45 protein-coding genes and 2 tRNA genes are annotated in these 56,338 nt (G+C 39.9%); 9 read left to right on the top strand and 38 right to left on the bottom strand.

From position 1 onward, the window contains the following. Positions 1 to 376 precede the first annotated feature (376 nt). Both G602_RS0124540 and G602_RS0124535 read left to right on the top strand, forming a co-directional pair. Entirely contained in the window at positions 377 to 862 is a 486-nt protein-coding gene (locus G602_RS0124540) for a transposase (protein ID WP_026661379.1), read from the top strand. A gap of 12 nt (positions 863 to 874) precedes the next feature. Next, positions 875 to 1,072 carry a mobility-associated LCxxNW protein gene (locus G602_RS0124535; RefSeq protein WP_026661378.1) on the top strand — a complete coding sequence of 66 codons (198 nt, stop codon included), beginning with the start codon at positions 875 to 877 and terminating at the stop codon, positions 1,070 to 1,072. 61 nt (positions 1,073 to 1,133) lie between these two features. Here G602_RS0124535 and G602_RS0124530 read toward each other — a convergent pair whose 3' ends face one another. From G602_RS0124530 to G602_RS0124485, 9 genes are all read right to left on the bottom strand, one after another. Continuing rightward, positions 1,134 to 1,760: a hypothetical protein gene (locus G602_RS0124530; RefSeq protein ID WP_026661377.1), complete on the bottom strand. Its 627-nt coding sequence runs from the start codon at positions 1,758 to 1,760 to the stop codon at positions 1,134 to 1,136. A gap of 102 nt (positions 1,761 to 1,862) precedes the next feature. After that, a complete protein-coding gene (locus G602_RS0124520; RefSeq protein WP_207638189.1) occupies positions 1,863 to 2,360 on the bottom strand; it encodes an acyltransferase family protein in 498 nt (165 codons plus the stop codon). Between the two features lie 297 nt (positions 2,361 to 2,657). Then, complete coding sequence (locus tag G602_RS30070) at positions 2,658 to 4,031, bottom strand: VanZ family protein (protein WP_081676171.1); 1,374 nt, start codon at positions 4,029 to 4,031, stop codon at positions 2,658 to 2,660. 40 nt (positions 4,032 to 4,071) lie between these two features. Then, the gene (locus G602_RS0124510) at positions 4,072 to 5,691 is read right to left on the bottom strand and encodes a hypothetical protein (protein WP_026661375.1); all 1,620 of its coding nucleotides are present in this window, start codon (positions 5,689 to 5,691) and stop codon (positions 4,072 to 4,074) included. A 174-nt stretch (positions 5,692 to 5,865) separates the two neighbouring features. After that, the gene (locus G602_RS0124505) at positions 5,866 to 6,603 is read right to left on the bottom strand and encodes a DUF4276 family protein (RefSeq protein ID WP_026661374.1); all 738 of its coding nucleotides are present in this window, start codon (positions 6,601 to 6,603) and stop codon (positions 5,866 to 5,868) included. A gap of 50 nt (positions 6,604 to 6,653) precedes the next feature. After that, positions 6,654 to 7,832 (bottom strand): AAA family ATPase, encoded by a 1,179-nt coding sequence (locus G602_RS0124500; protein WP_026661373.1) that lies wholly within the window; start codon positions 7,830 to 7,832, stop codon positions 6,654 to 6,656. A 135-nt stretch (positions 7,833 to 7,967) separates the two neighbouring features. Further along, positions 7,968 to 9,224: a hypothetical protein gene (locus tag G602_RS0124495; RefSeq protein WP_026661372.1), complete on the bottom strand. Its 1,257-nt coding sequence runs from the start codon at positions 9,222 to 9,224 to the stop codon at positions 7,968 to 7,970. Next, on the bottom strand, positions 9,181 to 10,029 hold the full coding sequence (locus G602_RS0124490) for a hypothetical protein (protein WP_026661371.1): 849 nt from the start codon (positions 10,027 to 10,029) through the stop codon (positions 9,181 to 9,183). Before G602_RS0124490 ends, G602_RS0124495 begins: the two co-directional genes overlap by 44 nt. Before the next feature lie 268 nt (positions 10,030 to 10,297). Further along, positions 10,298 to 10,371 (bottom strand) — tRNA-Met (locus G602_RS0124485). A 309-nt stretch (positions 10,372 to 10,680) separates the two neighbouring features. Between G602_RS0124485 and G602_RS0124480 the strand changes: the two genes are divergently transcribed. Beyond that, the gene (locus tag G602_RS0124480; protein ID WP_026661370.1) at positions 10,681 to 11,694 is read left to right on the top strand and encodes a GGDEF domain-containing protein; all 1,014 of its coding nucleotides are present in this window, start codon (positions 10,681 to 10,683) and stop codon (positions 11,692 to 11,694) included. 154 nt (positions 11,695 to 11,848) lie between these two features. Beyond that, positions 11,849 to 12,886: a M42 family metallopeptidase gene (locus G602_RS0124475; RefSeq protein WP_026661369.1), complete on the top strand. Its 1,038-nt coding sequence runs from the start codon at positions 11,849 to 11,851 to the stop codon at positions 12,884 to 12,886. Positions 12,887 to 13,037: 151 nt separating this feature from the next. Here the strand turns inward: G602_RS0124475 and G602_RS0124470 are convergent, their stop codons facing one another. The 7 genes from G602_RS0124470 to G602_RS0124440 form a co-directional block, all read right to left on the bottom strand. Next, positions 13,038 to 13,934 carry a leucine-rich repeat protein gene (locus G602_RS0124470; RefSeq protein WP_207638188.1) on the bottom strand — a complete coding sequence of 299 codons (897 nt, stop codon included), beginning with the start codon at positions 13,932 to 13,934 and terminating at the stop codon, positions 13,038 to 13,040. A gap of 54 nt (positions 13,935 to 13,988) precedes the next feature. Continuing rightward, a complete protein-coding gene (locus G602_RS0124465; RefSeq protein ID WP_155830093.1) occupies positions 13,989 to 15,482 on the bottom strand; it encodes a hypothetical protein in 1,494 nt (497 codons plus the stop codon). Between the two features lie 277 nt (positions 15,483 to 15,759). After that, a complete protein-coding gene (gene argS / locus G602_RS0124460) occupies positions 15,760 to 17,529 on the bottom strand; it encodes an arginine--tRNA ligase (RefSeq protein ID WP_026661366.1) in 1,770 nt (589 codons plus the stop codon). A 148-nt stretch (positions 17,530 to 17,677) separates the two neighbouring features. Further along, positions 17,678 to 18,019, bottom strand: coding sequence for an MGMT family protein (locus tag G602_RS0124455; protein WP_242835719.1), 342 nt, complete (start codon positions 18,017 to 18,019; stop codon positions 17,678 to 17,680). Positions 18,020 to 18,069: 50 nt separating this feature from the next. Continuing rightward, positions 18,070 to 19,023 carry a carbohydrate kinase family protein gene (locus G602_RS28385; RefSeq protein ID WP_081676169.1) on the bottom strand — a complete coding sequence of 318 codons (954 nt, stop codon included), beginning with the start codon at positions 19,021 to 19,023 and terminating at the stop codon, positions 18,070 to 18,072. After that, positions 19,020 to 19,847, bottom strand: coding sequence for an MBL fold metallo-hydrolase (locus tag G602_RS0124445; RefSeq protein WP_026661364.1), 828 nt, complete (start codon positions 19,845 to 19,847; stop codon positions 19,020 to 19,022). The genes G602_RS28385 and G602_RS0124445 overlap by 4 nt, the downstream gene beginning before the upstream one ends. Before the next feature lie 57 nt (positions 19,848 to 19,904). Continuing rightward, positions 19,905 to 20,588 carry an epoxyqueuosine reductase QueH gene (locus G602_RS0124440; RefSeq protein WP_044933606.1) on the bottom strand — a complete coding sequence of 228 codons (684 nt, stop codon included), beginning with the start codon at positions 20,586 to 20,588 and terminating at the stop codon, positions 19,905 to 19,907. A gap of 133 nt (positions 20,589 to 20,721) precedes the next feature. Between G602_RS0124440 and G602_RS0124435 the strand changes: the two genes are divergently transcribed. After that, positions 20,722 to 21,189, top strand: a complete 468-nt coding sequence (locus tag G602_RS0124435) for a GNAT family N-acetyltransferase (RefSeq protein WP_026661362.1) — start codon at positions 20,722 to 20,724, stop codon at positions 21,187 to 21,189. Positions 21,190 to 21,280: 91 nt separating this feature from the next. Here the strand turns inward: G602_RS0124435 and G602_RS0124430 are convergent, their stop codons facing one another. The 4 genes from G602_RS0124430 to G602_RS28380 all read right to left on the bottom strand — a co-directional run bounded on the left by G602_RS0124430 (position 21,281) and on the right by G602_RS28380 (position 26,953). Then, on the bottom strand, positions 21,281 to 23,356 hold the full coding sequence (locus tag G602_RS0124430; protein WP_026661361.1) for a beta-glucosidase family protein: 2,076 nt from the start codon (positions 23,354 to 23,356) through the stop codon (positions 21,281 to 21,283). 82 nt (positions 23,357 to 23,438) lie between these two features. Continuing rightward, positions 23,439 to 24,356, bottom strand: a complete 918-nt coding sequence (locus G602_RS0124425; protein WP_330369255.1) for a carbohydrate ABC transporter permease — start codon at positions 24,354 to 24,356, stop codon at positions 23,439 to 23,441. Further along, on the bottom strand, positions 24,357 to 25,268 hold the full coding sequence (locus G602_RS0124420; protein WP_026661359.1) for a carbohydrate ABC transporter permease: 912 nt from the start codon (positions 25,266 to 25,268) through the stop codon (positions 24,357 to 24,359). A 164-nt stretch (positions 25,269 to 25,432) separates the two neighbouring features. Continuing rightward, entirely contained in the window at positions 25,433 to 26,953 is a 1,521-nt protein-coding gene (locus G602_RS28380) for an extracellular solute-binding protein (RefSeq protein WP_049945465.1), read from the bottom strand. Between the two features lie 379 nt (positions 26,954 to 27,332). On the opposite strand from G602_RS28380, the gene G602_RS0124410 reads away from it, so the two are divergent. Then, positions 27,333 to 28,343, top strand: a complete 1,011-nt coding sequence (locus G602_RS0124410; RefSeq protein ID WP_026661358.1) for an AraC family transcriptional regulator — start codon at positions 27,333 to 27,335, stop codon at positions 28,341 to 28,343. A 20-nt stretch (positions 28,344 to 28,363) separates the two neighbouring features. Here the strand turns inward: G602_RS0124410 and G602_RS0124405 are convergent, their stop codons facing one another. From G602_RS0124405 to G602_RS0124360, 10 genes are all read right to left on the bottom strand, one after another. Beyond that, positions 28,364 to 28,909 (bottom strand): NUDIX hydrolase, encoded by a 546-nt coding sequence (locus G602_RS0124405; protein ID WP_026661357.1) that lies wholly within the window; start codon positions 28,907 to 28,909, stop codon positions 28,364 to 28,366. Between the two features lie 79 nt (positions 28,910 to 28,988). Next, positions 28,989 to 30,692, bottom strand: a complete 1,704-nt coding sequence (locus G602_RS28375; RefSeq protein WP_049945464.1) for a CapA family protein — start codon at positions 30,690 to 30,692, stop codon at positions 28,989 to 28,991. After that, positions 30,685 to 31,344: an RNA polymerase sigma factor gene (locus G602_RS0124395; RefSeq protein ID WP_242835722.1), complete on the bottom strand. Its 660-nt coding sequence runs from the start codon at positions 31,342 to 31,344 to the stop codon at positions 30,685 to 30,687. Before G602_RS0124395 ends, G602_RS28375 begins: the two co-directional genes overlap by 8 nt. 105 nt (positions 31,345 to 31,449) lie before the next feature. Next, entirely contained in the window at positions 31,450 to 33,102 is a 1,653-nt protein-coding gene (locus tag G602_RS0124390) for a vWA domain-containing protein (protein WP_026661355.1), read from the bottom strand. Between the two features lie 137 nt (positions 33,103 to 33,239). Continuing rightward, the gene (locus G602_RS0124385) at positions 33,240 to 34,271 is read right to left on the bottom strand and encodes a GTP-binding protein (RefSeq protein WP_026661354.1); all 1,032 of its coding nucleotides are present in this window, start codon (positions 34,269 to 34,271) and stop codon (positions 33,240 to 33,242) included. A gap of 51 nt (positions 34,272 to 34,322) precedes the next feature. Then, complete coding sequence (carB, locus tag G602_RS0124380) at positions 34,323 to 37,607, bottom strand: carbamoyl-phosphate synthase large subunit (protein WP_026661353.1); 3,285 nt, start codon at positions 37,605 to 37,607, stop codon at positions 34,323 to 34,325. Beyond that, positions 37,607 to 38,812, bottom strand: coding sequence for a carbamoyl phosphate synthase small subunit (locus tag G602_RS0124375; protein WP_026661352.1), 1,206 nt, complete (start codon positions 38,810 to 38,812; stop codon positions 37,607 to 37,609). Before G602_RS0124375 ends, carB begins: the two co-directional genes overlap by 1 nt. Before the next feature lie 314 nt (positions 38,813 to 39,126). Continuing rightward, positions 39,127 to 43,002 (bottom strand): phosphoribosylformylglycinamidine synthase, encoded by a 3,876-nt coding sequence (locus G602_RS0124370; RefSeq protein WP_026661351.1) that lies wholly within the window; start codon positions 43,000 to 43,002, stop codon positions 39,127 to 39,129. A 160-nt stretch (positions 43,003 to 43,162) separates the two neighbouring features. After that, positions 43,163 to 43,753, bottom strand: a complete 591-nt coding sequence (locus G602_RS0124365) for a TetR/AcrR family transcriptional regulator (RefSeq protein ID WP_026661350.1) — start codon at positions 43,751 to 43,753, stop codon at positions 43,163 to 43,165. 97 nt (positions 43,754 to 43,850) lie between these two features. Then, positions 43,851 to 44,318, bottom strand: a complete 468-nt coding sequence (locus G602_RS0124360; RefSeq protein WP_026661349.1) for a hypothetical protein — start codon at positions 44,316 to 44,318, stop codon at positions 43,851 to 43,853. Positions 44,319 to 44,452: 134 nt separating this feature from the next. On the opposite strand from G602_RS0124360, the gene G602_RS28370 reads away from it, so the two are divergent. Further along, a complete protein-coding gene (locus G602_RS28370; protein WP_049945463.1) occupies positions 44,453 to 45,007 on the top strand; it encodes a VanZ family protein in 555 nt (184 codons plus the stop codon). 48 nt (positions 45,008 to 45,055) lie between these two features. On the opposite strand, the gene G602_RS0124350 is transcribed toward G602_RS28370, so the two are convergent. Next, positions 45,056 to 46,681, bottom strand: a complete 1,626-nt coding sequence (locus G602_RS0124350) for an alpha-amylase family glycosyl hydrolase (protein WP_026661348.1) — start codon at positions 46,679 to 46,681, stop codon at positions 45,056 to 45,058. A 170-nt stretch (positions 46,682 to 46,851) separates the two neighbouring features. On the opposite strand from G602_RS0124350, the gene G602_RS0124345 reads away from it, so the two are divergent. Beyond that, positions 46,852 to 46,923: transfer RNA gene (locus G602_RS0124345), tRNA-Trp, on the top strand. A 78-nt stretch (positions 46,924 to 47,001) separates the two neighbouring features. Here G602_RS0124345 and G602_RS0124340 read toward each other — a convergent pair. Then, positions 47,002 to 47,301, bottom strand: a complete 300-nt coding sequence (locus G602_RS0124340; protein WP_155830091.1) for a hypothetical protein — start codon at positions 47,299 to 47,301, stop codon at positions 47,002 to 47,004. 322 nt (positions 47,302 to 47,623) lie between these two features. On the opposite strand from G602_RS0124340, the gene G602_RS0124335 reads away from it, so the two are divergent. Beyond that, a complete protein-coding gene (locus tag G602_RS0124335) occupies positions 47,624 to 48,652 on the top strand; it encodes a 3-deoxy-7-phosphoheptulonate synthase (RefSeq protein ID WP_026661346.1) in 1,029 nt (342 codons plus the stop codon). A gap of 386 nt (positions 48,653 to 49,038) precedes the next feature. Here G602_RS0124335 and G602_RS0124330 read toward each other — a convergent pair whose 3' ends face one another. The 6 genes from G602_RS0124330 to G602_RS0124305 form a co-directional block, all read right to left on the bottom strand. Next, complete coding sequence (locus G602_RS0124330) at positions 49,039 to 49,926, bottom strand: tyrosine-type recombinase/integrase (protein WP_081676166.1); 888 nt, start codon at positions 49,924 to 49,926, stop codon at positions 49,039 to 49,041. After that, on the bottom strand, positions 49,919 to 51,211 hold the full coding sequence (locus tag G602_RS0124325) for a diaminopimelate decarboxylase (RefSeq protein WP_026661344.1): 1,293 nt from the start codon (positions 51,209 to 51,211) through the stop codon (positions 49,919 to 49,921). Before G602_RS0124325 ends, G602_RS0124330 begins: the two co-directional genes overlap by 8 nt. A gap of 120 nt (positions 51,212 to 51,331) precedes the next feature. After that, complete coding sequence (locus G602_RS0124320; protein ID WP_026661343.1) at positions 51,332 to 52,006, bottom strand: uracil-DNA glycosylase; 675 nt, start codon at positions 52,004 to 52,006, stop codon at positions 51,332 to 51,334. Between the two features lie 59 nt (positions 52,007 to 52,065). Then, positions 52,066 to 52,824, bottom strand: coding sequence for an imidazole glycerol phosphate synthase subunit HisF (gene hisF / locus G602_RS0124315; RefSeq protein WP_026661342.1), 759 nt, complete (start codon positions 52,822 to 52,824; stop codon positions 52,066 to 52,068). A gap of 63 nt (positions 52,825 to 52,887) precedes the next feature. After that, positions 52,888 to 53,493 carry an imidazole glycerol phosphate synthase subunit HisH gene (gene hisH, locus G602_RS0124310; RefSeq protein ID WP_026661341.1) on the bottom strand — a complete coding sequence of 202 codons (606 nt, stop codon included), beginning with the start codon at positions 53,491 to 53,493 and terminating at the stop codon, positions 52,888 to 52,890. A 37-nt stretch (positions 53,494 to 53,530) separates the two neighbouring features. Further along, the coding region (locus G602_RS0124305; RefSeq protein ID WP_026661340.1) for a hypothetical protein at positions 53,531 to 56,338 on the bottom strand (2,808 nt) is incomplete at its 5' end.

Below are 56,338 nucleotides of genomic sequence, written 5' to 3'. Positions count from 1 at the left end.
TAGCTGGCGGTGGTATTTTCCCTAGGGCTTGACCCTGTTTAGGAGCTTTGCTGGCACTTGGTGTATGAATTGGCTGGACGAAGGAAGTTGGGACACGATCCCTTTAGACACGGAAGGTTAGCCATCATAGTTGATCAAAGGAGAAATGGCCTTTATAGAGCAAACAAGAGGATGCTTTATTAGTGCTACCTGAAATCGGCTATTCAGTACAAGATACTATGACAATTCATCACCTTTGGCTCTTGTTTTGAGGAATAACAAAATCGTCAAAGCCAGTAAAAATCGTATTTTCAGGCTTGACAGAATAGGAAGAGATAATAATGAAAAAATGTGTAAATGCAAAAACTATTAGTATTATTACCATCAGGATCTTCGTATGGATCCACATTTCCACAGGCTTATGAACACATTTGATTATGAAGACGCTCTATTCAGAATAGATCCCAACCTTCAAGAATTCAGGGATCTTAAAGAAAAGTATGTGCAGTTCAATTCACGCAACAGCGGCAATCCTCATTCAGCAAGACTGGAAATAGCTGTGCTGATAAAAGAATACAGAAGTTCCCGGCATGATATATTCCGCGATTTTGCCTCACTTCTTGAAAAATTTGAAGATCCCATAATCAATTCTTTCATAATGGTTGAAAAAATGGGAAATGGAAAAATCTATGACAGCAGGCTTTCCAACGGTCCTATTGAATCAATAAACAGGAAAATAAAGGATCTGAAGCGCATGGGCAGAGGCTTCAGAAACTTTGAACACTTCCGCAATAGGTTTCTGTATTCAACCAGATCCGCTCCTATACTTAACGGAGTATCGGATTATAACCCTGTCGTTTACTTTGAAGAAGATGAATTTTAGGAGGACTAACAAATGCTTGATTATTGTGCTTTCAGTAAAGACCATAAATGTATCAAATGGGAGGATTATCAGATAACGCTTCAGGAGATAGAAGAAGCAGACTCACTTTGCCATGGCAACTGGATAGAGATAGAAAAGCAATACAACTACATCCTGGAGCTGCAGGCAATCCTTGATGAACATGGAATTGATTATCCTATTTTACTGTAACTTATTAGAGGGTCTGGAATCATAACTCCAGACCCTCAAGTTTGCCCCTCATGAATGACCCTCACGAACGCCCCTCACGAATAACCCTCACGAACTCCACTAAAAAAAGGGCCAGCCCCTCACGACTGACCCTCATTAACTTTGGGAAACCCTCAAGAAAATCGATTACCCTTTTTTCAACACGCTTCTTAGTATAAATATAAGCAATAGCAATTATGCTACTTATAATAGAAGTCACTATAAAACTATCCAATCCATATGTTTTTTTTCCATAAATGATTTTGTAATAAAAACTCCATACATACATATGAATAAAATAAATAACTGTACTCATTTTTCTTACAAATGGAAATACCCTTGAATCTACAAAACAAATCCCTTCGACCACTGCAAATAATCCAATTGATGAAATAGCTTCAAAAATAGTACTAATACCAGGATCTTTGATATAATAATTTGAAATAAGACCAACAAACAGTAATGTCCACCCTCTCTGCTTTCCTATTGTTTTTTTTGATAACATCATTCCAACAGGTATATAAAAAAAGCCTTGTAATATTCTTCCATTTTCAATTGAATAAACTAGCATCTTTTTTATAATATCAACTACCTGAATAAGACTTCCCTCATAATAAATTGTAAGATATGTTATCCCTATCCCAATAAGAAAAAGTCCACTACCAATCAATACAATTCTCTGTATAGATTGTTTCCTTTTTAGCAAAAACATAATAAATAACAATGCATATATTGTGGAGAGCAAATACCATAAATGCCATGAATTATACTGCTAGCCTATAAAAATAAGCCTTCGCACATAAAGCATTACCGCTCTTAATGGTTGAATTTTCCTAGAAGCAAAATGGACTAAGGCCAATGGAAAATATATAACAGACCAAATTAAATATAGTTTCACGTTTTTCTTTATATATTTTTTTAAGATTATCTCATTTGCTTCGATTTGAAAAGGATATTGCATCTTTTGTGCCAGAAAAAAGCCCGATGATATAAAGAAAAAAGGGACAGCTATAGCGACAAAGATATCATAAAATGTACTAACAACACTTAACATACATCCATCTAATGGCCCTGTATGTATAGCCACCACACAAAAAGCAAAAATAAATTTAAACAAATCGATAGCATAATAGTTCTTCTTCCCCATATCAAGACCGCTTATCTTCTTTTGTTTTTTCCAAAAGGCACTATTAATTATCCTCTGAACCATAAAGTGTATTTTTTGTTTTTTTAATCTGTACATAAAATAAATGATACTATCGTAATGCACGTAAACAACTCTTGTTCTAATGCAACCTCGTATATTTGTAACATTAAAGATCACAGGTTTGATAGGAGAGTGTGCAAAAACCCATCGGCACAATACCATATTTTAATCTCCAGTTCAACTATAATGTAAAACACAGAAGTCGTGTCACTTTCAATTTATTAAAATTTTGCACGAGGCCCTAGCTTTTAATACACGCTTTGCTTTCTAAATACGAGACCAACTATATTTGATTCTCTAAGCTCAGGACCAACCACACATCATTTTCAATGAATGCGCTATTTTGTAGCTTTCTGATAGCTATTCTGTTTTACTTTCTTCATTGCTGGATATATCATTTTCAACTTGTTCTTTACTTGTATAAGAACACCAGTCGTAATACGCATAAAGTGGCACTTTGCCATCATATTCACGAAGCCAATCTGGGAAATCTCCCGGCCATGCAGACATAAATATATAAGCTTCCATCTGAGGAATATCAGTATTTGCCTCATATACCATTTCCCCATCTACATACCATTTAATTGAATCTTTTGACCAGTCAAAGGCATAATCATGATATTCTTCTGAAGAATCAAACCCAAGATCATATAGATATTCATGTCCGCCTACACAATCTGTATAATAGTCAAACTGAACTTTTGTAGTATCATAGCCCAAGAATTCAATATCAATCTCCGTTCCCTTTTGTCCATCGCGAGAATAGTTAAAGAAAGCAGAAACAACACCATTATTTTTAATAGACTTCATTCTTACTTGATACAGTCCAAAGCCAAATTTCTTTTTTGTACTTATTTCCCCTCCCGTTGGTCCTGCTTCATCTCTGTCTATCTTAAGGCTCATCTTTCCATCTTTATACTGCACATTTTCAGCTTTCCATACCAAGTCATACTTTTGTGCTGCCCCCCATGTTGACTTCCGAAATTTAAAAACATTCGGAATATTAAAATTACTAAAAAACGTTGTATTATAATTTCTTTTTAAAATATCTTCATCCCCATGAGAAATCCGCAACATAGCAGCAGCTGCTATCAGGATGATACCAACCAATATTGACAGCTTTTTTTTCACCAAATCTCTCCTTTCCTTAATATCCTTCTTTCGTCTGCCTCTAATATTCATTATGCTTAAGCCAACGGCTAATATTACAGCACCAATAAATGTTCCTACTGTATTAGTTATCAAATCATTCACCTCAAACCTACCTGTTCCTGTAAGTAACTGAATGCATTCCAAAAACAAGCTTGTAACACTTCCAATTACAGTAGAGGCTAATATTCTAAATAAAAATCCCCTGTTCTTAAAAAATGAACAAACAACAAATCCCCAAGGAACAAATAAAATGATATTAAGGCCATTAAAAATCACTTTCCATATTGAATATATTCCATTAGCTGTAACGCCCAAATCCACATCCAAATTTACAATCCCAATTCTAGAACCAGGTTGGCGTCTCAAAACTGTAAATGACATAAGCACTCCTGCATAAGCAACAAGCAGGAATATCTGAAATAGCCTACGATATGAAATATATTTCTTTTTATGCAAAATTATCCCGGAACCAAAAACAGCAAGCACTTCCAATATCAACAATATAAACTGATTAGTTAGAGTAATCCCTTCTGTTTCCCTTCTCAGTATTATTTCAATAAGGTATAAATAGTCGTTCGTCATTTGACCTTTACTTTAACAATCTTTTCTCAGATTCCCTTTCCTAGTTAGCAGAAATAAATATATCATATGCATCCGTCGAATAATCCACTTTATTTAATTTGCAATCATGATTATCAAAATATGTAATTGCATCATTAGTTATATATTTACTAATATACACAACACAATTTTGCTCTTTTTCTAATATTTTTAATACTTCTTCTTTATTTGAAAACTCCGTATTGTAAATATTGGGATGTTCAAAGCTTCCCATTATTTCAGCGTAATAATATTGACGATCATCATCTATAATTAGCGCATCATATGATTCATAGGTATTTTTATAATCTATTCTATCAGGTTGATTATATAAGTAATAAGGATTTTGCCTTATGCACCATCTTCCAAATAATATCAGAGATATACATATCAGAACCAAACCACTGATATTCTTATTCCTAATTATTCGAGAAAATAAATACTCCAGGAAATAGATAATAATTATACAAATCATCGGTATAGCAGGCATAACATATCTATCTACAACCCAAGGTGAAAGTTTGCATGCAACAATGTAGTAAAAAATGCCAACTATAAGTATATATGTAATAGCATAGTTTTTATCTCCATCCCTATGATTGGCTATTCGCTTTTTCTCTTTAAACATTTGATAGCATTTTAAACATATAGCAACAATCAATAGAATAACTACAGCAGCGGCAATTTTCTTTGCTCCTCCAAATATACTATTTACAAGGTAATATCTATAAGCAAATACTCTTCCTAAAAAAGTATTCTTATAAATACCAGTAGCCACATCTCCCCCACGATTCGTAAACAGAATATGCATTATAGAAATTGGCCAAACCAAAAAATACAAAAAACCTGTTATAAACTGACCTTTTACATACGGCTTTATAGAATTACCAATTTTTTTAATAAGAATAATGTTCAATACAAAAATGGGCAAAATTATAAAGACAGCGAAATACTGTGTTAACATAGCAGCTAATTCCACAATACAAATCAGCTTAGTTATATGAGAAGCATAGTCAAATCCTGCGTCTGCCCAAATAACGTTTAGATAAACCAGTAGTATCCCCCAAAATGTCAACATCGCATACATACGAAAAAAAGTCACACTATTAATAAAGTCAAAGCTCAATCCATAAAAGAGGGTGCACGCAATAGCACATATATTATTACCAAAAATCAACATGCATAACCTATAAATTAAAACACATGTCCCCATTAAAAAAAATAAGTTTGTTATAAAGCCCACATAATAAAAATGCATTCCCGGAAAAAGAGATGATATTGTATGAACCACCATATAATATAGAGGTGGATGCACATCTCCTAGCTGTATCAAATAGGTATTAAAATAATTGAATTTATTGTCTTTAGCAGTATATGTCGCTTCTATTTCATCATGTGATAACCATACATTTTTATTATCATATTTACTTAAGGCATTACTCCCAATTTCAGATAAAGTCATTTCCTTTAAATCACTAAAAAATTGCCCCATCGTAAAAACTGTATTATTGGAAAAATTAAAAGTGAGTGCTTCATCTAAAAACAGCCCTTTCTTCTTTCCCATATGATGAAATGCATTCATAAATATCACTATTAAACAACAAGTGCATATTATTATTTCCAAAATCTTTTTCTTACTCATAATAACTATCCTTATAAGAACTACTCCATAGTCACACAGTTTAGTATTATATCCTAAAGTTATCCCTTTGGGGAGGCTATTTGTAAATCACAGCAAAAAAAGAGAACCCTTTTGGATTCCCTTTTAGCCAAAGTCTATACAATTGCTTCTATCAGCTTATTATAAATTTAAATATCACCCCAACATTTCAACAAATTCCTTATAAAACCTTTCAAAGCTAATGCTGCAATTATTTCTCAGGTTGCATAATTCAGCATTTTGAGCAAATTCTACAAATATGTCCTTTGAAGATTTATAGGCTTTGCATTTTTTGTCACTGTTTTGTATCATCCTATCCAAGTAGTTTTTAGGATAATTACTTTTTGGGTCTTCTTTATCTCCCCATAGCAATTCAGGATCTTTGGGGCGAAGTTTATCAGGTATAGTTATGTCCAGGGTTTTCTCTATAGCTGGGATATCACCCATAATCCAGGATTCAATCATTCTTAATGGTACCATTGGAATGGCTTTTATATTATCGCTCTCCAACCCCTTTGTTACCTCTGCGTGAACCTGTTCATTTTCTTTTTGAGCAGTCTTTTTATCGTTTTTTGAGCCAGATTTCTTATCAGTATCACAATAATAAATACCAACTTTTAAATCCTTTTCCTGCATCAAATTTGTAAACTTTTTAGCAGGTATACTTTTTCCTACCAGCCCCATTGCGTTTCTGCCCAAGCGTATTGCTTCAACATCACGTCTATCTATTGGAACAAGTTTTATAACCTTCTCTTTTTCAGCAGCAATAGCATTTATATATTCAGCTATCGGTCCCCATTTCCATTCATTATATGCCTTCTTTTTATTGTATTTCTCCGATCCATAATCGGTTTCACCCTCACCGGTTACAGCTATTACTATCTCTGTTTCCATGATTATCCCTGCCACATATCTTATTCGTATATCATACCTGCCAGAAGTTTTTATTCCCCCGAAATAGCATTGCTCTCCAAATTGAGTATTATTTCTCCAGGGTACATATAATTCAAGCGCTTTTTCATTAGTTCTGTTGCAAATATCTTCTTGGCTTCTGTACCGCCATTTTCATTGCGTTCAAACATCAAAATAGAATCTGCATCAATATAATCCATGAATAAGGTACTGTGAGTCGTAAAAATGACCTGATTTCCTGTATCTTTGCACATATCCTTGAAAAGCTGAACCAGTTTTTCTATATAATGGATATTTATTCCATTCTCTACTTCATCAAAAAGAAAAATGGCATTTCCTCTACTGATTTCACTTATAGCCACAACTGCAATGATTCTTAACATACCATCACTTAAATCTCGTGATGTGATTTTTATAGCAGAATCTTTATACTCTTCCTTCACAGTTATCTGTGTCCAATGATATTGCCCAGTTGTCACTGTGCCAATTTCACTTACCCTGTCGCCTAAAAGCCACTTTATTTTCTTAATAAAACTATTCTTCTGCTCATCACTCATCTTTTTAATATATGATGGTAAATTTTTTCCAGAAGGTCCGATAACATCAGACAAACCTCTGCTACTCTGTCTCATATTATCAGGATTAAGCATTTCAAAAGACATAAAATTACTAGCATGTTCTATGAACAAGGTAAGGCGCTTATCAAATTCATTTTTCTTATTTAAATTTTTAAGTACTGAAGATTTAAAAACAAAACCATCTCCAAAATAAATATCTCCGTCAAAGTCTTCGTTCCCAGGTTTTACATATAAGTGCCCTTTGTCTTTCGGACTATATTCAATCAACACCTCCCCATCAGCCTCTATACATTCATAGAGAAGACTCATCTCATTTTTAGTATTATTAGCACTAATATCTGTTCTCCATTTATAATCATAAATTGAACCATCATCCGCACTTATTGCAAGCGATAAATCAAACTTAATTTTATTATTTTTAGTTAATTTTGATTTAATGTTTTCTACCTTTAAGGCTCTGTTTTTTAACAAAACATCGTAATCATCCTTGATGGAACCAAAAACAAATTGCATTGCCTGTAATAATGAGCTTTTGCCAACCGAGTTATTACCAATAAGCGCTGTGACTGTATTAAAATCAGCAGAAAAATTCACCAATGATTTAAAATTTTCTATATGAATGCTACGTAACATATATCCATCCTTCAATTCTTATCAATAAATGTAATAATACTTCATTAGTTAGTATATCACAAAACCTCATGTTAAATTGACATAAAAAGTACGCAATATAGTGTCATTTTCCTATCTTCCCCTTAATCTTATCAGTTAATAAGTCAGGTCTCTCATCAAAAATTGGGGATTGAATTTTCTATTTTTTACAGGAACCTCATCGCCATATTCATACATTTCAATGTTATATCCAATGGAGATTCCATGCTGATACTCCATAAGTAAATCAATTTTGTTTGAATAAGACTCCATTATGATATTTGTCTTAGTCCGATCAATACCATGCTCAGTATAAAATCTCCGAACCTCCTCCGGATAAGGAAGCAAATCCATGTTTATCAGACTTCTATCCTTTACAAGTTTATTTAGTCTCTCTGTTTCTCGCTTCATTATACCTGCATCTTCCAGTTTTAGAATTGTAGGCCTGTTCAAAGTATTATAAGCATCAAAAAACATGGAATTACCATTATCATAGATAGGTGCTAACGAAAGAAACTCCAATGTTTCGCTATCTCTGATAATTCCAAAATTATTCCAATGCCTATCTGAATTGGATATAGCAAAATCCGTCAAAATCATATAGTCAATAAAATTGGAGACATATTCTCTTTTAAGCCCAAAATCAGTGCAGGTTCTGATAAAATGTTCAAGTTCTGCTTCACCATTATATTCCTCAGAATTATGAAATCCGCCTGATACTTCATATGCAGAAACGAACTCATGATTTTCATCAGTAAAATATCTGCATCTGCATAGTTTATTTATTTCCCCATCTTCATTTAACAATTCATATCTGACATATTCCTTAAAGCCTTGCCTCTCATGTACTAATGAAGCAAATAGTTCATTTACATTCAAAAGCCCATTGGAATATTTGGGATCACTATTCTTATCCAAATACCAGATATCATCAATTTTTAAAGAATGCTTTTCCAAATGTCCACCCAGAGCAGCATCTTTACTGTTCGAATAATGAACCCTTCCCTCACCGTCGTGAAAATCAATTGTTTCCTCGCCATTATCAAACAGATTTACTTCTTCCCACGTAAGGTCAAGTTCTGCAGGGGATATCCAATAGGTATCAGTAAGGCTAAGCCCAAGATTCTTCATAAGTAATTCCTGCGGGCTCTCGCATTTATATTCCTTTAGAAGTTCTACAAGTCTGGCTCTCCCCTCCGGGATGGCTCTATCCTTCCACCATGAATATAAGTGTTTACTCTCTGTGGATCCGAGGTAAGGCATCCTTGCAGGATTGATTATTTCATAGTTTTCTATATCACCTTCCAAGGAAAGCTGAAGAACAGCGACATCATGATTTTTTTGTTTTAGAATGAACAGTCTGTTTTCGCTCATTATATTTGGATACCCCTTCTTTAAACTTCAAGTTTTTTAAGAAATCCTCAACATAAAATCCCATTCTGGATATTTCAAGATCTTTCCTTTTTTCTTCATTTATAAAATATGGCTCATACTCTATCGTATATTTCTTTTTCTTGTAGTAAAAGCTTACTAAATATGTCATATCCAATTCTTCATATGAATACTTTACACCTGTTTTAGTCTGTGCTTCCAATGAGCTACGTCTTTCATTGCCACTTGGAGTTTGTTTTTCCTTAAGCATCTCATCTGCAGCTTCATCTACCATACAGGAAGCAGAACATATATATTCAGATATCCTGGTATGATAACGCTCATTAACGTATATCATAGGAATCTCGTATACTTTCTTTTTTCCATAAAAAACTATAAAATATTTCCCTGGTTGGGCATCCTTTTTAATATGAAATAAAAGCTTGTACTTTGCACTTAAACCAATAGCATCATCTAATATTCTTTTATCACTTTGGTTACTATCAATATGCACCGGTATATTTTTCAATAGCTCCAGGTCTTCTTCTATAGTCTTTAGTTCAGCTTCTAATGAAGTTTTTTTATCAAAAGCATATTCACACAAAGCGAGTTTATCTTTTGACAAATATACAGAAATCATCTGATAATACTTATCTTTAAATTGAAGATAAAAAGTCTCTCTTCCACGGATATTCTTTATATTTATATATCCCGGAATACTGTACTTTATGATATCTTCTTCCAGCATTTGTTTTCTAATAAGGAGTTCTTTTTTATTATTCTCTAATGTTTTTAAAAGTTCGCCCATACATACAACCTCATTTGTCAAATTATAATTAATATTGTAGGTTGTTTTTTGATTCAAGTCAATTATTGTTCTCACAACGACAAAAAGAGAACTCCTAGGAATTCTCTTTCTAATAGCGATAGAGAGATTCAATCTTCGCTCTGCTTCGGTCCGCGCAAAGCCGAGGTCCCCCGGACCTCGTGCGCCTTCTCCACCGCACGCGGTGTCTCAGGTTCTCATCTACACTCATACAACGAAAAAAGAGAATTCCGAAGAATTCTCTTTTTAGTAGCGAGAGGGGGATTCGAACCCTCGACACCGCGGGTATGAACCGCGTGCTCTAGCCAACTGAGCTATCTCGCCATATTCAGTTCGTCGGTGTCTTTCGTCGACCGACTTGATTAGTATATCGTCCCGGATAAATAATGTCAACATGTTTTTTTATTTTTTTATATTTAATTAATTGACATTACTTTTCTTCTAAAATACCATTAATTATAAGACTTTATTCTGATATATTGCTTGTTATTGTAGAGGGGACAATCTATTACTATGATAAATCTAACTTCAGTTTATGCTTCAAATATCATAGGTTTTTTATTAATGGTGGCATTACTACTCAGTCGGGGGTGGCGAATTCAGACCAAGAATTCAGAAAGCAAGAGTCTCTTAATGATGATAGTGTGTGTGATCATCGCCTGCACTGTAGACCCTGTCGTCTTCTACCATGATGGTAGACCCGGCCTTATATCCCGTTATATTATTCTGTTTGGTAATTCCATACTTTTTTCATTAAATGCGATTCTGGGACCTGCCTACGTAACACTAATATCTAACCACATAAACGAACATCAGTCTCAGAGGCAAAAGGCCTTTCTTATAGCCACATGTGCATTAGAGATTTTTATTTTGTTTGTAAATATTATCATTCCAATTGTTTTTGGAATAGATGACTCAAACAGATATTACAGACTTCCACTTTACTGGCTGTATATCGTAGCCGAAGCATTTTTACTTCTTTACGGTCAGCATGTATACTTTGCCGCAAAGCGCCGGGGCAGATATTTGAGTTTTTTCCCAACCTGGCAGTTCTTAATGCCAATAACAGTTGGCATGCTGGGACAAAGTATATGGTACGGTACCTCGCTGATATGGCCCTGCGTAGGAGTATCTGTATGCTGTATCGCTCTCAGTCTTCAGAATGAAGGCATATATTTAGATAAGCTAACCGGAGCTTTCAACCGATTTTATCTAAACGATGTTATTGAAACTGCAAAAAATCGCGGCGGAATAATATCTGCACTTATGCTTGATATGAACGGCTTTAAGCTGATCAATGATAACTATTCCCATACAGAGGGTGACAATGCCTTAATTGCCATGACAAGGATACTAAATAAGGTTGTAGCCACAAATGGTGTCGTGATACGCTTTGCCGGTGACGAATTTATAATCATCCTGGATAAAACCTCACATCATTCTATTGCCGAATACAAGACATATATTTTGAAAGCTATTGATGATTACAATGATTCCTCTCAAAAGCCATATAAACTCTCAGCTTCTATAGGAGGCGATGTTTTTGATCTAAAAAACAATCAGAACTTCGATCTTATAAGCGAGCTTGACAAGCTGATGTATGCAGACAAGGCAATTTATTATCAGCATAATAACCGAAGAAAATAGTTTAATTCATATAATATTCTGAATAATCAATCTGCATTAATCATAGCAGTATTGCCGAGTAAGGCGATGCTTGCTATGATTATTTATGTTGTTCGGAATTATCATTTTTAGGGTATCTGAATAATCAAATCTATAACCAGAAAGGTATTAATCTATGAGTTACGAACTTAATGAAAAACGCTATCTTGAAGAGCTTGAAAAAGAGCTGGCTATTGATTCTGTAACAGGTCAGTATCATGAGCTTCAGGACTATCTCATAAAGGAGATGGAAGCACTCGGTTTTAAAACCACTACCCTTCACAAAGGCGGTATTCTCGCTGATATTGGCGGCGAAGGTAATCCTCTTCTCATCACCGCTCATGGTGACACAATCGGTATGATGGTTCGCCACATCAATGATGACGGAACTATCAAGGTTTGCAAGGTCGGTGGTCTTTATGCATATCACACAGAGCGTGAAAACGTCCGCGTTCATACACGTTCAGGAAAGGTTTTCACTGGCTGTGTTCAGAGAAAAAATGCCTCTGTTCATGTAACTGAGGATGAACTAAACACGGAAGTAGCAAATTTTGATACAAACTCATTTGTCGTTCTTGATGAAGATGTTAAAAGCGCAGACGATGTAAGAAAGCTCGGAATTGATATCGGTGATTACGTAGCAATTGAGCCCAGATTCACCTATTCAAATGGTTATATAAAATCCCATTTCGTAGATGACAAGGCTCTCGTAGCAGTCCTTATGGAACTGCTCCATGATATTAAAGATGGAAAAATCAAGCTTTCACGCAAGGTTTACATTTATATATCTTTCTATGAAGAGATTGGACATGGTGGGTCCCTCATTCCTGAGGATGTTAAGGATTTCCTCGCTATCGATATAGCATGCATCGGTCCTGAGCAGACAAGTTCCGAGCGCAAGGTTTCCGTATTTTGGAAGGATAGTCGTTTCCCTTACAATCTGGATATGACTAAGGAACTTGAAGAAGCGGGCAAAAAGTCAGGTGCTGATTATGTTCCGGATATCTTCACTCCTCACTATGGCACTGATGCTGATCCTGCCCTCGTTGCAGGTTTCGATATCAGGCATGCAGCCATCGGTCCCGGCACCAGAGCAAGTCATGGTTATGAGAGAACTCATATTGATGGGATAAAGAATACTTACAAATTGCTTGCTGAATATGTGACTATGTAACGATATTTAATCGATAACTATATTTCACAAATACTAAAAAACCTCTATAAAAAAAATGACGGGTGAGGCCTCCCCTCATCCGTCACCTTCCCCCTAAGGGGAAGGCTTTATATTATTTTCATATTGAAAGTTGTTTAGTAAAATACTTTCTTTACTCAGAAGCTTTTTTAATCTGCTGGTTTTCTCCTGAAACACCTCTTGATTTAAGCATTTTCTTATAAGACTTATACTTATTCTCCGGCACTGTAACTTTTGCTTCCTTATGTATCTTTTTGAAAGCATTCTTGCCGACATTACTCTTTTTCAGATAGGTTGTTTCGATCTTGATTTTCTTCAGCTTCTTACATTTGTAGAAAGCATTCGCACCAATCTTTTCGACATTATCACCGATAGTAACCTTCTTAAGCTTTTTGTTACCACTAAAAGCGCTTTCTGCAATCTCGGTAACTCTGTACTCGTTACCATCCACTACTATTGTGCTTGGAATTGTTATACTACTGATGGTCTCTGATCTCGCCTTCAAAAATGTTACTGTAAGATCAGTGTCATCATTGGATGTAACCATGTAGGTATCCCCAAGGCCGTTAATGATTTCACCTGCATTGTGCATCGTTGCAGCATTTACCTGTACTATCTCATTCTTCTCGGATTTACTTGAAGTTCCGGAAGTATTATCAGCGACTTTCTTAGCATCATTAATCTTGTCTTTTACTTTGGTCTCTACATCATTTTCTTTTTTGTCGCTTTTTGTTTCATTATTCTTTATGTCATTTTTGGTTTCATCTACTTTTTGACGCTTATCTTCTATCTTAGCTTTTGTTTCTTTTTCTTTATCCTCAACAGACTGATTCACTATACGGAATTCTTTTATAACCTGATCAGTATAATGAGGATTCTTTGAATAAACCTTAACTGTAGCAAGGCCGGGATTTACATTATCCTTGTACTCTACTTCATATTCATCCCTTCTCAATTCCTTGCCATTTACTACTACAGTAACTTCAGGTGTTTTAGCTGTTCCGTCATATACATATCTGTCTTCGCTCAATTTAACCATAGAAGGTAAAAGGACAATCGGTGTAATTTTAAAATTGTTAGCAATTTATACTTCCTGATTATCGCCATTTTCATCAACCACGCTAATAACAGCGACCGCTGTGTATTCTCCAACCTCGCCAACTTCTGATTTATCTATATCGCGCCCATTACCATCTCTATAAATGACATCACTTACCTGTATCTCATCAGGAAGATCATCAGGTTTATTAATTGTTACGGAAACATCATCCCCGTACTGCTTTGATGCAGCTACGATTGATATTTTATACTTTTCAGAGCAATCCTTACATCTGACAGTGGCATTATCATCGCCTGCACCAAGGTAATCTATTTCCCAAGCATGAACATGATTTTCCGAATCAAGTTCAAAGAATTTAGGGGCACAAGCATAATCTGTTTCTTTTGAACCATTGTTTTTTTCATATATAAGATAAGCAAATTTAAGGCCACTACTCTGCTCCGGGAGTTTGAATGTTCCACTCATCATATGGTATTTATTTTTACCTGAGCCCACCTGGCCTTCACTGGAAAGAGTAATCGGGATATAGGCAAATTCAGATGAATTGTCAACTGTCTTGCCTCTCTCATATCTGTCTTTTAACAGAACCACTGAAAATGATACAGAATCATCAACTGTCTCATAAGGATATTTAAAACTAATGGTCGCCTCATCATCACTCTTTTTGCATTTCACGTCTTTAAGAGATTTCATGCTGTCATCAATAAGTGTGAGTTTATACTCATTGGAAGAGCCTGAAACTAATGAAGAAAATAATATCGATTCCTTTTTAAGATTAAATGCCGGGCTGACTCCTTCTGATGAATCAGCAGGTTCAGTTTTTATTCTTCCGATTAGTTTATCAGTCTTATACATTTCTTTTGCGATAATGTTTTGAAATCTTCCGTCTTTTCCTAATCTAAGCCACCAGTTCTCTTTTTCATCAGTAGAAATATTTCTTTTTATTCTATTCAAATCATCTTTTTGATTTTTATATCCATATGTAGGATTAGTTGCTTCCTTAGGATCAAGGGCAAATATTTTCATTTCCTTTAGCTGTGCAAAATCGCCATCAACGCCCTCTCCATCATCCGTTGATTTTCTTTCTTTTCTGCTAAGTGCTATAGCCTCCTTTTCTGCATCAGTAAAAACTCCTGCGTCAAGAAATCCCTGATCATTAAGATTTTCCAACAATTTTGCAGCACTACCCGGTCTCAAATGATAAAGTACATTATCACAATCGAGCAAAACAGTATTTTTACTCAAGTTTCCATAGTCACTGAAATCATCACAATCTGTATCAAGCACGCGATATTTGACATTCAAATCGTTATACTTTCCATAATATACGTAATCCCACTGGCCTGCTCCATTTGCAGGATTACCTATCGTCCCTGTCCCCAACCCTGTTATAGTCTTGGCATTACTCTCTGCCTTAACGGTAATTGAATTATTAAAACCCGGCATTGCTACTGAAGCTGACACAAGCATCGCCAGTGTTAATGACATAACTTTCTTAGCCATTGAAAACTTCATCATCTGTTCCTCCCATTTGACGAAATAAAACAACTTATCCATACATGTAAAACAAATCAAAATATCCCATAATTTGACATGCTGTATCAGTATACAACATAAAAAAACCGTCAATAGTACGAAATATGAACCAATCCATTCATATTCCGTACTTGACGGCTTTGCATTTCCGTGAGCCTATGCTTTTTATCGCATTTATTAAATCATAGAGCGATTAGCGTTTCCATTAAAAAATGACTGTTATTCATTTTTTCACAAAACTCGCGTTCAAATTTCTTTATTACATTCTATCAGGTGCAGAGAAGCCAAGTAAGTCAATTCCTGCTTCAAGTACTTTAAGAGTCACGTTAAGGAGTGCGATATATCCGCTCTTTTTCTCCTCATCGGGCTCAGTGAGGATCTTAGTTGAATGATAGAAGCTGTTAAGTGCATTTGAAAGCTCATAAATATATGCACAAATTCTGTTAGGCATAAGGTCTCTTGCTGCACTTTCAACCGCATCTGCAAAACGTGTTATAAGAAGCATAAGGTTCTTTTCATCTGCAGACTCTGCATTTCTAAGAAGTGCTTCCTTAACGTTTCCACCTTCTTTTTCATACTTAGACAGGATAGATTTGATTCGTACCATAGTATAAAGAATGTACGGACCGGTATCTCCCTCAAAGGATGTGAACTTATCAATATCAAAAATGTAATCCTTGGATGGCTGGTTGGAAAGGTCGCCATACTTGATTGCTGCAAGAGCAACCTTGTGGGCTGTATCCTTTGCCTCAGCATCATCAATCTCCTGATTGCCTTCTTTGATACGGCTATACATCTGCTCATCAATTTCCGCGATGAGCTTTTCAAGACGCATTACGCCACCTTCTCTTGTCTTGAAGGGTTTTCCGTCCTTGCCGTTCATTGTACCAAAGCCTACAAAATGAAGCTCTGTCTCGGGAAGAACAAGTTTTGTCTTTCTTGCGCAACGGAAAACCTGTGTAAAGTACAGCTCCTGGCGCTTATCAACAACATATATAAGACCTTCAGGCTTGAACTCTTCCATTCTCTGCTGAATAGTAGCAAGGTCAGTTGTATTGTAAAGTGAAGCTCCGTCTGACTTAAGGATCATGCAGGGTGGAATTTCCTTTGTATCAGTCTCCTCAGCAACATCAACAACAAGTGCTCCCTGGCTCTCATGAGCGTAGCCGTGCTGCTTCATGTAATCAACCATTCCCGGAATTACATCATGCACATCTGATTCACCTCTCCAGAGGTCAAAATCAACATTAAGGTTCTTATAGTTTTTCTTAAGATCATTTACAGACACATTAAGGATGTGATGCCAAAGTGCCCTGTATCCCTTATCACCATCCTGAAGAAGCTTTGTTGCCTCCATAGCCTCAGCCTTGAACGCTTCGTCCTCCTTGGACTTGGCACTTGCTGCAGGATAAATCTCTTCAAGCTCGCTGATTGTAAATGGAGCTTCCTTAGGATACTGTCCCTTATGGTCCTTATCAAAATAAGGAAGATCAGGCTGGCGCTTTTTAAGCTCAGTAATAATGAGTCCCATCTGAAGTCCCCAGTCACCAAGATGAATGTCGCCTGTAACCTTATAGCCTGCATACTTAAGAATTCGCTTCAGGCTCTCACCGATAACAGCTGAACGAAGGTGTCCTACATGAAGAGGCTTTGCAACGTTCGGTCCGCCGTAATCAATCATGAAATTAGGTGCGTGAAGAGGTGTCTTAACTCCGAAGTGATGCTCGTGAAGCATTTTCACAACATATCCTCTCACGAAGTCCTCACTAACCTTAAGGTTCAGGAATCCGGGCTTAACAGATTCTACAGATGAAAAGATCTCACTTCCCTGAAGCTTCTCTGCAACAGCATCAGCAATCATAAAAGGCGCCTTACCGTATTTCTTGGCACCGGCCATAGCGCCGTTACACTGATATTCACAAAGGTCAGGTCTGTTAGACAGTGTTACCTTTCCCAGTTCCGGATCAAAACCGGCTGCCTCAAATGCAGCAGAAACTTCTTTTGAAATTAACTCTAAGATTTTTTCCAAAATAATCTTCCTTCCTATAAAACATGTAGTCTGTCTCAACTACTATTATTATTTCTATAATTTATACCTATGCATTCTATCACAAATATTTGAAATTGTGGTAATTAGTTTAATATATAATTACCCATTTCATAACTACTATTTTTTGTCATTCCGGTCTCCACAAAAATCTTTCAAGATCAACGTGCATCTCATCAACAAACCCGATACCGTCAGCTTCAAGCATTTTGATCTGGACATTTTCTCCTCCAAATGCAAACGCTGAGGATACCCTTCCCTCCCGGTTCACAACTCTGTAACACGGAATGTGCTCCGGATCAGGATTTACATGCAGTGCATAGCCCACAACTCTGCTCCATCGCCTGTTCCCGGCAAGCATTGCTATCTGACCATAGGTTGCAACCTTGCCCTGCAGAATTTTCCTGACTATTTCGTATATTTTTTCAAATGTATTTATTTGTTGGATATCATTGCTATTAGTGTTACTCATTATTCACCTGATTTTGCCTTTAGCTATAATTCTAACCAGATTCTCCTATTTCATATCTTCTCAAATCTCCTAAACGGTTCTTCATCAGATACTATCCCTTCAGAACCGCCAACCTTCTCAACCACGCAGGAAGCAACCGCACAGGCAAAGCGTCCGCAGTCCCTAAGCGAAAAGCCTTCCGATAATCCATATAAAAATCCTGCTGCAAAGCTGTCCCCCGCTCCTGTGGAATCCACAACTTTACAATCATGATACGCCGGTATCTCATAACATACTGTCGCAGTTTTTATAATGCAGCCTTTACTTCCTCGCTTAATAACAGCGCATCCTGCTCCTGCTTCAACCACCTTCGCAGCATTCTCATAAGCATCCTTACAGTCAGTCAGCATGGATATCTCATCTTCATTTGCAAGGAAATAATCTATATATGGAAGGAAACAATCTATGTCGCTTAGCTTTTCTCCTCGCTTTGGCTTTGTCATATCCGTTAGCAAAATCCTACTATTCTCACTTTTGATTTCCCGAAAAACTCTCTCAAGTGAAGGAATATCCAGAATGGGTGATACAAATATACTTGCAAAACTCACAATGTCAGCCATTTCACCAACATGTGGAAGTATATCTTCTGCGGAAAGCTTCCTAAGACAGGTCGCAGGATCCGTAAGAAAATAGCGCTCACCCTTTTCATCCACAAGAACTATATTTACCGATGAAGGATACTCGTCGCAAATAGTCGAATGAACGAGACTGACACCATTAGTACTTAGAAAAGTCTGCGTTCTCTCTCCTGTTTCATCTGTTCCAAGTCTTGTTATCAGCTCCGTTTTCTTTCCCAGCTTCGAGAGCACCACAGCTTCATTAAGTGCATCTCCGCCAAAGGATGTTCTTATATAATTCATCGGCATTGAGCCTGTTTGAAATACTTCCGGTCCTGCAGGTCCTGCCAGAATATCCATGACCGCCGCGCCTATTACAGTTATTTCGGGCTCACCATTCATTTTCATATCACAATCTCATCCCCACTATGTACATAACTAATCTGTTCACCCATAATCTTCTTCATTTCTTCGAAGGGTTCTACACCTGTGCAATGCATGGTAAAAAACCTAGTTTTTGTTTTGCTAAGTTCCTTCGCTGTTTTCCGTATATAATCCATATCCTCATCTGAATAGCCATTTTTCCTAAGTGTATGAAAACCACTAAAGATCACGTCCGGCTCATCGTTATATAAGCCCCTGTAGCTCTCGAGAATATTCAAAACACCATGATGCGCACACCCTGAAAAGACATACTTCCTGCCATCCTGATTAATCACAAGACACTGCTCATGCGCAAAATCGTCATTAACAAGCTGTCCGTTTTTTTCCACAAACAAAGTCTTATTAGTAAGTGGAGAAGGTTTTGTATCAGTTATTCCTGAAAAAATCTCAAGTTCCTCATCAATGACACACTTACAGTAATCCTCAATCACAAGCTGTGGCAGCTCTCTGATACGAGAGTCAATTCCAATATATCTTGATTCTCCGGTTCTCGTAGTTGAATAGCATTTGGAAAAAGCCAAAGGATGCACATAAATCCTAGCTGTTTTATTAACCTCTGAAAAAGGCATTATTCCACCCGCGTGATCATAATGTCCGTGGCTTAGAATAACAGTATCAACCTTTGTGAGGTCAACTCCCAGTTTCTCTGCATTTTCTATAAAAAGATCAGATGCTCCCGTATCCATCAGAAGTTTATGCTTCTTAGTTTCTATATAAAATGACAGACCATGTTCAGCAGCACAACCTGAAGAGCCTTCTGTGTTTTCGACTAAATTAACTATTCTCATATTTTGACCTATATTCTCTTTAATACTTTTTATTGTTAATTATAATACGTTTTCACGTTATACCTTTTCTGCCTTCTCACGTTCTCTTTGAAGTCTTGAAAACTCACATCCGCAGAAATCCTGCCTATAAAGATCAAATTTATGCGAGAGCTCTATTGATCGTTTATAGCCTTCCTTTTTCTTGAAATCAGATGGCAAAAAGCTGATGCCATATTTTTCACCCATCTCCTGACCAATCCTGTTAAGTCTCTCGGCATCCTTCAATGGCGAAATTGTCAGAGTCGTAGTAAAAAATTCAAAACCACTTTCCAAAGCGATTTTTGCAGATTCTTCCAGTCTGAGTTCAAAGCACTTCGTACATCTGTCTCCACCTTCAGGGCAATTCTCCAAGCCTTTAACTGCTTTCAGATAATCACTGACTATATAATCCCCTTCAATTATCTCTATCTTTCTTGCGGAAGAATCTGATTTCATTCCTTCGAAATTCCCTGTTTCAACCTGTCTGTTGTATTCTGCAATCAGCCTCTTTTCTTCCTCAACACGTTTTCTGTACTCAGGTTCATTCATGATATTCGGATTATAGAAAAACACCGTAATATCAAAATACTGCCTGAGGTATTCAAGACAGTAGGATGAGCACGGCGCACAGCAGGCATGAAGAAGGAGTTTTGGGTATCTGCCTTCCTTTTGAAACTGTTCTATTTTCTTTTCAAGCTCTTTTGCATAGTTTACTTTATTCATCAAACTCTTTTTCTGATCCATTCCTGTTATTCAAAATTTGTCTCTTCATATAGTTATTTCTAAATAGAAAAAACATATTCGATGCATTATAATTTATAACAATTAATATATCACAATTAGGAGGTTGCATCCCATGAAAATACGACGTGCAGAGGAAAAAGACATTCCTCAGATGCTTGAACTTTTAAGACAGGTAAATCTTGTACACCATATTGGCAGGCCTGATTTATTTAAGAAGGCTACTAAATATACAGCTGATGAATTAAAAACTATTTTAAATGATAAGAATCGCCCGATTTTTGGTGCTGTTGACGACAATGATATCATGGTTGGCTACGCCTTCTGTGTTCACCAGCAGCATATCGGAAGTAATCTTCTGACCGATGTTAAAACACTCTATATTGACGATATCTGCGTTGATGAAAATACCCGCGGTCAGCATGTAGGTAAGACTATTTATGATTATGTTATTTCCTGGGCAAAGGAGAATGGATACTATAATGTGACATTGAACGTATGGAATTGTAATGAGGGTGCGATGAAATTCTACGAAGCGCTTGGGATGAAACCATATAAAGTTGGGATGGAGCAGATTTTATAAACGACCACCAAGGCTTTCCCCCTCATCCGCCCTTACGGGCACCTTCCCCCAAAGGGGGAAGGCTTTTTTATTGTTACAAGAGATTTCCCTTTTATATAGTAGCTCTTGTCTCTACCAGATCCTCCAGCGCTTCGCTGTTGCCAAGATAGATCTTATATTCCATCTTCTCGAGCTGCCATTCTCTGTAAACAGGGTTGTACCACTTAAGCTTGTCCAGTGGTGTCTTAACTGTAACAACCTGAGATTCTCCTGCTTTGAGGAATACCTTCTCAAAACCGCGAAGCTGTCTTACAGGGCGGTCTACAGCTGAGTTCTCGAAACCGACATAGAGCTGGATAACTTCTGCTCCATCTCTTGATCCGGTGTTTGTAACCTTAACCGTAGTAATAAGCTCATCTCCCTCTACCTTTGCTGTAGCTTCTTCGAACTTAAATGTAGTGTAGCTAAGTCCAAAACCGTAAGGAATAAGAGGATTCACACCATTTTTATCAAGTCTGGTATATCCATGGTAATATTCGTAATACTGGTCTGTTGCTTCCCAGTCAACATGAGGAAGATCATCCTCAGAAACAGGAACAACAAATGGAAGCTTACCTGAAGGGTTAACATCTCCAAAGAGAATCTCTGCAAGAGCTGTACCGCCCTCCATTCCCGGGTAATACGCCATGAGTACAGAATTAACCTTATCAATCCACTCAGTCATCATGATCATATTTCCACCAATGAGAACAACTACTGACTTAGGATTAACCTCTCCTGTCTCCTGCAGGAGCTTCACATCTTCATCGTGAAGACCAAGGCTCTTCTTTCTGTCACCGCCTATAGCTCCCGTATAATTATCGGTTGTATCAGTAGAAATAAACTCTCCTTCATCGTCATGATTGTATCCGACAACATAAATAACAGCGTCAGCCTCAGTTGCTATCTTCTTTACTTCATCAAGATCGGATCCGTCTGAATATAATATTTCCGCTGAAGGAACCGCCTTCTTAATTCCCTGAAGCGGTGTAATAACATATGGCGGTCTTACCCAGCTTGATCCCTGATCTCCGATAACATTTTCATCAGCAAGCTTTCCAACAACAGCAATCTTTTTGATTCCCTTATCAAGCGGAAGTACATTCTCATTCTTAACAAGTGTAATGGCTTCTTCTGCAGCCCGCTTTGCAAGCTCTGTATGTTCCTTGCATCCAACCACAGACATGTCGTACTCTCTATGGTCCTTATCAAAAGCAAGAATTGTTCTTACTATTCTGACCGCTGCATCATCTATTCTGCTCTCCGGAACAAAGCCGTCCTTAACAGCCTGAACAAGTCTGTTTCCAAAATACTGCGTCCAAAGCATCTCCATGTCCTGACCGCCATTTGCTGCTTCAACGGTATCAAGAACACCCCAGCAAAAATCAGACATTACAAAACCATCGAATCCCCACTCCTTTTTCAGAACCTGGCTTAAGAGGTATTTGTGATGGCCGCACTGAACTCCATTATAACGGTTATATGAGCTCATTATGCTTGCGCACCCTGCATCGACACAGTCCTTAAAATGAGGCAGATAAACCTCCTGCTCCGTTCTCTGATCACAGGTTACACTTACCTTAAAGCGTGCATTTTCCATATCATTAAATGCAAAATGCTTTACACAGGCCATAACGTCTTCACTCTGAACGCCCTTTACAAGTGATGCTCCCATTCTTCCTATCTGGTATGTTTCCTCTCCATAGGTCTCCTGGCTTCGTCCCCATCCCGGATTATAAGGAAGGTTTATGCACACACCTGCAAAAAGATTTCCACCAAAGGCTCTGACCTCCTGTCCGATAGCGTGTCCAATTTCCTCCTCAAGTGCAGGATTGAAAGTCGCACCTCTTGCCATTGAAACAGGAAAGCAGGTAGACTGATTGTTTCCACAGACAACTCCTCTTGGTCCGTCAACAAACTTCATTGGAGGTACATCATACTCAGCAAGTCCCCCAGCCTCATAAGGATGCAGATTATAATGAGCGCCTTCTTCTGTTCCAAGAACAAGCTCCATGATTTCGCTTTCCTTCATGGAAGTGGCATCAATATTTCCTGCCATGAGGCTTACCTTCTGCTCCAAGGTCAGTTTTCCGACAATCTCCTTTGCCTTTTCATCAAATGTCATTCTGAGTTTCTTGTCTTTTTTCATCCCGTTCCTTCCTTTCTAAAAAATGACAGGCCAGGCTCTGTATAGAGATCCCGGCCTGCGTCTTTATATTGCTAATGAATTATTAACCCTTAACTGCTCCTGCCATCATACCTTTAACCAATTTGTCCTGGAAGATGATGAACAAGGTTATCATTGGAAGAACTGATAATGTCAGGACTGCCATAATAATTGGAATGTCCAGTGAATGTTCTCCCTTGAACTGTCCAAGCGCAAGAGGGAGTGTCTTTTTGCTGGGAGTAATAAGCAATGTATTAGCAAAAGCAAACTCATTCCACATTGATACACCATTATAAATTGAAAGTGTAGACAATCCTGATTTTGAAAGAGGAAGTATCATCATGAAGAAATTCTGATAGCGGTTACAGCCATCAATTTCTGCTGATTCCTCAATTTCTCTCGGAATAGTTTTCATAAATGCTGTCAGAATAAATACTGACATAGGAAGTGCAAATGCAACATAAGGTCCGATAAGTGCCTTAAGTGAATCATAAAATCCTACTGTGGTTGTAAGCTTAAAAATGGGAATTAAGGTTACGTGCATAGGTACTGCCATCATAGCTACAATCATTGCATAAATAAGACCGTTCAGCCTGAATCTCATTCTTGCAAGCGGATATGCCGCAAAGGCTGAAATGATAAGCATAAGCACCAGTGATATTGCAACTACAACTACGCTTCGGAAGAAATATCCGAAGAAACCATGTGTTACAACTTCCACATAGTTATTAAAATACCAGGGATCCGGAAGATGGAATACTCCCTGTTGCAACATGTCGAACTGTTTGCGGAACGAGTTCATTATCATGAAGAAAAATGGTGTTAATGTCAGAACCAGCTGTATAAGAGCAAAAATAGTTGCTATTGTCCACGCAATCCTTGATTTAATCTTGGACATGCGATAATCAGCATCATTTGTTTTTTCCATACTGTTAATGTCGGCTGCCATCGTGCATCCATGTAAATTATTATTCTGTGCCATTTAATAATCCTCCTTAACCTTAAACACTTTGTTAAAGAGCAATGCTATTGCCGTGATCAATATGAACATTCCGGCTGCAACGCAGGAACCATAGCCCATATTAAACTGCTGGAACGAAAGCTTATACATGTAGGTTGCCATAAGCTCTGTAGAGCCCGAAGGTCCACCCTGAGTCATATTCCAGATCATATCGAAATATTTGAGTGATCCGATAAGCGACATTGTGCATGCTGTTTTAAAAATAGGTCCAAGGAGAGGTATGGCAATAAGACGAATGTACTGTCCTCTTGTCGCACCGTCTATTACAGCCGCTTCATAAATGGTTGTATCGATGTTTCCATAACCGGCAATGAAGTAAACCATATAAAAAGGAGTAAACTGCCACGCCATAACACCGATAACCGTATAAAGTGCATTGGGAGCTGTTCCCAAAAGATCGATTGTAGTCCTTTTTCCATTAAATATTGTTGCAAGAGAAGAAATCAGACCTCCGTTTGTTGCAAGTGCATAGATAAAAAGAAATGCAATAGCAACTGAACTCATGAGATAAGGTAAAAACCATATAATCTTAAAAATATTGAATTTTTTTCCACCTGCATCCAAAAAAGTTGCAAGAAGCATGCCGATGGGAATCTGAAGAAGGATTGAGAATACCATTACGATCAGATTATGCTGGAAAGATTTCCAAAACATCGCATCCTTCAGGAGTGCTTTCCAGTTATCAAGACCGACAAATATTCTGTCCGCTGAAATTCCATTCCACTTGTATCCGCTTATTACAAAGGTATCAATAACGGGATACACAATAAAAATAGTGATTAGCAAGAGCGCCGGTAGCAGGAACACTGTTGCCGCCTTGGCCGTACTCCTTGCTTTCGCCTGAGCAAGCCCCACATTATTACTTTTATCCATATTTCTCCTTCCTGTTTCCTTAAGCAGATTACCTGCTTTGCCTCACTAAGTGATTACCGAATATTTCATAAGTATCTATGAAATAATAAGCTGCCCGCAGAAAAGGTATTCCTGCGGGCAGCGGTTTTTTAAATCCAGCCGCAGCTTAGACTTATATTTTCTTATTACTGTTCAGCAATTGCTTTCTTCATTGCTTCATCCTGTTCCTGTCCGATTTCCTCAGGAGTCTTTTCAAGACCGAAGAGTTCTGTCATACAGTTCTTATGAACTTCTGTAACAGAAGCCGGAAGGTACTGATCATACCAAAGCTGTACATTTGATGCATTGAAGAATACGTCAACTACAACTCTGTTGTTAGGATCATCAACCTGTGCGTCAAATCCCTTGATTGAAGGAATGTTTCCACTTTCCATCTGCATCTGATTGTATGTATCATCGTTGTAATACTGTGTAGCGAGTACATAGCAAGCATCAAGCATATCCTGATCTACAGAACCATCTTCCTTGAAACAGTTGAAGGAGAATCCGTTACCGATTGCTGTTCCGATTTCTACGTTCTGAGGAACTCCATTAGCCTTAGCTTCTGAATCTTCAGGGAAACGGAATACGCCGATGTTCTCGTTGTACCACTCTTCGTTATCGGATCTGATACCTGCTACCTGCCATGAGCCGTGAAGCATCATTGCTGCAGAGCCATCATAAAGGAGTGCTCTATCCTGGTTGTCATCTGCTGTAAGAGAGTTAACACCATCCGGGAAATATCCCTTCTTAACCCAATCCTGAATCTTCTCAGCTGCATAGATGAATGCGGGACTTGTAAATGATCCGCCATTCTCCTGTGTATAAGCTGCATCAAATTCATCGTTACCTGAATGACGAGCTACAAGATACATGTAGTACATGGAGCCTGTCCACTTGGATGCATTTGCAAGTGCGAAAGGTGTATAACCTGCTTCCTTAAGCTTTGCACATGCTGCCTCAAGATCATCGATTGTCTCAGGAACTTCAATACCCTGCTCAGCAAAAATTGTCTTGTTGTAGAAGATATCGCATCCGGAAAGTCCTCCGAAAGGAATTGCGAGCATCTTGCCATCATAAGTTGACTGTGCAACTGCTGCATCAATGAAATCAGGATGATCATATTTTGCATACATATCTGTGATATCGTTAGCAAAACCTGACTTGTAGTACTCAGCCATAGGACCGCCACCCCAGTGGATGTACATGTTAGGAGCCTGTCCGGAACTCATTGCAACTACCAGCTGCTGCTTGTAGTTATCATTCTGCTGATGAACCTGATTAACTGTGATGTTAGGATAGTCAGCCATGAAGCGCTGAACAGCTGATTCCTGTGTGCTCTTTGCAGGATCCTCTGTAGCAATATCCCAAAGGGTAATTGTTAAGGGCTCTGTCGTAAGAGTAGGAATGTTCTTGTCACTGGTCTTAGCTCCGTCAGAAGCTTCTTCTGTTGTAGCGTCTGCAGTATCAGTGCTTTCGGTTTTCTCAGCGGCATCAGTAGACTCTGCTTTGTCGGTAGCCTCTGTTGTCTCTGTAGCTTCGGTCTTTGCTGTGTCATCACCGCCAGAAGCCGGAGCTGTGGTTGATGTGGATCCGCCGCCACATCCTACAATTGATGTAACAGTCAGAGCTGTTGCAAGAAATGTAGCAAATACCTTTTTCTTCATACAAAACCTCCTTCGTGTTAGCTTACCGATATCTCCCACCCCTAATTCTGAAAATACCAGTTTGCTAAAACAGTTATCTGTTTCTTTATACATTATGCTAAATTAGTCCGAAAATTATTGCATACAAAAAGTTGCTATCTATTTTACGAAAATTGCTCTTTTTAATGTGCATATTGTCGTTATGATTAATACTTAACAAATTCAAGATGTGCATTTTGACATATTTTACATCATTATACGTAGCTCAATATGGTATAATGTCCATAATTCATAAAAAAAGTATTAACAAGTCAATGAAGCATTTTATATTAAATGGCAATTTTAGAACGTTGCGATATTGCTTGTTGTACTTAAATCGATAATTTGGGGAGATTTCTATATGAAAAGGCAGATAGCGGGGGCTAAAGAAAGCGTTCAGCATAAGAAAAATACCAGTCTGCGTATGTATATCAATAAAGAACATACGAACTATCCACCTCACTGGCATACTGATATCGAAATCATATGCCCTAAGGAGGGAACCTATAAGGTTATCTGTGCAAATCAGACCTATAACCTTGAGGAGGGTGATATACTTCTTATCTGCCCTGCTGTTATCCATGAGATATTCTCGACCTCACTCGGAGAAAGAGTCTATATTCAGGCAGATTTTTCAAGACTTACTTTATTAAAAGAGTTGGAAAAAGCATTTCGCCTTATGTCTCCAGCTCTCCATATTCAGGCGAAAAATTGTCCTCCAGATATTTATCAGAAATTTTGGAGTTGGATTGATGAAATAAAAGAAATATATTTTGGATCAGCACCTCCGGTAGAAATGTGTGAAAGTACAACAGGACACAGTCTCATGTCCTTTACAGAGCTTGAGCCCTTCGGTGAACTGGAAATTTATTCCATTCTTATGCAATTTACGGCACTTGCAGGGAAAAATCTTAGCCTATTCCAGGGATGTGATCATAACAGTGATGATACCGGTTTTAAGAACAGCCTGTCTTTAAGTAGTGTCTGTGCATATTTATCAGAGCACTTTACTGAAGATATTACTCTGGAGAGTATCGCTGATTACGCAGGCTTTAGCAAATATCATTTTGCCCGCATATTCCGGGACTATGCCGGAACCACTTTTTATCAGTTCCTTCAGCAAAAACGTATTGGCTATGCCCAGATGCTCTTATCTAATCCGGAAGTATCCATAACAGACATTGCTTATCAATCCGGTTTTGCCAGCAGCCCTGCTTTTACAAGAGCCTTCCGCAAAAGTACCGGATACTCTCCTTCAGAATTCCGCATGCTTAACGAGCAGAAGCACCCTCTCCCGGCAAATAAACATTTTGCGGATTTATCTGATGCTTCCGAAGATTATGCAGATATCATTAATGACCAACACGCCTGACATTACATCAGGCGTGTTTTTTAATATATATAGTCATCCGGATCAATGATAATCCCATCAAGCACTGCTTCTGTAAGCACATCTCCTTCATAGGTGAGCTTTAATGAAAAGAACTGCTGCCCCGGATCATCAATCAGCTTAAAGAAAATCAGGTCTCCTTTCCAAAGATTAAGTTCCGATATTCTATCCTTTGCAATCCACTCAAGCGTACCCTCGTCGCAGGATGTGAGCGTTCCTTCATAATCGTCAGATGTAAAAAGGCACATATAGTCAGTCACATCCTTGCTAAAAGGGTTCTTCTCTTCCTCTGTGTATAGTTCATCTCTGTCTCCGGCTACTGCCTTCGAGTAGAATGTAACTATCCCTCTGAATCTAAGTGTTTTAAGTCTAAGGCCTGTCTCCTCTAATACCTCTCGCCTTGCACAATCGTCAGGGCTTTCACCATTTTCACAGTGGCCGCCAGGAGCAATCCATTTGCCTTCATTGATATCATTCTTTTTCTTGGTACGGTGGAGCATCAGATATTTTCCATTATCTTCGATGTAGCACAGCGTCGTAATTTCCATAAGCACTCACCCATAACAAATTTCATTTTTCACACAAGAAGTCTTGAGTACCAAAGCAAACAATGCCTCAGCCTTTACATTATTTCCACAAATTACCCCAAATATCGTCACAAAGCTTCTCACAGTACTCTTTAGTGAACTTGGAATCCTGGTCAATAATCTCGTTCTTTTCTGCCATAGCATCTGTATACTCACTTAATGGATAAACAGATATATTCTCATATCCACTCTGCACATGGCAAACCAGCGCTCTTATACCATAGTCATCTATGCATACCTCGCCATTTTCATCACGCTTAAGTGTGATATTTGCAAGGCCTCCAACCATACGATCAGCTATGCCTTCGCCTGTACCTGAGGTCCAGTTAACAAAATTGCCGATTGAATAATAAACCAGCATATCTCCATCGCCATGATTATTTGTTATTCCTTCCTCATTATCTTCAAGCATCTCAATAGGCTCTATCACATGAGGATGTGTTCCGATCACCAGATCAGCTCCGTATTTCCTGAAAATCTCAGTCCATTTTTCCTGCATACCATCTAGGTCGTGGTTATACTCTGTTCCCCAATGAGGACAGACAATTGTGAAGTCTGCATTTTCTTCAGCATATTTCAGGTCTGAAATAACCTTATCCTCTTCCAGAGTATTTACTGCGTAAGGCATATCAGAAGGATTTGAAATACCGTTTGTACCATAGGTATAGTTAAGAATTGCTACTGTAATGCCATTCTTTTCTACCATCTTAACCGTATCATATTCCTCTTGGGAACCATTGATACCAACTACGGTTATCTGAGAATATTTATTTCTCCAGAAATCAATTGTATTTAATATTCCCTGCTTTCCCTTATCGAGAGCGTGATTAGTAGCATGACATATTACATCAAAGCCTGCATTCACAAGAGAATCGCCAAGCTCCTGCGGTGCGTTGAAGGATGGATAACCTGTTACACCAAGCTCCTTACCGCCAAGAATAACCTCCTGATTTACAAGAGCAAGGTCAGCACTTTCAATCTCATCTCTGGTATCATCAAACAGGAAGTCAAAATTGTAATTTCCGTTTTCATCCATTCCTGCCTCAGCAACAGGTGTATGTAAAAGTACATCTCCTGCCATGGTAATTGTCAGTTCATCAGCAGATTTTCCGACAGCAAGCATATCTTCGGAATCAGCAGTTTCAGCTGCTTCTGTTGCTTCACTTTCTATAGCATTATCCTCCATTGGTTCTAATGCTTCAGAAGCATCATTCTGCTTACCTGCATTATTAGCAGAATCTGTGGCTTTGGATTCACCAAAAATCGGTGTTGCTTCTTCCGATTCAGCCATTTTAGGCTCTTCATCAAATAAATCTGCTGCCCCGTCATATACTGCACTATCCTGGGACTCATATGCATCACCCGCTGCGGATTCAGCCGTAGCCTCTGCTGTCTCTTCATATGCTGCAGGTGCGGATGTCTCCATAGATTTTCGTCCATCCAGACCTACAAGTCTTACAACACTGAATGCTCCCAATGCTACAAGTGCAAATACAGCTACCCTGGAGCCGTATCTTGCAACAAATTTTATAATCTTTCCGGACTCTTTTTCATTCTTCTTTTTTTCAAATTCATTTACATCTATCTTCTGAAAACTTAATGGTTCATCTTTGGAACCATCAGAACCGATTTCATTTGTTCCTGCTCCGTCCGCAGAGACTTCCTTTTCAATATTCTCAAGGAGTCTCGCTCGCATTTCATCGGTAATGACTAAGTTTTCCATAACTTCATTATACTTACTCAAAGTCATATGCCTCCTTCAGAATATTTTTAAGCTGCTGCCTTCCGCGGTTTAAGTCGGATCGTACTGTGGACTCATTTCTCTTTAATATCCCGGCAATATCCTTAGTGGAATATCCCTCCTGATAAAAAAGGTGAATTACCTCCCTGTACTTCTCCGGAAGCTGTTTAACCGCATCCCAAACAAATGCAAGATTTTCTTTTTTCTCTGCCACAAGCTCCTCTGAAAGCTCGTCCGCTTTTCTCACGTTATTGTAATCAATCTTATTCTTACTAAGATTAGCTGCTACCGTCATAAGCCAGGCCTTTTCATGATTAGCATTTTCAAATACCGGTGCCTTCCTTATATACTGAATAAGCGTATCCTGAACAATGTCCTCCGCATCACTCATGTTATGAAGATATGAGTATGCTATCCTCAGAATCTGATTGCCATATTTGTCAAGCAGCTCCCCTGCTCTATCCGCAGGATTGGATACCGCTCCTACAGCTTCGCCGCTCATTACAGCCTTAACTGTATTTATGGAAGCCTGCACTGTTGCGAAAAGGTATCTCCCCGCTTCAGCGCAGGAGTTCCATAAACTTGTAAATATATCCAATAAACTATTATTTTGTTTTCCCTCTATAAAATCACTATGCAATGTAAGCGCATCCATCTTCTTCACATCGCAGGCTTTTCCCCAAATGCCTGCTCCCCTGATTATCTATTTTCACTTAGACTAAGTCCTCCAAGTGAATACCACTGCATAGTATAACACGCATTAGCCGCGTTTTGCTACCATTCTCACAAGCTGATTAAACTCTTCCCTGTACTCATCTCTGTCTTCAACCTGTTTATATCCTTCCATGATATCCTCAAGAGTAGCATTTCCCTTGTATTCACTGTCTGACAGGATCATTGCAAATTCTGCAACCATACTTGCAAATCTGATATTTTCACTTCCTGTTTCGTTGTAATCCTTATCACCTACAATAATGGAAAACAGCTCTGATTTATCAGCTTCGGGCTCCTTGTAGCGTACACTTACAGTTGCATACTCATCGCTGTACTTATCATCTGTAGGAGCAGCCTTGGTAGCTTCATCCTGATATTTTAAGTTTATAGCGCTCCGGCTTCCCTCCGGAACTATCTCATAAAGAGCTACAACACTGTGTCCGGCACCAATCTCACCGCCATCCTTTGTATCATCATTAAAATCAGTGTCATTCATGATTCTGTTTTCATAGCCGATGAGTCTGTAGGAATTCACTCTTACAGGATTGAACTCAACCTGAAGCTTAACGTCCTTAGCTACTGTTACAAGAGTTGATCCCATCTCATCAACAAGAACCTTTTTTCCTTCAAAAAGAGAGTCTATATAGGAATAATTGCCATTGCCACAATCTGCAAGTCTCTCAAGATTATCATCCTTAAGGTTACCTTCACCAAAGCCAAGCACTGATAAGAAGATACCATTATTTCTCTTTTCCTCAATCAGCTTCTCAAGGTCATCAGGATTAGAAACGCCTACATTAAGATCACCATCTGTGCACATGATGATTCTGTTAATACCACCATCAATGTAATTGCTTTCTGCAATCTTATATGCTTTCTGAATTCCTGCTTCACCATTTGTGCATCCCGATGCAGTCATACTGTCTATAGCATTCTTAATCTTAACCTTGTTCTTCATGCTTACACCGGAAAGAAGGACTGCTTCCTGACCGGAATATGTCACAAGGGAAATCTTTCCTTTTCCGGGAAGTGAATCCACAAGCTCTGTAAGTGATTTCTGCAAAAGAGGAAGCTTATCGGGTTCATCCATTGAACCTGATACATCAACCAGAAATACAAGATTACTGTCCGGAGCTTCAGTTAAATCGATGTCTCTTGTTTTCATTCCCACAAACATAAGCTGATGTTCTTCATTCCAGGGACAGGTTGTAATTTCAGTTGTGATACCAAACTTATCACTGCCCTCAGGGTTATTCAGTTTATATTTAAAATAATTGATGAATTCCTCAGGCCTTACAGCATCCGGATTGATTTCAGAAAGAGCATATCCATCTTCGATCATTCTTCTGACATTTGAATATGATGCCGTATCAACATCTGCTGCAAAGGTTGAAAGGGGTTTGGCAGTTACAATGTTGTAACCATTTTCTTCGGGCTTCTCATAGGATTCGGTGTTGTACTGTGGCGTATAAGGGTCACACACATCTGTGCATTCCTCAGCTTCACTTTCATACCTGTAATAACCGCCGTCTTCTGCTGCCTCTGCAGTTGCTTCCTCAGTGCAATATGCAGGTTCTTCATAAGCACTATCCTGAGATGCAGTAGTTTCTGTCATCTTGCTGCTGCCGCATCCGCAAACAGAACCTGCTGCAATGATGATACTTAATACAAATGATGCAACATTCATTTTTCTTCTCATAACTTTTTCCCTCCGTACTGTTTTGTTGCTGTTCTACTCTATATACAGATGGCAGTTTAAAAATGTTGCACATAAATAAAAATTTTTTAGGCAATAGAAAAAGCCTGATAAAACACAGGCTTTTAAAAATTTCTAAATCATAAGGAAACCACCTTACAATAATCTTTCCATATTTCATTTATGTGGTCTTTGTTTAACTCCTCACCAATTATAATAATTACATTTCTGCTTGAGTTTACAGGATTTAATTTTATCTCCTTCTCGGTCGCATTTATTTCAATCTGAGTGTTATCACCTGTTTTTACAAAGCCCTTTATCCTGATTATTCTTCCGGCTTTATTATCTTTAAATAAATCAGAAGCTATCTCTCTTAACTTTTCTTCCGATATCTCAACATCAAAATAAAATAAAGGTGTAAACTGCTTATCTTCAAGAGGAAGTTTCACATAGGAAGAGTGTCTGTAGCCGCAGGTACTTATTTTATCAAAGTCTTCTTTTGAAATTTCATCAAAGGGCTTTGCTATGAAGTCCTTTTCAGGATTAAACCAAGGAATAATATCATTTTCAGAAGCAGTTTTCCAAAGTCCGAATTCAGCCATGATATTGTTTATGCTATTCTTAATACTCTCTTTTTTTGTAATAACATTTTGGCCTTCCGAATCATTTTCTCCTTTCGCCCCGGCTTTCCCAATAAGCTTGCTGATTACTATTTTTCCTGCGCATGCTATCTCAGACATAAAGAGATATCTGGACATTCCCTCTAATCTGCCATCCCTTACCAGTTCTGCGTCCACTATAGAAATAACATTTCCAATCTCATACCATCTGTCCAGTGGCTCATCATATAGTACATCAAAGAACTCATCCACATCATAGATTCCGGAAGGCTCAATAATAACTCTTGTATACCCGCTCATTCCCATGGATATAAGCTTTGTCCTGAACCTCCTTCTATGAGCTTCCTGCCCGTCTCCACCCACAATCATCTCCAGGTTACAGTTTTCACCATATAAGTCCTGCAGAAGCACCATGTCAATGTTTACTGCACCGTAGTCGTTTTCTATAATGCATATTTTCTCGCCTTTTTCCAGCAAGTATTTTGCATATTCTCTTATGAAGGTTGTCTTCCCTGATCCAAGAAATCCTGTAATTAAATCTATTTTAACCATTCTTCCATCCTAATATAAATAGCGTGCCGTTTTTAAGCGGCACGCTTTAACTTAAATTTTCGCAATATCAACAAGCTCAAGAGTGTCTTCCTTATACGCATCCTCTAAGCTTGTAACCAGCGCTCTTGCTGTATCAAGGGCTGTAATTACATTAACACCTGTCTCAATTGCTGTACGACGGATTAAGAATCCGTCACGGCTCTTATCACGACCCTGTGTAGGTGTATCAATTACAAGATCTATCCTGTGTCCAAGAATAAGGTCGATGACTGTAGGTGATTCCTGACTGATACGATTTACCTTACGGGCTTTTACGCCATTCTCATTAAGAGTATCAGCTGTGGAACGGGTTGCGTAAATGATATATCCAAGCTTTTCAAAACGTCTAGCTATATCAATTACTTCTCCCTTGTCGGAATCCTTAACTGTAATGATCATCTGCTTGTGCTTGGGAAGTCTTATGCCCGCACCAAGGAACGCCTTATAGAGGGCTTCACTATATGACTTACTTATACCAAGACACTCACCTGTACTCTTCATCTCAGGACCAAGACTGATCTCAGCTCCTCTGATTTTCTCAAAAGAGAATACCGGCATCTTGATAGCAATATGCTCTGCTTCAGGCTGAAGTCCGGGAGTATAACCAAGGTCCACAAGCTTCTTGCCCATCATAACCTGTGCTGCAAGATCAACAATCGGAATGCCTGTAACCTTACTGATATAAGGAACAGTACGTGAAGATCTGGGATTTGCCTCGATAATGTAAACCTCATCACCGACTGCAATAAACTGCACATTTATAAGTCCTACAACATGAAGAGCCTTTGCAAGTCTTGCTGTATAATCAGCAATTGTCTGCTTAACTTTATCTGAAAGTGACTGTGCAGGATAAACCGAAATCGAATCTCCTGAATGAATTCCGGATCTCTCAATATGCTCCATGATTCCGGGAATTACTATATTCTCTCCATCGCAAACCGCATCAACTTCAGTTTCAACACCCTGAAGATACTTATCAACAAGAATCGGGTGATCCTGAGCAATTCGGTTAATAATATTTATGAACTCTTCTATTTCCTGATCAGAGAGTGCAATCTGCATACCCTGTCCGCCAAGTACATAGGAAGGTCTTACAAGCACGGGATAACCAAGTCTGTTAGCAACCTCCTTTGCTTCCTCAGCTGTGTAAACAGTAGCACCTTCAGCACGCTTAATGCCTGTTTCCTCAAGAATCCTGTCGAATATTTCTCTATCCTCAGCTGCATCAACATCTTCAGCCTTGGTTCCGTAAATCTTTACGCCCATCTTCATGAGATCCTGAGTAAGTTTAATTGCTGTCTGTCCGCCAAACTGAACAACTGCTCCGTCCGGTTTCTCAAGGCGAACTATATTTTCAACATCCTCAGGAGTAAGAGGTTCAAAGTAAAGCTTATCAGCTATGTCAAAGTCTGTCGAAACTGTCTCAGGATTATTATTGATGATGATAGTCTCATATCCTGCCTTCTCAAATGCCCATGTAGCATGAACAGAACAGTAATCGAACTCAATACCCTGACCTATTCTGATAGGTCCTGAACCAAGAACAAGTATCTTCTTTTTGCCTGAATTCTGTCCCTCTGCTTCATTCTCCTCATCAACATCACCATAGACTGAGTAATAGTACGGAGTCTCAGCTGCAAACTCGGCAGCACAGGTATCAACAAGCTTGTATGCTGCCTTTATACCATAAAAATCTCTTAAGGCTTTTATGGTATCTACTGAAAATCTCGTAAGTCTGCTTATTACTTTGTCAGGATACTCCAGTCTCTTTGCTTTAAGAAGCGTATCAAAGTTGATAATTTTCTTAGCTTCCTCAAACTCGGGCACATTCTCTTCCGAAGGCTTATGGCGGGCTATAGTACTCTTTTCACCGAGTCTCAAAAGCTTTAATTCCATTTTTACAAGTGTATGAATCTTATCGATGAACCAAAGATCAATCATGGTGATCTCATGAATCTCATCATGGCTCATACCTCTTCTAAGCGCCTCTGCGATAACCCATATTCTCTGGTCATCTACGACTGTAAGACGATCCTTTAATTCATCATCATCAAGCTCTGAAAAATCATAACTTGTAAGGCAGTCCACATGCTGTTCAAGTGAGCGTATAGCCTTCATCATGGCACCTTCAAAGTTTGTACAGATACTCATAACTTCACCGGTTGCCTTCATCTGTGTTGTAAGTGTACGTTTTGCCGTAATAAATTTATCAAAAGGCAGTCTAGGGAATTTCACTACGCAGTAATCCAGTGCAGGCTCAAAGCTTGCGTAGGTTTTTCCTGTAATTGCGTTTTTAATCTCATCAAGTGTATAACCAAGTGCAATCTTTGCAGCAACCTTGGCAATAGGATAACCTGTAGCTTTGGAAGCAAGTGCTGAAGAACGGCTGACACGAGGATTAACCTCGATTACGCAGTACTCAAAGCTTGTAGGATGGAGTGCAAACTGTACGTTACAGCCACCTGTGATCTGAAGCTCATCAATAATGTTAAGTGCAGCACTTCTGAGCATCTGATACTCTTTATCAGTAAGTGTCTGTGAAGGCGCAACTACTATACTGTCACCTGTATGAACTCCAACCGGATCGATGTTTTCCATGTTGCAGACTGTGATGCAGTTGCCTGCACTGTCTCGCATAACCTCGTACTCAATTTCTTTCCAACCGGCTATGCAGCGCTCAACAAGAACCTCGTTGGCTCTTGAAAGACGAAGACCGTTTTCCAGAATCTCCTCACACTCAGCTCTGTTATGTGCTATTCCGCCGCCTGATCCTCCAAGAGTAAATGCAGGACGAAGAACAACGGGATAACCGATTTTTTCGGCAAAAGCCACACCATCATCTACATTATGTACAACCAGTGATGCTGCGCAGGGCTCTCCGATTTTTTCCATGGTGTCCTTGAATTCCTGACGGTCCTCAGCCTTCTTGATTGTCTCCGCTGTTGTTCCAAGGAGTTTAACTCCATGTGCAGCAAGGAAGCCGGATTCAGCAAGCTCCATACCAAGGTTAAGACCTGCCTGTCCTCCAAGGGTAGGAAGTACACTGTCAGGCTTTTCCTTCTCGATTATCTGCTCCAGCACCTTAACAGTCAGTGGTTCAATATAAACTTCATCAGCAATGTCTTTATCTGTCATTATGGTTGCAGGGTTGGAGTTTACAAGGATTACTTCGATTCCTTCCTCCTTAAGCGAACGGCAGGCCTGAGTTCCTGCATAGTCGAACTCTGCTGCCTGGCCGATTACAATCGGACCTGAACCTATAACCAAAACTTTTTTCACATCTTTATTTTTAGGCATTACTTTTCCTTCCTCATCATATTTATAAATCTGTCAAATAGGTATCCGCTGTCCTGAGGGCCGCAGCATGCTTCGGGATGGAACTGTACTGTGAATATATTCTTACCAACATATTTAAGTCCCTCGTTTGTTCCGTCATTTACATTCACAAAAGCCGGTACAGCTACATTTGCGTCAAGCTTATCTGTATCAACTACATAGCCATGATTCTGTGATGAAATATATACTCTTCCCGTTTCCAGATCCTTAACCGGATGATTTCCTCCGCGGTGTCCGTACTTCATCTTATAAGTATCAGCACCTGTTGCAAGAGCCATAAGCTGATGTCCAAGACATATAGCAAAAATCGGAACATCAGAGGCGTAGAGCTTTTTGATTTCCTCAATAACGCCTGTACACTCCTTCGGATCTCCGGGGCCGTTACTGAGCATGATTCCGTCAGGGTTACCTTTCAGCATCTCCTCTGCTGTTGTATCAAAAGGATAAACTGTTACATCACAGCCTCTTGCTGCAAGTGAAGCAGCAATGTTGTCCTTTGCACCTACATCGAGAAGCGCAACCTTAAGTCCTTTTCCATTTAATTCCTTAACAACACTGGGACGTTTTTCGCGTTTTGAAAGGTCCCCTTTAAGAGAAGCCTCATAATCATCTTTTTTGAAAACGGCACTTCCTGAAACAGGTCCGTTCTCGGCAAGCTCTTTACTTCCTGTAATATTCTTCTTTTCTTTACAGGAGACTTTCTCTACAACTTTTCCGGTATTATATGCCTTTAGTTTTGGAATGATAGAATCAAGGTTGTAGTTCTCATCGGTAGTAATCATTCCGTTCATGGTTCCCTTTTCACGAAGGATGCGAACCAGCTTACGTGTGTCTATTCTCTCTATGCCGGGAATATCATATTCTTCAAGAAATTCCTGGACTGTCATGTCGCATCGGAAGTTGGATGCCACGTCTGAGAGCTCTCTTACTATAACTCCGTCAAGCCATATGCGCTCGGACTCCATGTCATCCCTGCAGACACCATAATTACCAATCAGCGGATATGTCATACACACAGCCTGTCCTGCGTAGGACGGGTCAGTAAAAACTTCTGTGTATCCTGCCATGGAGGTATTGAAGACTATTTCACTTATTACCTCCTTTTTGGCGCCAATGGCTTTTCCCTTAAAAACGGTGCCATCTTCCAAAATCAAAAATGCTTTCATTCGCTCCTCCTGTATTTTCCCCTCATCCGGCACTTCGTGCCACCTTCCCCCCAAGGGGAAGGTTTTGAAGTTTGCTTCTTAATTGCCCTCTAAAGAAGGTTTTGAAGTTTACTTCTTAATTGCCCTCTATAGAAGGTTTTGAAGTTTGCTTCTTAATTGCCCTCTAAAGAAGGTTTTGAAGTTTGCTTCTTAATTGCCCTCTAAAGAAGGCTTTGAGGTTTGCTTCTTAATTGCCCTCTAAAGAAGGTTTTGAAGTTTGTTTATGCCTTCCCCTAGGGGGGGAAGGTGTCAGACGAAGTCTGACGGATGAGGGGTTAGCTGAAGTATCTAACTCCACTCTCAAATATCTTCATATCCTGCTCGCCAAAGATGTTAACAGCTACGCCGTCTCCTCTTCTCTCTGAGTGACACATCTTACCAAGGCAGCGTCCGTCAGGTGATGTGATACCCTCAACTGCCATGTAGGAACCGTTGATGTTCCAAAGATTATCAAGATGTACCTGTCCTTCAGGATCACAGTACTGTGTTGCAATCTGTCCGTTCTCAAAGAGATTCTTAAGAACATCTGTAGGTGCTACGAAACGTCCCTCTCCGTGTGATGCGGGATTTACATATACACCGCCGACCTCAGCGCCCTGCATCCAGGGTGACTTGTTACTTACAACTCTAAGGTATGCCATAGTTGAAATATGACGACCTATAGTATTGAAGGTAAGGGTCGGGCTCTCGGGATTCTGTCCGGTAATCTGTCCGTTAGGAACAAGACCAAGCTTTATCATAGCCTGGAAACCATTACAGATTCCAAGTGCAAGACCATCTCTGTTCTGAAGAAGGTCATTTACTGCTTCCTTGATACTCTCGTTCTGGAAAGCAGTTGCAAAGAACTTGGCACTTCCGTCAGGCTCATCACCCGCTGAGAATCCACCGGGGAACATGATAATCTGTGCCTGCTCGATTGCCTTCTTGAACTCAGCAACAGACTCCACGATATCCTGTGCATTTCTGTTTCTGAAGATTTTTACTATAGTATCAGCGCCGGCTCTCTGGAATGCCTGTGCTGAATCATACTCACAGTTACTTCCGGGGAATACAGGAATGAAAACTGTGGGCTTTGCTGTTTTGTTTTTGCAAACATATATATCAGAAGTTTTATATTCTTTTGTTAATGCTCCATCCTCGAAGATGCTCTTCTTATCAGCACTCTCAGTATCTTCCTCGGAAACCGGTGCTACTGAAGGGAATACCTTTTCAAGCTTATTCTTCCAGTTTTCAAGCGCTTCCTCTTCTGAAATAACCACATCACCGATGGTAAACTTCTTATCGTCTGTAACAACACCGATTTCTCTTGCTTCTCTTAATGCAAGGACATCTCCTGCCTTATCTGCAGGAACCTCCACAAGGATATTTCCGATTCTGTTTGTAAAAAGATCCTCGTGCTTAACACAGCCTGCAATCTTCACACCAAAGCCATTACCAAATGCCATTCGGCTTATAGCAGCTGCAACACCGTAGCAGTCAATTGCATAGGCAGCAACTACATATCCTTTCTGCATGAGATCGTGAATTTCATCATAGCGTGCCATTACCTTTTCATAATCAGGAAGGCCATACTGATCTCTGTCAATCGGAAGCTCAATGAGCATATCTCCTGCATTCTTAAGCTCAGGAGTGATGACATCCTTCTGCTTTGCCACATCAACTGCAAAGGATACAAGTGTCGGAGGAACGTTAATTTCTCCTGATGCTCTCTTCTCATCACCCTCGTAGAAGAAGGAGCCTGACATTGAATCCTTACCACCTATTGAAGCAATACCGAATCTGAGCTGAGCCTCGAAGGATCCAAGGAGTGCTGTAAGCGGCTGACTCCATCTTGTCTTGTCAGCTGTCATTCTCTGGAAATACTCCTGGAAAGTGAGATGAAGCTTTTTATAATCACCACCTGTAGCAACAATCCTTGCAACAGACTCTGTAACTGCATAAGCAGCTCCGTGGTACGGACTCCATGATGAAAGGTACGGATCAAAACCGTAAGCCATCATTGTCACTGTATCTGTCTTACCACCAAGAACAGGAAGCTTAGCGATCATTGCCTGTGTCTCAGTGAGCTGATATTTTCCACCAAAAGGCATTGTTACTGTGCCTGCACCGATTGATGAATCGAACATCTCAACAAGGCCCTTCTGTGAGCAGACATTGAGGTCTTCCATCTCTGAAAGCCATGCAGTCTTTATATCGTTATTCTTAAGAGCTTCTCCTGCTGCCTTGCAGGCATACTTGTCAAAATAGTTATCCTCTGCAACAGGAATCTGAACCTCAACCTCTGTCTCCTGATGAGCACCGTTTGTATCAAGGAAGGAGCGCTTGATATCTACGATTTTTTTACCTCTCCACTTAAGGACAAGTCTTGGCTCCTCAGTTACTACCGCAACCTTGACAGCCTCGAGGTTTTCCTCTGCTGCATACTCAAGGAACTTATCTACCTGAGAAGGATCAACAACTACTGCCATTCTCTCCTGTGATTCGGAGATTGCAAGCTCAGTTCCATCAAGACCTGCATACTTCTTCGGAACCTTATCAAGATCAACATCAAGACCATCTGCAAGCTCACCTATTGCAACGGATACACCGCCTGCTCCAAAGTCGTTACACTTCTTTATAAGCTCTGAAACCTCAGGTCTTCTGAAAAGTCTCTGCAATTTACGCTCTGTAGGCGCATTACCCTTCTGAACTTCGGCACCGCAGGTAAGAATTGAATCTGCTGTGTGAGCCTTGGATGAGCCTGTTGCACCGCCGCAGCCATCACGTCCTGTACGTCCGCCAAGAAGCACAATGATATCTCCCGGGTCAGAGCTCTCTCTGATTACATGCTCCTGCGGAGCAGCACCCATAACTGCACCGATTTCCATACGCTTAGCTGCATAATCGGGATGATAAACTTCCTTTACATAACCTGTCGCAAGACCGATCTGGTTACCATAGCTTGAGTAACCGGATGCAGCACCTCTGACAAGCTTTTTCTGTGAAAGCTTACCCTTAAGAGTATCAGCAACAGGAACCGTAGGATCAGCTGCACCTGTTACGCGCATTGCCTGATATACATAACCTCTTCCTGAAAGAGGATCTCTTATCGCACCACCAAGACATGTTGCAGCACCACCGAAGGGTTCAATCTCTGTCGGATGGTTGTGAGTCTCATTTTTGAAAAATACAAGCCAGTTCTCTGTAACAGGCCCGTTACCATAATCAACATCCACCGGAACTACTACTGTACATGCATTATTTTCCTCAGACTCTTCCATGTCTGTAAGCTTACCGTCTTTCTTAAGCTTCTTCATACCCATAAGAGCAATGTCCATAAGAGATATGAATTTCTCCTCGCGTTTCTTAGGATCAGCGTAAACATCCTCTCTTGCGCTTAAGTACTTGTCATAAGAAGCCTTGATAGGTGCAGCATAAAAGCCTTCACCGAAGCTCACATTCTTAAGCTCTGTGCCAAAGGTTGTATGACGGCAGTGATCGGACCAGTATGTATCAAGTACGCGGATTTCTGTCATGGAAGGATCGCGCTTCTCATCATCGTGGAAATACTGCTGAATCCATTTGAAATCATTAAAGGTCATGGCAAGGCCAAAGGACTCGTAAAGCTTTTTAAGCTCATCCTCTGCCATATCCTTGAAGCCATCCAGAATCTTTACATCTGCAGGCTCTTCAAAATTGTCAACAAGTGTCTCAGGCTTTTCCTCATCAGCAATTCTTGAATCAACAGGGTTCATGACATACTCTTCAATTTTTAAGAGTTCCTCGTCAGTAATATCCCCCATCAGCATATAGGTCACTGCTGTGCGAATTACAGGTTCCTCATCACCCTTTATAAATCTTACACACTGAACCGCGGAATCAGCTCTCTGGTCAAACTGTCCCGGAAGGGCCTCTACGCTAAATACTTTTGCGTCTTCAGGTATCTCAATCTTTTCATGATATAAGATATCAACGGGTGGTTCTGAAAAAACTGTAGTGCAGGCTTTCTCAAATACCTCATCAGAAATATTCTCCACATCGTAGCGAATAAATTCTCTGACCTTGGTCACACTCCTGATCCCAAGATAGCTCTTGATCTCCTTGCGAAGCTCCTTAGCTTTTCCTGCGTAAGGTGCCTTCTTTTCAACATAGACTCGTCTGACTGTGCTCATAAATCTCCTCCTGAACATTTATAAATATCATCCCCTCATCCGTCAGCTTCGCTGACACCTTCCCCCCAGGGGGAAGGGTGGAAAAGAAGATTATTTTTAACAAATAACAGTTTCAAAAAAACACTTTTTACATCAAAAAATCAGTGTCAAAAAACACTGATTAATTATCTGCGGGCACTAAGCCCTCCAATATATATAGTAATTCGCGGTCAACCGCGGCCTCACTAACACCAATAGTTTTAGCGGATACTTTAAGACCCTCAACCACATACATAAGGTTGCGGGCACATCCGTACGGATCAGCACAGGTAAATTCACCTGAGCGTACACCATTTTCAATTAAAGTCTGAACTATCTGAACTCCTGCGTCGAACTGCTTACGCAGAGGATTATCCTGAACCGGCATATCCTTATTAGCGAAATATTCATAGGAAGCAATAACAAGACTATTCTTCTTACGAAGAATCTCTTTCTTCTGCTCCTTCAAGAAAAGAGCCAGCATATCGCCGGCAGTAGCGTCATTATTAAGAGCCTTGATTACGGCTTCATCCTCATCATCTTCAGATTCATCGGATAATACAGCAAGAAAAATCTCTTCAGTGGATGAAAAATAGAGATAAAGCCCCCCACGACTGATGTCACAAGCCTCAACGACATCCTTCATGGTGACATTTTTAAATCCCTTTTCTGCAAAAACCTCGCGGGCCTTTTCCAGAATGTATTTTCTTTTCTGAGCAGACTTCTCACCCATTCTAAAAATCTCCAGAAAATGTATTTAGTACCGAGTCAATCAGGCAAACATAAATTCCTGCATTATTATAAATACTGACTCTGTCCATTTGTGCTTCCTAATAAGACAAGGTTCCCCAGAAATGAATCAGATCATCCATCTTATAAATGAGCTGATAAAGGACTCCGGTGTAAACACCTTCAGCCCAGACGGTTCCCTTAGTCTGTCCTTCAAGTATGTATTTGGAAAGAATTCCCGCAAGATCATCCATATTCATGATCTCAGCATCACTTATAAACTCAAGCTCATCCTTGTAATTAGCGATGTGATTCCTGGTATATACATATGTATAATTCCGGTTCATCATCCCTGTCTGTTGTGCCTGTTTTACAAAACTGAGTAATGTAGAATCATAAACAGGAAATGGCATTGAGTTGGATAACTCACTGTTTGAGTAGCTCTCTGCAACCTGCTGCTTAGTATGTTCCTTAAGCCATGGAATGTAAGGTGCCAGACTGGCCACATCATCTTTATATCGGGAAATAATATCCTCTACACTGTTTTCGCCGTCTTTTCCTTCAAACATATGACTGCCCCCTCGCATTCATTATCTCAGAGAATTATAACATAAGCAGATAAAAAGTATATATGGCAATTTGTTCAATTAATGTTTTTGAGTTATACTTGTTGCTAATACATTTGTATACATTGGAGATTTATATGAAATATTTTCTTCTTTATATAAAGCAGACATTGAGATTCGTTTTAAAACCCATGTCCTTTGTTCCTGCAATTTTTATGATGTGTCTGATTTTTGGTTTTTCAGGACAGGACGCCGATACCAGTTCAGATTTAAGCTACAGAGTGGGCGTTGAGGTTCTTACTGTAACCAATGATGTGCTGGACAAGGGCTGGTCCAACGATCATATATCTGAGCTTAGTGTATTCTACCAATTTTATATAAGAAAGCTTGCTCACTTTACAGAGTACCTGCTGCTTGCCATAAGCGTAGCCTTTCCACTCTACGTCTACGGACTAAGAGGATTCCCCCTGGTTATTGTGGCCGGGATAATCTGCGTCGGTTACGCATGTCTCGATGAGTATCACCAGTCCTTTATCTCAGGCAGATCGCCTCAGAAAAAAGACGTTTTGATTGACAGCTGCGGCGTATTGGTTGGTATAATCATAACCAGAATACTTGGCTGGACAGGGCGAATGACAATATTCAGGCCGTTAGCTTACAAGTCTAAAAAGAAAAATAAAAAAAGAAGTTGATTGTAAATCATCTTCTTTTTTTGTTTGAGCAATCATATTATTGTTCTATTATTCGCAAGTTATTATCGCTATTCCAAATGACGGAACTGTAAGAATATCACCATCAAGTGATGCCTCCTCTTCGGTTGTGGAGAGAGATGCCCCAAGGGTTCTGTAGGTATCCGCACCCGCAGCTTTACTAAGGTCAATCTCCACTGACTCATTCCCGTTATTAAGTGCAATAAGCACCTTTGCACCTTTAGTTCCTTCCGGAACCTTATCTGCAGCGTCCTTTATCCAGACAACGTTTCTGTCTCCGGAAAGTTCCTCTAATATCGTGCATTTTCCTCTGGCTATTGCAGGAAATTCATTTCTAATATGGATTGCTTTCTTATAATAATTATAAACAGAATCCGGATCACTCTTCTGCTCTTCGTAGGTTCCATAGGACATATCCAGTTTGTCCATTCCATCAGGTCCCTTTGTCATACCTGCAGTGCCTTCAGCATCCCATTGCATAGGCTCGCGCTTATTCTCATCCTTACCGGAACCCTTCATGCCCAGCTCCTCGCCATAATATATGAAAGCATTTCCACTCATAAGAAGATTCAGCGCGCCAGAGAACTTTACACCATTTTTTGCCTTTTTACCTGTGTAATAACCTGCACTTCTTGCCATATCATGATTAGTATAGAATGGTGCATTTATATAATTTTCATTATAAGAAGAATATAACTCATCCTCATCTATCTGTGCCTGAACATATCTTACAGGAGAGGCCTTTCCCTTTGAGCACTTTGCGATTATGCCCTCACTACCTGAAAAATCGAAATCAAAAAGAGAATCTATCCCGCTCTCATAGTACTTCGCATAACCTCCTGACGCAGTCCATGCCTCTCCAACAATATATGCATCCGGCTTGATGGCTTTTACCGCATCAACAAATTTTGACAGTTCTTCCGTACTTGCCGAAATATTATCTGTTGTAAACTGTGTCACAGCATCCATTCTGAATCCGTCGCACCCAAGATCAATCCAGAACTGTGCCATATCAGCAAACTCCTTCTGCACTTCTTCATTATCCAGATTCAAGTCCGGCATCTCTGACCAAAACTGACACTCGTAGTACCAATCTGTACCTGATATCTTTTCATATCCTGTACCTGGTTCTTTTGAAAAATGATAATAGTCAAAATATGGGCATTCCTCAGAACTGGGTTCTTTGCCGTCCGGAAGATTTCGTAAATACTCGGTTGCCTCTATAAACCATGGATGTTGTGAAGACGAATGATTAATTACCGTATCATTAATCACACGGATTCCACGCTTATGTGCTTCTTCTACAAGCCTTTTATAATCGTCAATCGTCCCATACTCCGCGTCAACATCACAGTAATTAATTACGTCATATTTATGGTAGGTTGTAGAGGGGCAAATCGGCATCAGCCAAATCTGAGTGCAGCCAAGATCATCATCTGTCTTGTCATTTCCATCATTTATATAATCCAGCTTATCAATAACGCCTTGAAGATCGCCTATTCCGTCGCCATCACTGTCACAAAAAGAATAGACAAATATCTCATAGGTTGTCCTGTAAGCATCATCAACCATTTCTGTTTTCTGCTTTCCACAGCCTGTCATTGCGGAAAGCAAAGACATTCCCGTCAAAAGTACAGCCAGTAATCTCTTTTTCATAACTCCTCCGGATCCACATACATATTGTATATAATAGTTAACTATTCCAGCATTTTCCTATTGTTTTTACTCTTGAATTTTACTATTTGTTTTTATTGAAAAAAACTGTTTACATTATTTTTTCTCTGTGCTATAATTTCATTCGTTGGCGACACAAGGAACCAACGGATAGGGGAATCATACAATGGCTAGTATTGCGGTCTCCAAAACCGTTCATGCGGGTTCGAATCCTGCTTCCCCTGCTAGCTAAAAAGACTGAAACTCGAGCGAATCGAATTTCAGTCTTTTTGTTTTTCAATTACCTTTATAGCCATATCAATTTATATAGCTTCCATCTCATAAGAAAGCTGCACCTGTTCAAACTTATAGCCATCATACCTATACAGACCCGAATAAGCGCCGGCCCAAATATACCCATCCTTAGTTTGTGTAAGGGCGTTAATTTCAGCTGATGCCAGACCATCCTCGGTGTCATAACCTATTGCAGCATAATCGGAAGCAAAGTCTGTCTCCTTTCCCTGTTCTGCTTTAACTGACAGGCTTTCTGCTTTGGCTGTAACAAGCAGACCTAAAAAGACAGCAAGCATCAGACAAATCATCTGTGTTATTTTTCTATGCATTTTGGTGTTTTTCTTTTTTATCATCCGCATACACAAAATATATATCTGAATTCACAGTTTCCTGCTTCTTACCAATACTATTTTTGATAGATTTCTACTATATAAATCTTATCAGATAATGCCTATTCTATTAGGAAACAATTGATTTATTTTCATTAAAATTTTGAAAACAAAATGCATGTCAGACATTAATATATTTATAGTATTTTAATAAAATGAATTTTTATGCGTTTACTTTCAGACTTTAACGTGGTATAGTGGAAAACAGATTGTTTTTACTGTATCATTACTTATATTAAGAAATTTCGGAGGTATTAGTACTATGTCTTTTCAATATATTCAGCAGCTCCCTTCTCCCGAAGAGATAAGAGATGAATTCCCACTAAAAAAAGAACTCTTCGACCTTAAGAAAAAGCGTGACGCTGAAATTGCTGATGTACTGGCAGGAAACAGTGACAAATTCATGGTTATCGTAGGTCCCTGCTCAGCAGATAATGAAGATGCTGTTTGTGACTATGTTTCAAGACTTGCTAAGGTAAACGACAAGGTCAAGGATAAGTTGATCATTGTTCCCAGAGTTTATACAAATAAGCCACGTACAACAGGTGAAGGCTATAAGGGAATCACTTCTCAGCCCGATCCCGAAGGCAAAACCGATTTCCGTGCAGGTCTGATTGCAATGCGTCATATGCAGATTCGTGCAATTAAGGAGTCAGGTCTCACAGCAGCTGATGAGATGCTCTACCCTGAAAACTGGGGATATGTTGAGGACATTCTTTCATATGTAGCAATCGGTGCACGTTCTGTTGAAGATCAGGAGCACCGCATGGTTGCCAGCGGTTTTGGCGTCCCTGCAGGAATGAAAAATCCTACCAGCGGAACCTTAAGCGTAATGCTAAACTCCGTATACGCAGCTCAGCTTCCGCACTCATTTGTATACAGAGGTTACGAAGTAAAAACAAATGGTAATCCTCTCTCTCACTGTGTACTTCGCGGTTCACAGAATAAGCATGGTCAGTCACAACCCAATTATCACTACGAAGACTTAAGTCTCCTTGCTTATTTATACTCCGAGCGTGATATCAAGAACCCTGCTGCCATCATTGATGCTAACCACAATAATTCAGGAAAAAAATATAAGGAGCAGATCCGTATCGTAAAGGAAGTGCTCCATTCAAGAAGTCAGAATACTAATATTCGTGATCTTGTTAAGGGTGTTATGATCGAGAGTTACATCGAAGAAGGCTGCCAGAAGATTGGCGAAGGTGTTTACGGTAAGTCCATCACAGATCCCTGCCTTGGCTGGGACGACACCGAAAGACTCCTTCTCGATATAGCCGATCTGGTGTAAACCGGACGCCCCAGGTATTCGAACCTGACGCCCCTGGGTATGGTAACCGTACGCCCCTAGGTATTGTAGCCGTACGCCCCTAGGTATTGTAACCGTACGCCCCTAGGTATTGTAACCGTACGCCCCCGGATTATATATTCATCTTCAACCTCGTTGCTAAAGGCATAATCGGTTGAATCTGAATATATAATCCGGGGGCTGATTTATTGTAAAATTACGGGGCTGTTTTTTCAATATTTTGGGGCTGTTCTTTTTTTAACTGCTAAGCGATTAAAATAATCCGGAAGTCTTTTACTATGTAAAGGCAGATTATACAAGGTTAAGGCAAATAATAATACCTTTCTGGATATAGTATTCAGAAAGGTATAAAAATACATAACATTTTTTTAATGCGTACGGTCATAGACATCGCGAAGGTAGTCGCGGTTCTCGCGGGCATAGCGCACAGTGGATACAGGGCTGACATGCCCCATCATCAACTGAACTGCTTCTATATCAGCGCCTCGCTCTACAAGGTGTGCTGCAAAGCTGTGTCGTAAAGCTTCAGGTGTTATCGGAACCTTTATCTCTGCCTGAGTTGCGTAGCCTTTCACAAGCTTCCATACGCCCTGTCTGCTCATAGGTTCTCCCTGATAATTTATAAATAGCAGCTCCTCATCCGTACTTTTAATGAGGTGCCTTCTTCCGTCCTGCAGATATCGTTGTAAAACTTCTTTTGTTCTCTTATCAAAAGGAATTATTCTGTCCTTTTTATCTCCTCTGCACTCAATATTACCAAGCTGCATATTGATATCCGAAACCTTCACAGATATCAGTTCCGAAACCTTAATTCCGGTAGCATACATAAGCTCAAGCATGGCTGAATCACGCTGCCCTTTTGCCGTTCTGGTGTCGGGCATATTCATGAGATCTTCTATCTGTTTTCTTGTAAGAACATTAGCTTTGGGAAGTTCAACCTTTGGTGCTACCAGATTTTCAGAAGCATCAATTGAAACAATATCTCCCTTTACAAGATGCTTAAATAACGCCTTTATGGAAACTATATTTCTTGCCATTGTGGCGGGTGAATAGCCTTTCTCAGAAAGACGTTTAAGGTGGTCCTTCAAAACTTTCTCAGTAATTCCTGTGACTTCAGTTATATTTTGTTCGGTTAAAAAATCCTGTAATTTATTAAGGTCACATTGATATGACTTTGCAGTATTCAAACTCATATGACCGGATAATTTGCACTCAGTAATAAAATCCTGAATAACGTCCATGTCTAATTCATTCACATTCCTTCATAATATTATCAAGCTCTGAAAACATAGGCAGGCAATCGAGTGTTGCAAAATAATCTCTTGGCTTCTGTGCTCTTCTTATCTGCTCTACACTGCCATTCTCTTTCAGTAATAGTTCCGCGCACCACAGCTTGCCATTATAATTATATCCCATTGCAAAACCATGTGCACCGGCATCATGTATAAAGAGATAATCCCCCATATCAATCTTAGGAAGCTTTCTGTCTATAGCAAACTTATCGTTGTTCTCGCAAAGCGAACCGGTAACATCATATACATGATCAAGAGGTGCATCCTCTTTTCCTAAAACAGTGATGTGATGGTATGAGCCGTACATAGCCGGTCTCATGAGATTAACAGCACATGCATCAACACCAATATACTCTTTATAGATATGCTTCTCATGTATTGCTTTTGTTACAAGAGCTCCGTAAGGTCCCAGCATAAAACGTCCCATCTCTGTGTAAATGGCAACGTCATCCATTCCTGCAGGTGCGAGAATTCTCTCATACTCCTTGCGTACACCTTCACCGATAACAGCAATATCATTCCCCTCCTTGTCAGGTTCATAGGGAATTCCCACACCACCTGAAAGGTTGATGAAGCTTATATCTGCTCCTGTCTCCTTCTCAAGCTCTACAGCCAGTTCAAAAAGCTGTGCAGCCAAAGTAGGATAATACTCATTTGTCACTGTATTACTTGCAAGAAAAGCATGTATACCGAAATGTTTTACACCTTTTTCCTTAAGGATTTTAAAGCTTTCGAAAAGCTGATCCTTAGTCATTCCATATTTTGAGTCCCCGGGGTTATCCATAATGCCATTACTCATTTTGAAAACACCACCCGGATTATATCTGCAGCTAATGGTCTCGGGAAGTTTCCCTCCCAAAGCTTCTTCTGCAAATTCAATATGTGTTATATCATCGAAATTGATGATACCTCCGATTTTGTCCGCATAAGCAAATTCTTCCGCCGGAGTGTCATTTGATGAAAACATAATGCTTTCTCCGGTAGCACCTATAGCTCTACTGAGCATGAGCTCCGTAATCGAAGAACAGTCAAAGCCGCAGCCCTCATTCTGTAATAGTTTCATTATCATCGGGTTCGGTGTGGCTTTAACAGCAAAATATTCCCTAAATCCTTTATTCCATGCAAATGCCTTTTTCACTGCTCTTGCATTTTCCACGATTCCTTTTTCATCATATAAATAGAAGGGTGTTGGGTATTTCTTTGCTATGTTTTCTACCTGCTGCTTAGTTACGAATGCTTTTTTCATAATATCCTCATGCTCTCCTGTTCTACATTTTTATTATTCAGAGCAAAGCTCGGAAACAATTTTCACTTTACTACGTTATCACGAAAAAGTGTTCATGTCCAATATTATTTTAAAAAATGCTTCCTAAATATTCTCAATCTGCCAATCTATGGGCTCTAATCCGTTAGCAATAAGAAACTCATTACATTTTGAAAAGTGTTTACAGCCAAAAAATCCACGATATGCTGAAAGCGGGCTGGGATGGGGGGCAGTAAGAATCAGTTGCTTGGGATTATTAAGCATACTCATCTTTGTCTGCGCTGGTTTTCCCCATAGCATGTATACTATTGGCCTGTCCTGTTCATTTAACGCCTTAATTATTGCATCCGTGAAATTTTCCCAGCCTCTTCCCTTGTGAGAATTAGCTGCGTGAGCCCTTACAGTAAGTACAGTGTTAAGAAGAAGAACTCCCTGATCTGCCCATTTCTTCAGATATCCATTGTTTGGAACATAACAACCAAGATCATCCTTAAGCTCGGCATAAATATTCACAAGCGATGGCGGCGCGTCCTGTCCCGGGAGCACCGAAAATGATAACCCGTGTGCCTGCCCCGGCTCATGATAGGGATCCTGTCCCAGTATAAGCACTTTTACATCCTGTAAAGGTGTAAGATGCAGTGCATTAAAAATATCATCCGCAGGCGGATATACCACCCTGGAATGATATTCATCAAGTACAAACTTATATAATTTTTTATAGTAATCCTTGCCGAATTCTTCCTTTAAAGCCGGCAACCAATCATTCGAAATCATCGGCATGATAGTCACAACCTTTCAAAATAATATGACAGGGCATTATTGCAACGCCCTATCATGTTCTATAATCTGACGGGAACATTCTTTTCCCTAAGATATTCCTTCACTTCTCTTATCTCAAGTTCCTTATAATGGAAAAGTGAGGCTGCAAGCGCAGCATCTGCACCACCTATAGTAAGTGCCTCATAAAAATGTTCACAGTTGCCTGCACCACCTGAAGCAATAACAGGAATTCCAACCGTATCACTTACCTTTTTTGTAAGTTCAATATCATATCCTGCCTTTGTGCCATCACCATCCATGCTGGTCAGGAGTATTTCACCGGCACCTCTTTTTTCAGCTTCTCTTGCCCATTCTATAGCATCAAGTCCGGTATCAATTCTTCCACCATTTTTATATACATTGAAGCCGCCATCCGGTCTCCTCTTTGCGTCAATTGCAACTACAACACATTGTGAGCCGAATTTATCAGCAGATTCAGAGATAAGCTCCGGTCTGTTAATTGCAGCAGAGTTAATTGCCACCTTATCAGCTCCTTCTCTTAGTACTGCTCTCATGTCTTCAACAGTTCGTATTCCGCCTCCGACAGTAAAGGGTATAAAAATCTGCTCAGCCACTTTTCGAACAAGATCCACCACTGTATTTCTGGCATCTGATGTTGCAGTTATATCAAGAAAGACAAGCTCATCCGCACCGGCATTTGAATATGCCTTACCAACTTCAACAGGATCTCCCGCATCACGAAGCTGAACAAAATTTATTCCTTTTACTACTCTGCCATCATTAACATCGAGGCAGGGGATTATTCTTTTAGTAAGCATAATTTTTTCCTTTTGCAGTTAATAATATTCAGTATCTTCTCTTATTGCTATTTACTTATCACCTTAAACACTTAGAAAATTCTTAAGAATTTCCATTCCGACTTCCGCACTCTTCTCAGGATGGAACTGACATGCAAAAACATTCCCCTGCTCCACAGAAGCATCTATAGTTGTACCGTACTCAGTTGTAGCAGTAACTATTCCCTTGTCCTCAGCATCAAGATAGTATGAATGGACAAAGTATACATAGGATTCCTCATCTATTCCCTTGAACAGTCTTCCAGCATTAGGATAGCTAAGGCTGTTCCATCCAATCTGAGGAACCTTTAGAACTCCGTTATCAGGAATTCTTTTTATTTTTCCACGCAAAATGCCCAGACCCGAAACTCCTTCTGATTCCTCACTTGAATCAAAAAGGAGCTGCAAGCCCAGGCAAATTCCCATAAATGGTGTTCCGTTTCCGGCTACTTCACGGATAACATCCGTTAGATCGTATTCATTTAACTTGCTCATCGCGTCACCAAAGGCTCCTACTCCGGGCAAAATCACATGATCCGCCTTCATTATCTCCTTAGGATCTCTGGTCACAAGAGCTTCTGTTCCAAGCATCTTAAAAGCATTTATTACACTTTTTATATTACCGGCATCGTAATCAATTATAGCAAGCATCAGACAACATCTCCCTTAGTTGATGTCGACCTCACGTTTATGTCTCCGGCATTATCTTCTCAATGGTCCCGGTTGTTTCCATTATGCGTTTCGTGTATTCTGCCTTGCTCTTAATGGCGTTCATTTCCTCAATATCCTGAGCGCTAAGACCATAAACAGAACTGAGCGTCGACTCGATATTAGAATACACGCTTTGAACTTCGGCTGCAACCTGAAACTCTTCTGCTTCTCCAACTATTGTATTTTTTGCTTTCATGGCAATCATCAGGATGTCCAGCGCTTCATCCTCCATATTCATAGCCTTATAGCTGTTAAATGCTTCTAAATAATACTGCGCGCTGGTCATGACACGTGCCTGATGATACATCAGATTCTGCTCTTCATTCAGCTTTTTACCATATAAAAGCTTGTACGCAGTTGCATAATCCGCCTTTTCAAACGCACTGTTTGCACGGTTCATGATAATTCGTCCGGGAAGAAGAATTGCAGGTAATGTAAACAGAACCCCTATACTGAAAGCAAATAGCATTGCAATCGCCACCTTCTTAGGTGCCAGAGCTTTCTCAGGCACACCATCGTCCGGCTTCGGTTTCTTCTCCTTCTTTGGTTTTTCTTTCTTCGGTGGTTTCGGCTTTTTCTCCTTCGGTGGTTTCTCTTTCTTCGGTTTCTTCTCTTTCTTCTTTTTCTCTTTCTTAGCCTTCTTACCATCCTCCGCTGCCAGTTCATCAAGCACCTGCTGGTTTTCGTCAGTCAGACTGGCAAGCTCATCCTCTTCAGACTTAGGATTAAGATCTTCATCTGTCTGTGTCAGCACTTTGAAAAGTGCAGCGAAAATAAGTAAAATAATATTGGGCCTGCGCTTCTTCTTTTTCTTGCCGCCATCGGCACCATCAAGATCATCCTCCTCAACTCGAAGCGCTATTTCATCATAATCACCACCATTGTCATTTACTTCATCCGGGTCCGGAATGTCATCTGATAATCCTCCATCTCCAAGACCATCTTCCCCCATTGCCTCAAGAATATCTTCAGGATTGACATCCTCTCCACCGGCTCCGGCTTCATCTGAACCGCCTTCATCTCCCAGTCCCATATCATCAAGGCTGATTTCTTCTGCACCGCCACCTTCTTTTTCATCGATGTGTGCCGTACTTTCTACATCCTCAACATCGTCGCTGGCAAGGCTGTTCATTATAGCATCAAGATCAGGCATCTCAACATCCGCAGGTTCGCTTCCTCCTGCCTCAGCTTCGGATGGATCTCCGCCAAGATCCTCCAGCATACTGTCAAGATCCATATCAGCGCCAATATCTTCTCCGTCCCCTGCAACATCGTCAAGATTTTCACCTGAGTCTTTTAACAAGTCATCAAGTTCAGCACTAACTGATTCAAAATCAATATCCGACTCTTCAGCCGCTACTTCGCCTTCGTTTTCGCTGCTCATGGCATCTGCAAACTCAGCAAAAGCATCCTGAAGATCTGCTTCATCAGCAACTGACATTTCTTCCGCCTCAGAAGACTCTGCTGCAGGCTCACCTAAATCTTCAAGTGAAAGATCATCTACCGCTATTTCTTCTAAAGGTGCTTCTTCTGCCGAAGTCTCATCCTGAGCAGCCTCCTCTGCCGGAGCTTCTCCCATGTCATCGAGCGTCAGTTCGTCTATTGATATTTCATCGCTTACTGCTTCATCAGCAGGTGTTTCCTCTGTTATAGTTGCTTCCTCTGCAGCTGAATCCTCTATGGCTGCTTCCTCAGTAGAAGACGTTTCTGTATCTACACCCATTTCAGCCATCATCTTCTCTATATCCTCTGGAGACATTTCTTCGGATTCGGAGTTTTCTACAGGATTATCTTCTGCCATAGGTACCTCCTCAGTTACCCCTTCCTCCAACTCCATTACAGGAGCTACTTCTTCCAGTTGTGACGATTCCAAAGGGGTCTCTTCCAATGGCATCTCAGGAGCAACCTCTTCTGCCAAATCGCCCAATCCTGCATCAAGCGCCTCTTCTATAGGAACATTTTCTTCTGATGCGGTTTCTGCTACGGAAGCTGTCTCTTCCACAGCAGGAGCTGCTTCAGCTGCTGGCTGCTCTGCCTCTATGGGTGGATCTGCCTCTGCTGAAACTCCCATCTCTGCCATCATCTTCTCGATATCTTCCGGTGACATTTCTTCGGATGCAGATGTTGGCTCTGCTACAGGAACTGTTTCTGCTACTGGAGCTACATCTTCCACTATAGGAGCTGCTTCAGCTGAAGGCTGCTCTTCCTCTGCTGAAACTCCCATCTCTGTCATCATCTTCTCTATATCTTCTGGTGACATTTCGTCGGATGCAGATGTTACATCCGCTGCAGGAACTGGTTCTGCTATTGGAGCTACATCTTCCACCGCAGGGGTTGCTTCAGCTGCAGGAACTGGTTCTACTACTGGAGCTACATCTTCCACCGCAGAGGCTGCCTCTGCTGAAACTCCCATTTCTGCCATCATCTTCTCTATATCTTCCGGTGACATTTCTTCGGATGCAGATGTTGCTTCTGTTGCGGGCTGCTCTGGCTCTGCTACAGCTCCCATCTCAGCCATCATCTTCTCTATATCTTCTGGTGACATTTCGTCAGATGCAGGTGTTGGCTCTGCTACTGGAACTGTTTCTGCTACTGGAGCTACATCTTCCACCGTAGAAGCTGCTTCAGCTGCTGGTTGCTCTGCCTCTGCTGAAACTCCCATTTCTGCCATCATCTTCTCTATATCTTCTGGTGACATTTCGTCAGACGCAGGCGTCGTTTCTGCTGAAGGCTGTTCCGGCTCCGCTGAAACTCCCATCTCTGCCATCATCTTCTCTATGTCTTC

The sequence above is a fragment of the Butyrivibrio sp. AC2005 genome, assembly GCF_000424145.1.
In the GTDB taxonomy this organism is placed as follows: Bacteria; Bacillota; Clostridia; order Lachnospirales; family Lachnospiraceae; genus Butyrivibrio.
The sequence above is the reverse complement of the archived record's forward strand: the minus strand, read 5'-3'. Positions and strand labels throughout refer to the sequence as shown.

Bases quoted from the DNA above. Each gene is read 5' to 3' on its own strand.
- G602_RS0124490 (WP_026661371.1), bottom strand. From the start codon at position 10,029: ATGGGCGAACTTTTAAAAACATTAGAGAATAATAAAAAAGAACTCCTT.
- G602_RS0124425 (WP_330369255.1), bottom strand. From the start codon at position 24,356: ATGGCACAGAATAATAATTTACATGGATGCACGATGGCAGCCGACATT.
- G602_RS0124350 (WP_026661348.1), bottom strand. From the start codon at position 46,681: ATGAAAAAGAGATTACTGGCTGTACTTTTGACGGGAATGTCTTTGCTT.
- G602_RS0124410 (WP_026661358.1), top strand. From the start codon at position 27,333: ATGAAAAGGCAGATAGCGGGGGCTAAAGAAAGCGTTCAGCATAAGAAA.
- G602_RS0124500 (WP_026661373.1), bottom strand. From the start codon at position 7,832: ATGTTACGTAGCATTCATATAGAAAATTTTAAATCATTGGTGAATTTT.
- G602_RS0124405 (WP_026661357.1), bottom strand. From the start codon at position 28,909: ATGGAAATTACGACGCTGTGCTACATCGAAGATAATGGAAAATATCTG.
- G602_RS0124435 (WP_026661362.1), top strand. From the start codon at position 20,722: ATGAAAATACGACGTGCAGAGGAAAAAGACATTCCTCAGATGCTTGAA.
- G602_RS0124465 (WP_155830093.1), bottom strand. From the start codon at position 15,482: ATGATGAAGTTTTCAATGGCTAAGAAAGTTATGTCATTAACACTGGCG.
- G602_RS0124540 (WP_026661379.1), top strand. From the start codon at position 377: ATGGATCCACATTTCCACAGGCTTATGAACACATTTGATTATGAAGAC.
- G602_RS0124375 (WP_026661352.1), bottom strand. From the start codon at position 38,812: ATGAAAGCATTTTTGATTTTGGAAGATGGCACCGTTTTTAAGGGAAAA.
- G602_RS28385 (WP_081676169.1), bottom strand. From the start codon at position 19,023: ATGAAAATGAATGGTGAGCCCGAAATAACTGTAATAGGCGCGGCGGTC.
- G602_RS0124360 (WP_026661349.1), bottom strand. From the start codon at position 44,318: ATGTTTGAAGGAAAAGACGGCGAAAACAGTGTAGAGGATATTATTTCC.
- G602_RS28380 (WP_049945465.1), bottom strand. From the start codon at position 26,953: ATGAAGAAAAAGGTATTTGCTACATTTCTTGCAACAGCTCTGACTGTT.
- G602_RS30070 (WP_081676171.1), bottom strand. From the start codon at position 4,031: ATGACGAACGACTATTTATACCTTATTGAAATAATACTGAGAAGGGAA.
- G602_RS0124395 (WP_242835722.1), bottom strand. From the start codon at position 31,344: ATGGATGCGCTTACATTGCATAGTGATTTTATAGAGGGAAAACAAAAT.
- G602_RS0124445 (WP_026661364.1), bottom strand. From the start codon at position 19,847: ATGAGAATAGTTAATTTAGTCGAAAACACAGAAGGCTCTTCAGGTTGT.
- G602_RS0124390 (WP_026661355.1), bottom strand. From the start codon at position 33,102: ATGAGAAGAAAAATGAATGTTGCATCATTTGTATTAAGTATCATCATT.
- G602_RS0124505 (WP_026661374.1), bottom strand. From the start codon at position 6,603: ATGGAAACAGAGATAGTAATAGCTGTAACCGGTGAGGGTGAAACCGAT.
- G602_RS28370 (WP_049945463.1), top strand. From the start codon at position 44,453: ATGAAATATTTTCTTCTTTATATAAAGCAGACATTGAGATTCGTTTTA.
- G602_RS0124340 (WP_155830091.1), bottom strand. From the start codon at position 47,301: ATGCATAGAAAAATAACACAGATGATTTGTCTGATGCTTGCTGTCTTT.
- G602_RS0124320 (WP_026661343.1), bottom strand. From the start codon at position 52,006: ATGCCGATGATTTCGAATGATTGGTTGCCGGCTTTAAAGGAAGAATTC.
- G602_RS0124370 (WP_026661351.1), bottom strand. From the start codon at position 43,002: ATGAGCACAGTCAGACGAGTCTATGTTGAAAAGAAGGCACCTTACGCA.
- G602_RS0124385 (WP_026661354.1), bottom strand. From the start codon at position 34,271: ATGGTTAAAATAGATTTAATTACAGGATTTCTTGGATCAGGGAAGACA.
- G602_RS0124455 (WP_242835719.1), bottom strand. From the start codon at position 18,019: ATGAGTAACACTAATAGCAATGATATCCAACAAATAAATACATTTGAA.
- carB (WP_026661353.1), bottom strand. From the start codon at position 37,607: ATGCCTAAAAATAAAGATGTGAAAAAAGTTTTGGTTATAGGTTCAGGT.
- G602_RS0124480 (WP_026661370.1), top strand. From the start codon at position 10,681: ATGATGATAGTGTGTGTGATCATCGCCTGCACTGTAGACCCTGTCGTC.
- G602_RS0124420 (WP_026661359.1), bottom strand. From the start codon at position 25,268: ATGGATAAAAGTAATAATGTGGGGCTTGCTCAGGCGAAAGCAAGGAGT.
- hisF (WP_026661342.1), bottom strand. From the start codon at position 52,824: ATGCTTACTAAAAGAATAATCCCCTGCCTCGATGTTAATGATGGCAGA.
- G602_RS0124495 (WP_026661372.1), bottom strand. From the start codon at position 9,224: ATGAGCGAAAACAGACTGTTCATTCTAAAACAAAAAAATCATGATGTC.
- G602_RS0124475 (WP_026661369.1), top strand. From the start codon at position 11,849: ATGAGTTACGAACTTAATGAAAAACGCTATCTTGAAGAGCTTGAAAAA.
- hisH (WP_026661341.1), bottom strand. From the start codon at position 53,493: ATGCTTGCTATAATTGATTACGATGCCGGTAATATAAAAAGTGTAATA.
- G602_RS0124335 (WP_026661346.1), top strand. From the start codon at position 47,624: ATGTCTTTTCAATATATTCAGCAGCTCCCTTCTCCCGAAGAGATAAGA.
- G602_RS0124510 (WP_026661375.1), bottom strand. From the start codon at position 5,691: ATGAGTAAGAAAAAGATTTTGGAAATAATAATATGCACTTGTTGTTTA.
- G602_RS0124440 (WP_044933606.1), bottom strand. From the start codon at position 20,588: ATGAATAAAGTAAACTATGCAAAAGAGCTTGAAAAGAAAATAGAACAG.
- G602_RS0124365 (WP_026661350.1), bottom strand. From the start codon at position 43,753: ATGGGTGAGAAGTCTGCTCAGAAAAGAAAATACATTCTGGAAAAGGCC.
- G602_RS0124535 (WP_026661378.1), top strand. From the start codon at position 875: ATGCTTGATTATTGTGCTTTCAGTAAAGACCATAAATGTATCAAATGG.
- G602_RS0124430 (WP_026661361.1), bottom strand. From the start codon at position 23,356: ATGAAAAAAGACAAGAAACTCAGAATGACATTTGATGAAAAGGCAAAG.